This is a genomic window from Citrobacter sp. Cpo100 (assembly GCF_030332595.1).
In the GTDB taxonomy this organism is placed as follows: domain Bacteria; phylum Pseudomonadota; class Gammaproteobacteria; order Enterobacterales; family Enterobacteriaceae; genus Citrobacter; species Citrobacter portucalensis.
On record NZ_JAOWHM010000035.1, the window covers coordinates 230687 to 288083 of the forward strand.

Below are 57397 nucleotides of genomic sequence, written 5' to 3' on the forward strand. Positions count from 1 at the left end.
GCAACCAGTCGTGAAAACGCGGCGATGAGCGGGCAAAACACCAGGCGGCCAGCAGTATAAACGGCGTCGTCGGCAACAGAGGCAATACAACGCCCAGCGTACCTAGCACTACCGCTATCCAGCCAATGATGATTAGAATAATGCGTTGCATAATATGAGTACTTAACACAGAGAATCGCTACTTTAGCATAACGGTTCTCATTTTCATCGGAGTGTTGTTGTGAAAACCGCCATGCTGTTACAGACGCTCGAAAACCAGCTTAACCGCTTGCGACAACATTGCGCCCCGCTGGCGCACCACACAACGCTTAGCGCCCGCTTTGACAGGCATCTGTTTCACACGCGCAGCACGTTGCTGCAGGCCTGCCTGGAAGAAGCTGACGATAATCTTACTGCCCTGCGCCGCGCCGTTGAGCAGCAGCAACTCCCACAAATCACCTGGCTTGCGGAACACCTTGCCTCACAGTTAGAGGCGATTTCACGTGAAACCGCCAGTTGGTCCCTTCGAGAGTGGGACAGCGCTTCTCCAGGTCTGGCGCGCTGGCAGCGCAAGCGGGTCCAACATCAGGAATTTGAACGCCGTCTGGTTGAAATGACGCGTGAACGCAAAGAGCGTCTGGCTCAGGCTACCGGCTTTGAAGAACAGCAAAAACTGCATCGTGAAGTAGAAGCATTCGAGGCGCGGCTGGCGCGCTGTCGCCATGCTCTGGCAAGAATAGAAAACGTGCTGGCGCGTTTAACCCGCTAATCCCCGGAGAATTTATGTCATTAGAGAACGCCCCGGACGAGGTCAAACTGGCCGTCGATTTGATTGTTTTACTTGAGGAAAATCAGCTACCAGCACGAACGGTGCTACGCGCGCTGGAGATCGTCATGCGTGATTATGAAAACAAACTTAAAACTGCGGAAGGCACCTCGCAAACTGATTAATTGCCCTCTGGTCTGCCATTGGCTTCGGTGTCAGAGTCGTCGCAACATCACGACGATAACGGACAGATCATGGAACGACTCCCCACCACACCCCACGACGCGGTCTTTCGGCAAATGCTGACGCAAAAGGAGGTTGCCCGAGATTTTTTGCAGATCCATTTGCCTGAAGCATTTCTCAATATATGCGATATGGATACATTAACGCTGGAATCAGGCAGCTTTATTGAGGACGATTTACATACCAGCTATTCAGATATCCTCTATTCCCTGCAAACAACACATGGACCCAGCTACGTTTACGCACTGATTGAACATCAGAGTAAGCCCGATAAATTCATGGCCTTTCGCCTGATGCGCTACGCAATTGCCGCCATGCAACACCATCTTAACGCCGGGCATAAGACATTACCTCTGGTCGTTCCTATCCTGTTTTACCATGGTATGGAAAGTCCGTGGCCTTATACCCTTAACTGGCATCACCTGTTTAGCGAACCAAAGCTTGCGAAAGCGCTTTACGGCAATGAATTTACACTGGTAGACCTGACCGTAATGCCAGATAATCAGATCTTGCAGCATCAACGGGTAGCGATGCTGGAACTCCTGCAAAAACATATTCGTCGACGGGATCTGAGTGAGCTATTGGATCAACTGGTCACACTCTTAACACAAGAGCATCTGACAGAATATCAAATCGACGTTTTGATTAATTACATGCTTAAAGCAGGAAATACCACGGAACCCGGCGTACTTGTCCGCCATCTGGCGCAGAGTGCGCCACAGTACAAGGAACAGCTGATGACGATTGCCGAATGGCTGGAAGAAAAAGGCAGAGTGGAAGGCATACAACAAGGGCTGGAAAAAGGGTTAGAAGAAGGTCGGCAGGTTGAAGCGCGTAATATCGCACAAAAAATGCTCGCCCGCGGCCTGGAACTGGAGCTGATTACGCACCTTACAGGCCTGACGCAGGAAGAACTGGTCGCGCTGGCGCACTAAATGCAATCAGGGCGGCAAATATGCCGCCCTGATTGCAACTTAACCTACTGAAGGCGTCGGATCATCACCTTTAATGATGTCACGCTTAACCTCGGTCACGGTATCACCTTTCGCGTTATGCAGATGCACTTCGAGCTGGTTAAAGGCGATATCAATGTCGTTTTCACGGCACAAACGATCGACCGCACGGTTCAGTTCATCAACCGTGTGGCTACGATCGCGCAGTTCACGCACGTATAAACGCAGTTCATGATCCAGCGTGCTGGCACCGAAGGCGGTAAAGAACACCGCAGGCTCTGGATCGTGCATCACTTTCGGGTGTTCCATCGCCGCCTGCAGCAGCACTTTCTTCACTTTATCCAGATCCGAACCGTAGGCCACGCCGATGCGGATCACCAGACGCGTGGTGGTATCGGAAAGCGACCAGTTGATCAAACGCTCCGTCACAAATGCTTTGTTCGGGATGATCACCTCTTTGCGATCGAAGTCGGTAATGGTGGTGGCACGGATACGGATCTTGCTGACCGTTCCTGAGAACGTACCGATAGTCACGGTATCGCCGATGCGGACCGGGCGTTCAAACAGAATAATCAGACCCGAAACAAAGTTACCGAAGATTTCCTGCAAGCCAAAACCAAGACCAACCGACAGGGCTGCTGCCAGCCACTGTAGCTTATCCCATGAAACACCGAGCGATCCGAAGACCGTCATCGCGCCGATGGCGATGATCGCGTAGTTAAGGATCGTGGTGATCGCATACGAAGCGCCCTGACGCATCTTCAGTCGCGACAGCACCAGCACTTCCAGCAGGCCGGGTAAGTTACGGATCAGCGCCCACGCGACCATTGAGGCAATAATCGCAAACAGCAGGCTGCCCATGGTGACGTCTTTCACCACCGCAGCTCCCGCTTCGGTGCCGTTGTAATGCCAGAGCGTAATGCTATCGAGATAACTGAACACGGTGATTAGATCGGACCAAATTGCCCAGAACAGAATACCAAACAGCGCAACCATCACCAGCATTGTTATACGCAGCGTTTGCTGGTTAACCTGCTCAAGCGCAATGGTCGGTTCTTCCTGCGGCTCGGCTCCTTCCGCCCCTTCTTTCACCAGGTTCTGACGACGCGCTAAGGCACGGCGCCAGGCGATACGACGTGCCGCCACGCTCAATCCACGCAGTACCGTCTGATACAGCAGGTTCCAAAGGATAACCAGATAGACCGTTTCAATCCAACGACCGGCCAGGCGCAACGTGGTGTAGAAATACCCTGTCGCCGTCAGCACCATTAATGCAATCGGGATAATTGAGAGGACAGTAATGGTAACCAGACGCAAGCCATGCGACTCTTTGTCACGCCAGCTTTCACGACACATTGGCCATACCAGGAAGGCGATCAGCAGCAGGTTGAGGAAAATAACTACCTGACCCAGCACATCATCCATCAAATTAAGCGGCGACAGCTCAGCAATGACCGACCAGAAGTTGAGCGGTAACAGCGCCAGGCTAATACGCACGATCTGGCGGCGCCAGTGGCTGGTCTGCTTCGCTGGCATACCAAAATGACGAATTGCCACGCCATCTTTTTCCAGCACCTTCCAGCACAGACCAAACACCAGCCAGAAGACTGTCATCTTCTTACTGAACGCCCACAGCAGGTCGCTGATATTCAACTGCATGGTAAGCAGAATCAGGCCCAAGGCGAGGATAATCAGGCACGCAGGTAACGCTCGGATCAGATCGATCAGAATCGCTTTTGGCGTATTGAGCTGACTGTCATTACGCAGGTTCCCTACTGCGGCGGCTAATTTCGCCTGATACTCTTTCAACCATTTCAAACGCCAGCGGATTAACCCGGCAATAAGCAGCAGTGGCAGCCCCGCCAGGAACGCAATAAAGACGGCGGGCCAGGCTTTTTCCCAGTTCACTGTGATTTTCATCGACTTAAACTGGTCTTTTAGCGTTTGCGGGAAGGCTTTGATCCAGTCCCAGTCCATCGGACGGTTACTATTAACCCAGAAGATTTGCTGCGTGAGGATCCCTTTCAGGTTCTTCGACACGCTCATTAGCTGCTGTTGATTGATTTGCAGGTTAATCGCCATCATCAACTGGTTGCCCAGCTGCTTGTTCAGTTGATCCAACAGTTCACGGCGCATATCCACAACCTGCAGCAGGGCATCATGGACTTCACCATTCACTTCGTTGCTGTGCCCTTCTTCCAGTTTGGCGACAAACGCATCGTTCTGGAATAGCGCATCACGCTGCTGGTTAATCTCAAACTGTTCCAGACGCAAATCAGCGATCCGGTTAGTCATATCGGCAAGTTCATCCGCCGACGGCAGTGTTTGTTGTTGCTGATACAGAATACGCGACAGCAGCAGACTGCCTTTCAGGACAGCAATCTGTTCTTTAATGTTGCGTTCGGATTGCAACGCGCGGTCAAGCCAGTTTTTGACTTTGATATTCTGCTGCATCAGGTTGTTGCCGTTTTCGGTCGCGGCTATCAGACGCTGACTTAGCTGATGGTTAACGTCCAGTTCCTGCTTCACTAACGGATTTGACTGAATACGCTCGGCTTCATCCGGCGTTACCGCTTCCTGAGCTGTCTTTTCGGTTAACGTCAGTCGTTTGCTGTTCACCGCTTCTTGCAGAAGCTGGAGCTGATGTTCAAGCCGGTTACTGTTAGCTGTTACGTAATCACGTTGTTTTTGCAAGGTATCCTGCAAAACAGTATTACCTTCGAGGCTCTTACGCTGTTGGTCGATCTGCGCACTCAGCAGCGCCTGCTGTGCCTGCAGCAACACCTGCTGGCTGGGGCGTAACGCAGCCTCTCCCACATTGTTGCCATCGAGTCGATTACGAATTTGCTGCATTTGCTGCGACGCGGTGTACATCGCATTCTGCACACGCTCTGGCTGCGTCTGGAGCGACACCAGTTGGCTGTTGTAAGCGGCAAGATCGTTTTGCGCACTTTGCAGGTCATCCAAAACCTGTGCCACGCGCGACTCAAGCTGTCGCAAGGAGAGTGTACTCAGCGTTTTTCGCGTTTCATCGTCGTTATCGACATCGCTGAGCGAATTTAACGCATCCGTCGCCTGACGCATTTTCTCCGGTGCCTGGGCAACTTTCTGGCGAAGCTGTACGGTCTCATCTTTCACGCGATCGATTTTATCCAACGTGGCGATGGTATCGATGAGATCCTGTTGGACCAGCTTATCCTGCGCGGAGAGATCTTTTTGTTTACTCAGTGCGTCCAGTTGGCTCTGAATATCCGCTTTCGTCGGCAGTTCACCACTCTGTTGCGCCCGCGCAAAAGCAGACGACTGGCAAGATAGCAAGAGAATGAAGAAAAGAATGGTAATAGCAATAAGATGCTGTGAACGTTTATAGAGCTGCAACATAGTCATGAGAATGAACGTTTCTGAACCGGAAAAGTGACCGAAAATAGTCAAGCGGCAAGAATATCACGGCTGTGACCGGCAGAATAGCAGCAGGCAAAACGACCAGGAGAATTCCTGGTACAGGCCCAAAACGTTTAGTGGATTTCCGCCACGCCAAGCCGCAGAGTTGGGCACATAAGGCACATCTCCAGCAGCACAGCGACGTATTCCCGAGCTTCTTTTTTCAGATCAAACGATTCGGGGGCAAATAACCAGTTTTCTATGATTCCGGTAATATAGCTGCGCAACAGTACCGCCACGCGACGGGTGTTCAGGTTTTCCGGCAGCATATTGGCATCCATACAGTGCCGCAATGTTTGTTCGATACGATCGTAATTTTCAATACAAAGATGGCGTTGAGCTAACTGAACAGAGGCCATTTCCCCGACAAATTCGCATTTGTGGAATATAATTTCCAGCAACAAACGTCGGCGTTCTTCTGTCACGGTAGCTTCAAGAACGTAAATTAAAATTTCTCTTAATACTGATAGTGGATCGTCGGGGAATTTTGCCTGATACTCAGTCTCTAACTCATCAATGTTAGGTTTTGCTAGCTCCCAGATTTCACTGAATAAATCCGACTTGTTTTTGAAATGCCAATAGATTGCGCCGCGCGTGACACCAGCGGCTTTTGCGATCTCCGCAAGCGAGGTGGATGATACCCCTTGTTGCGAAAACAAATGCAGAGCAACATCGAGAATATGCTGTCGTGTTTCCTGTGCTTGTTGTTTGGTTTTTCGTGCCATATGTCAGTGAATTTACAGGCGTTAGATTTACATACATTTGTGAATGTATGTACCATAGCACGACGATAATATAAACGCAGCAATGGGTTTATGGGCTTTAAGCCATTGATCAATTTGAAATCGGACACTCGAGGTTTACATATGAACAAAAACAGAGGGTTAACGCCTCTGGCAGTCGTTCTGATGCTCTCAGGCAGCTTAGCGCTAACAGGATGTGACGACAAACAGGCCCAACAAGGGGGCCAGCAGATGCCAGAGGTTGGAGTTGTTACGCTCAAAACTGAACCTCTACAGATAACAACTGAGCTTCCGGGTCGCACCAGTGCGTTTCGCATTGCAGAAGTTCGTCCTCAGGTTAGCGGTATTATCCTGAAGCGTAATTTCACGGAAGGTGGCGATATCGAAGCGGGTGTATCTCTCTATCAGATTGATCCTGCAACTTACCAGGCCGCTTATGAAAGCGCAAAAGGCGATCTGGCCAAAGCACAAGCCGCAGCAAATATCGCTCAACTGACGGTTAAACGTTATCAGAAACTGTTGGGTACCAAGTACATCAGTCAACAGGACTATGATAGCGCGCTGGCAGACGCACAGCAGGCAAACGCCGCCGTTGTCGCCGCGAAAGCCGCGGTAGAAACTGCACGCATCAATCTGGCCTATACCAAAGTGACGTCGCCGATCAGCGGCCGCATTGGTAAATCATCCGTTACGGAAGGTGCTCTGGTGCAAAACGGTCAAGCGACCGCGCTGGCGACCGTTCAACAGTTGGACCCGATCTACGTGGACGTGACGCAGTCAAGCAACGACTTCCTGCGCCTGAAGCAAGAGCTGGCCAACGGCACGCTGAAGCAAGAGAACGGCAAAGCGAAAGTCGAACTGGTAACCAATGACGGCATTAAATTCCCGCAGTCCGGCACGCTGGAATTTTCTGATGTGACGGTTGATCAAACTACCGGGTCGATTACGTTACGCGCCATCTTCCCTAACCCGGATCACACCTTACTGCCGGGTATGTTCGTTCGCGCACGCCTGGAAGAAGGGATTAACCCAACGGCATTACTGGTTCCACAGCAAGGCGTTACCCGTACACCGCGTGGCGATGCCAGTGCATTGGTTATCGGTGCAGACAACAAAGTTGAAACTCGTCAAATTGTCGCGGCACAAGCGATTGGCGACAAATGGTTAGTCACTGATGGACTTAAGCCGGGCGACCGCGTGATTGTCACTGGGCTGCAGAAAGTACGTCCTGGCGCGCAGGTAAAAGCGCAGGAAATCACCGCTGATAACAACCAGCAAGGCCAAAGCGGTAGCCAGCCTGAACAGTCCAAGTCTTAACTTAAACAGGAGCCGTTAAGACATGCCTAATTTCTTTATCGATCGCCCAATATTTGCGTGGGTGATCGCCATTATCATCATGTTGGCAGGGGGGCTCGCGATCCTCAAATTGCCGGTAGCGCAATATCCGACTATTGCACCGCCAGCAGTGACGATCTCCGCGACCTACCCTGGCGCTGATGCCAAAACAGTACAGGATACTGTTACGCAGGTTATCGAACAGAACATGAACGGTATCGATAACCTGATGTACATGTCCTCTAACAGTGACTCCACGGGTACCGTGCAGATCACCCTAACCTTCCAGTCTGGTACTGATGCGGATATCGCGCAGGTACAGGTGCAGAACAAACTGCAGCTGGCCATGCCGTTGCTGCCTCAGGAAGTACAGCAACAAGGGGTTAGCGTTGAGAAGTCTTCCAGCAGCTTCCTGATGGTTGTCGGTGTTATCAACACCAACGGCACCATGACGCAGGAGGATATTTCCGACTACGTTGGCGCCAACATGAAGGATGCCATCAGCCGTACTTCAGGTGTGGGTGATGTTCAGCTGTTCGGTTCTCAGTACGCGATGCGTATCTGGATGGATCCGAACAAACTGAACAACTTCCAGCTGACGCCGGTTGATGTAATCAGCGCCATCAAAGCGCAGAACGCCCAGGTTGCAGCCGGTCAGTTAGGTGGTACACCACCGGTGAAAGGCCAGCAGCTTAACGCGTCAATCATCGCGCAAACCCGTCTGACCTCCGCTGATGAGTTCAGCAAAATTCTGCTGAAAGTGAATCAGGATGGTTCCCAGGTTCGTCTGCGTGACGTGGCGAAAGTGGAACTGGGCGGTGAGAACTACGACATCATTGCGAAGTTCAACGGTAAACCGGCATCCGGTCTGGGTATCAAGCTGGCGACAGGTGCTAACGCCCTGGATACAGCAAACGCTATCCGCGATGAACTGAAGAAGATGGAACCGTTCTTCCCGTCAGGTCTGAAGATCGTTTACCCGTATGACACCACGCCGTTCGTGAAAATATCTATTCACGAAGTAGTGAAAACGCTGGCGGAAGCAATCATCCTCGTGTTCCTGGTAATGTATCTGTTCCTGCAGAACTTCCGCGCGACGCTGATTCCGACTATCGCCGTGCCGGTGGTGCTCTTGGGTACGTTTGCCGTCCTTGCGATTTTCGGCTTCTCGATAAACACCCTGACGATGTTCGGGATGGTGCTCGCCATCGGCCTGCTGGTGGATGACGCCATCGTTGTGGTCGAGAACGTTGAACGTGTAATGGCTGAGGAAGGACTACCGCCGAAGGAAGCAACGCGTAAATCAATGGGCCAGATTCAGGGCGCACTGGTGGGTATCGCGATGGTACTGTCAGCGGTATTTATCCCAATGGCGTTCTTCGGGGGTTCTACCGGTGCAATTTACCGTCAGTTCTCCATCACCATTGTTTCCGCGATGGCGTTGTCTGTACTGGTGGCATTGATTCTGACCCCTGCCCTGTGTGCGACCATGCTCAAACCGATTGCTAAAGGCGATCACGGAGAAGGCAAAAAAGGCTTCTTCGGCTGGTTTAACCGCATGTTCGATAAGAGTACGCACCATTACACCGATAGCGTAGGCGGTATTCTGCGCAGCACCGGTCGTTATCTGGCGCTGTATCTGATCATCGTTGTGGGCATGGCCTATCTGTTCGTTCGTCTGCCAAGTTCGTTCCTGCCAGATGAAGATCAGGGGGTATTCCTGTCTATGGCTCAGCTGCCAGCGGGTGCAACGCAAGAGCGTACCCAGAAGGTGCTGGACGAAATGACGGATTACTATCTGACCAAAGAAAAAGCGAACGTTGAATCGGTGTTTGCCGTTAACGGCTTCGGTTTTGCAGGTCGTGGTCAGAACACCGGTATCGCATTCGTCTCTTTGAAAGACTGGAGTGAACGTCCAGGTAAAGAGAACAAAGTTGAAGCGATTACTCAACGTGCAATGGGCGCATTCTCGCAGATCAAAGACGCGATGGTCTTTGCCTTTAACCTGCCAGCGATTGTGGAGTTAGGGACCGCAACCGGTTTTGACTTCCAGTTGATTGACCAGGCAGGTCTGGGCCATGAGAAGCTGACTCAGGCGCGTAACCAACTGTTTGGTGAAGTCGCGAAGCATCCTGATCTGTTGGTCGGTGTTCGTCCTAACGGTCTGGAAGATACGCCGCAGTTCAAGATCGATATCGATCAGGAAAAAGCGCAGGCTCTGGGCGTTTCCATTAGTGATATTAATACAACGCTGGGTGCAGCATGGGGCGGAAGCTACGTGAATGACTTCATCGACCGTGGTCGTGTGAAGAAAGTTTACGTCATGTCTGAAGCGAAATACCGTATGTTGCCGGAAGATATTGGAAACTGGTACGTCCGCGGCAGCGATGGACAGATGGTACCGTTCTCCGCCTTCTCTACCTCACGTTGGGAATACGGTTCACCGCGTCTGGAACGCTATAACGGTCTGCCGTCCATGGAAATCTTAGGCCAGGCCGCTCCGGGTAAAAGTACCGGTGAAGCCATGGCCATGATGGAGCAACTGGCCAGCAAACTGCCATCCGGTATCGGTTATGACTGGACCGGTATGTCCTACCAGGAACGACTGTCCGGCAACCAGGCCCCTGCCCTGTATGCCATTTCACTGATCGTCGTGTTCTTGTGTCTGGCAGCGCTGTACGAGAGCTGGTCAATTCCGTTCTCCGTAATGCTGGTTGTACCGCTGGGTGTTATCGGTGCATTGCTGGCAGCAACGTTCCGCGGCTTGACCAACGACGTTTACTTCCAGGTAGGCCTGCTCACAACCATTGGGTTGTCGGCGAAGAACGCGATACTTATCGTCGAATTCGCCAAAGACTTGATGGATAAAGAAGGTAAAGGTCTGATAGAGGCGACGCTGGACGCAGTACGCATGCGTTTACGTCCAATCCTGATGACGTCACTGGCCTTTATTCTGGGCGTAATGCCGCTGGTCATCAGCTCCGGCGCAGGTTCCGGTGCACAGAACGCCGTTGGTACTGGCGTAATGGGCGGGATGGTGACGGCAACCGTGTTGGCGATCTTCTTTGTTCCGGTGTTCTTTGTGGTGGTACGCCGCCGCTTTAGCCGCAAAAATGAAGATATTGAGCATAGCCACTCAGTAGAGCATCATTGATACGTCTCTAAAGATAAGGCCGCGCAAGCGGCCTTTTTTCTGGAAAAATCATAAAAATCACTTATTGCCATTCCGTTTATTTTCTATCGGATAAATAAGCGATATAATCCTTGCAGCCTTAAAGGCTATTCTTAAAAAAACAGCGAGAGTTCTTATTTACTTTAATAAATATTAAGATTAATCCTATCCACTGGTTCACATTGTCGGTTGTTGCCTTTCGTTGCTAAACCTAAACAAGATAACCCGATGATTGCCCGAAGAATAAAGAAATTGTCCCATTTCGAATAGCGGCATTTATCTGTTAAAATGTAAAAATGACTTAGCATCATAATTTTACATAATTGTAATTTTTCGTGATATGACGATGAAATCTTTTTTAGAGTAGATTATAGTTAAATCATCAGGAGTCGCGGGCAAGTTCCAGGTAGTTGTTGTATCCATCCCGAAAGGTGTTCGGTTAGTTTAAGCCACTAAGAAGGGGATGCGTTATGGATGAATACTCACCCAAAAGACATGATATCGCGCAGCTTAAATTTCTCTGCGAAACTCTGTATCATGACTGTCTTGCAAACCTTGAACAAAGTAACCATGGCTGGGTTAATGACCCTACCTCTGCAACCAGCTTGCAGCTCAATGAACTGATAGAGCATATTGCAACCTTCGCACTTAATTATAAAATTAAGTACAATGAGGACAATAAGCTGATCGCGCAGATAGATGAATACCTGGATGACACTTTTATGTTGTTCAGCAGTTATGGTATTAATACGCAGGATCTGCAGAAATGGCGGAAGTCAGGTAATCGACTGTTTCGCTGTTTTGTCAATGCCACCAGGGCTAATCCTGTTAGTTTGTCTTGTTAAAAATTATTACAATCATAGGTAAGAGTTATGTCCGATAAACCATTAACTAAAACAGATTATTTGATGCGCCTGCGACGTTGCCAGACAATTGATACGCTAGAGCGCGTTATTGAAAAAAATAAATATGAATTGTCCGACAACGAACTGGCTGTATTTTACTCAGCAGCAGATCATCGCCTTGCTGAATTGACCATGAATAAGCTTTACGACAAGATTCCAACTTCTGTTTGGAAATTCATTCGCTAATTGCACTCAAGGTTAAGTCAGGTATAGCGGTACCGTTGTCTGGCTGACCATTTTCGTATTTACAATGGTTATTTAATTCAAATCGCGTGACTATGATCACAGCAAAGAAGCGGGAACGTTCCCCTTGTTTGCATTACGTTTTACTGTGCTGAAATAACCTTCAGTACACAGGGAATTCGTAATGCGTAATGAAAAGCAAAAAATGATCGCCGGCGAATACTATCGCCCGGCAGATGAAATGCTGCGCAGTGACCGACTACGCGCTCGTCAGTTGATCCATCGCTACAATCTCACCGCTCCCGATGAAAAAAATGAGCGTCAGGCAATCCTGCACGATCTGTTAGGTCAGAGTGAGGGAGCCTATATTGAACCCTCTTTCCGTTGTGATTACGGTTATAACATCTATCTTGGTAAAGACTTTTACGCCAACTTCGACTGCGTTATGCTCGACGTCTGTCCAATTCATATTGGCGACAACTGCATGCTGGCACCAGGCGTTCATATCTATACCGCGACCCATCCGCTGGATGCTACCGAGCGCAACAGTGGCCTGGAGTTCGGAAAGCCCGTGACTATCGGCAATAATGTCTGGATAGGTGGCCGTGCAGTGATCAATCCCGGCGTCACGCTGGGCGATAACGTGGTTGTGGCATCAGGCGCAGTGGTCACTAAAAGCGTTCCGGCAAACACCGTGGTTGGGGGCAATCCCGCAAAGATCATCAAAACGCTGTGATCTTAAATGTAACTGTTATGCTAAATTGCGGTTAATCTGTTACTTTCATCAAAGGGTATCCCCTTTTAAAATAGGGCGATCCCTCCTGAATTTTGCAGATATCACGAAGGCAAGAGATGACAGAAATACAGCGCCTGCTTACTGAAACAATCGACGACTTAAATATTCGCGAGAAGCGCGACAACAAACCGCGCTTTAGCATCAGCTTTATTCGCAAACACCCAGGGCTGTTTATCGGCATGTATGTTGCGTGGTTTGCCACGTTGGCGGTGATGCTACAGTCAGAAACGTTAGTCGATTCGGTATGGCTGCTGGTGGTACTGTTCGTTGTACTCAACGGCTTTTTCTTTTTCGACGTTGCGCCACGATACCGCTTTGAAGATATCGACGTTCTGGATTTTAGAGTTTGCTATAACGGAGAATGGTACAACACTCGCTTTGTCCCCTCCTCTCTCATCGATACTATCCTGCACTCACCGTCCGTGGATAGCGAACATAAAGCACAGCTGCAAAAGATGATATCGCGCAAAGGCGAACTCTCGTTTTACGATGTTTTTACGCTTACCCGCGCCCAGACCAGCCAGTAACGGCATCTCAGCACAGATAAAAAAGTGCGTTCCTGCGAAGGTAACGCACTTTAATCCCTGAAATGCTGGCAAAGAAACTAACGTCTTTTTTTACGCCCCTGTACTGCTTTAAAGCGCGGATTCGTTTTGCAGATAACGTACAAACGCCCTTTGCGTTTTACTATCTGGCAGTCAGGATGGCGCTGTTTTGCGCTGCGAAGTGAATTGAGTACCTGCATTTTAACCCCGCTTAACGCCAATAAAATGACCAAAACGTTTTTGGAAACGTGCTGCACTACCTTCATTATCAAAGGTTTTTTGTTTCCCGGTATAGTACGGATGTGATTTAGAAGAGATATCGAGGGTCACGTACGGGTACATTTTCCCCTCAAACTCAATTTCACGCTCAGTCTTGATGGTCGAACCGACCTTAAAGAATTCATTGGCACTGGTATCGTGAAACACTACGGTACGGTAAAAAGGATGAATATCCGGTTTCATGGCAACCTCGATTTGATACGTTATAACATAACCATCAAAATACACCACTCTTGTATAAACCACAACCTGATTTACGCTACAGGGAGTCAAACGGGATGATAAATGGCCGTAAATATATGATGCCAATCGAATAGCTTTTTGGGGTTTCGGATATACTTTCCCTACGCTGTGTAAATAAGGATATCACTGTGACAACACGACATTTGATAAGCCTGGTGACTGGGGTACTGTTCCTTTCCATCCTCGCGCCTGTAGGTTTAAGCCTGTGGCTGGCACATCGTCAGGTCGAAACGAAATTTATCGATGAACTCGACATGTTCTCAACTCGAGTCGCATTACGTACGGAACGCGTAGGCGAGCAGGCGAAAAAAGCATTACGCAATATTGAAGCTTTTCAGGGAGTGCCTTGCAGTGACGAGCATTTGCTGGAAATGCGTCGTTTGTCCTATAGCTATCGCTATATTCAGGAAGTGCTGTACCTCAAAGATAACGTTCCACAATGTTCATCCCTGGAAAAAAGAAGTAAGGCCGCCGCGTTTCCATCAGCGATGAAAGTCACGCCTGATGGATATCGCGCATGGCTTACTACGCAAAACGATTTAGGTATCAAGCGTTTTATGGCGGCATTAGGGAGTGAAAATTATGTTGTGATGGTCGATCCGGGTTCTTTTATTGACGTCATCCCGTTTGGCTCATGGCCGATTGAAGTCACTATCATTGGAACCGTGCGCAACATAGTCGTTGCCAGTAGCGCCAACCTGCCATCGGACGTTTTACAGCATGTAAAACAAGAGAGCTCGATTACCCATTTTCAGAAGGATGGCAATATTTTTAACGCTCGCCCCTTCCCGGAACTGGGTATCACGATCGTAACCTGGGCATCTACCCTGCCGTTACAAAAAACCTGGCACCGACAGGCGCTGATCTGGCTTCCGGCAGGCATCCTTATCGGCTTGCTCACCGCCGCCTTTGTTTTGCGCATTTTGCGCCGCTTACAGTCGCCCCATCACCAGTTACAGGACGCTATCCAGCATCGGGATATCAAGGTCTACTACCAACCAATTATCTCGCTCAAAACGGGAAAAGTCGTCGGGGCTGAAGCACTGGCTCGCTGGCAACAGGCTGACGGAAGCTATCTGTCGCCAGAAATTTTCGTCGCGCTGGCGCAAGAGACCGGGCTGACAGAGCCTCTCACACGATTGATTATTGAAAGCGTATTTGAAGATTTAGGCAAATGGCTGCGTCAGCATCCGGAGCAGCATATATCCATCAATCTTGAGTCAGCCGATCTGGCCTCCGAAACGCTTCCTGCTCTGTTAAGTCAGAAAGTGAACCACTGGCAACTTAAGCCTACGCAAATCGCGCTGGAACTAACCGAACGCGAGTTTGCCGACCCGAAAAACAGCGCGCCGTTTATTGCTAAATACCGTCAGGCAGGCCACTCGATCTATATCGATGATTTTGGCACCGGCTATTCCAGCCTGAGCTATTTACAGGATCTGGATGTCGATATCCTGAAGATAGACAAATCGTTCGTTGATGCACTGGAATACAACAACGTGACGCCACATATTATCGAGATAGCGAAAACGTTGAAGCTGGAGATGGTGGCGGAAGGTATCGAAACCGAGAATCAGGAAGCCTGGCTACGCCAGCACGGCGTCCAGTACGGTCAGGGCTGGCTTTACAGCAAAGCGCTGCCGAAGGCGGAATTTATTCTGTGGGCAGAAAAACGGCTTTAACATTGCTGTTGATGTTGAGATGGCTGGCGGCACGCCGCACAGCCAGTCACATCACTCTTCCATAATGGGCGCAAATCCACCGTAGATCATTCGCTTGCCATCAAATGGCATAGATTCACCGAACTCCTTCATACGGGGATCGGACATCATCTTCTGATTCGCCGCATCGCGGACCTCTTTGGAAGGGTATTCAATCCAGCTGAATACCACTTCTTCATGCTCCTGTGCTTTCACAGCCATGCGAAAATCGGTCAGTTTGCCGTCGGGGACATCATCTGCCCAGCACTCCACTACGCGCAATGCACCGAACTCCTTGAAAAGCGGAGCTGCTTTTGCCGCCATCGCAATGTACGCCTCCTTGTTTTCAGCGGGTACGGCAACCACAAAGCCATCAACATACTTCATGAGAAAAACCTCCGAAGTGTACTGCGCGGCAAGCCGATTCCGGCCGCGTCAGTCGAGGTTAAGTTTAGTCGCCAGTAGGCGATCGCGCCCCAGGTGCATTCCTGATACGCGTACGTGACTGCGGCTGATGCCGAAACCACGGCAGGCAAAGCTGAATCAACGGTCCGATAGCCAAGGCATACAGCACCGTACCAACCCCCACGGTTCCCCCCAGCAGCCAACCGATAAGCAGCACCGACACTTCGATTGCGGTTCGAATTCGTCGTACTGGCCAGCCGGTACGCGCGTGGATACCGGTCATCAGACCATCACGCGGACCGGCGCCAAAACCTGCGCCAATGTACAGGCTGGTTGCTAACGCATTCAATATTACCGCTGACACCAGCAGCCCACTGCGCGCCAGCAGGGATTCAAATCCAGGAATCACCAGCAGCGCGGCATCTGCCGCCAGCCCGATCATAATCACGTTGCTCAGCGTGCCAAAGCCTGGTCGCTGGCGCAGCGGTATCCACGCCAGCAACACCAACACGCCCACGGCAATAATCACCACGCCGATATTCATTGACAATAAATTGGCTACACCCAGGTGAAACACGTTCCACGGATCGGCCCCTAAATCAGCACGGACAAACATCGCCGTCGACACACCGTACAGCGTCAGCCCGATAAACAGCTGAAGTAAACGACGCAGCATGCTTTTCCCCTCTCACTCTCGGATAACTTTCATCTTCACCGCAATTGGCACTATGATTAATGTCCAGTTTTCAAAAAGTGGACTGCTATGTCATCTCGCCGTTATGGAAGTCAGTCTTTGCAACGCCTGCTCGGACACTGGCAGGAAAGCCCCTCGCGAACGCCCATCTGGCGACAGCTGGCAGAAGCGTTACGTCTGCTTATTCTCGATGGTCGGCTGGCGCTGGATAGCCGCTTACCGGGTGAACGCGAGCTCGCCGTCGTCCTGCAAGTAAGTCGAACTACCGTCGCCAGCGCTATGGCGCAACTGCGTGAAGAGGGATATCTGGAAAGCCGTCATGGTAGCGGCTCACGGGTGATCCTGCCGGAACATATTCGCCATGTGCCAACCCGGACCAGCACCGGCACAGCGCTTGATTTGTCCACGGCGGCACTAAGTGCCGGTCCCGAAATTCATCAGGCTTACCAGCAGGCGCTGTTTGCTATGCCACAGCATTTGCTGAGCTCCGGGTATTTGCCGCAGGGGCTGTCGGTATTGCGTGAGTCCATCGCTCAGCATTATTGCGATCGCGGGCTCCCGACGCAGCCCGATGAAATCATGGTCGTGAATGGTGCAGTCAGCGGCCTGGCGCTGATCCTGCGTTTGCTCACCGGCCCCGGCGATCGCGTAGTGGTTGATCACCCCACTTATCCGCTGGCGATTGCCGCGATTCAAGGCGCATCCTGTCGCCCCGTCGGCGTGTCGCTACCCGAGCACGGTTGGGATACCGCGGGTCTGGTCGCAACCATCGCGCAAACCGCACCGAGAATGGCCTACCTGATGCCGGACTTTCACAATCCGACCGGGCGTTGCATGGACGCTGCAACTCGCCAGGTCGTGGCGGATATTGCCGAACGAACCCGCACTACCCTGGTGGTCGATGAGACGATGGTGAACCTGTGGTATGACGCCCCGCCGCCGCCGCCGCTTGCCGCATTCAATCGCGACGCGCCGATCATTCTATTGGGTTCGGCCGGGAAAAGCTTTTGGGGGGGATTACGTCTGGGCTGGATCCGGGCGTCGGCGCGAACCATTGCGGCGCTGGTACAAACCCGCGACACCTTCGATTTAGGCTCCCCCGTGCTTGAACAACTCGCCACCAGCTGGCTGCTGGATAACGCCGCCGACTTTCTTCCTGACAGAAGACGGCTACTCACATCGCAGCGCGATCTGTGCTCGAGCCTGATGAACGCACATTTCCCAGAGTGGCAGTTTACCCCACCACAGGGAGGACTCTCTTTTTGGGTTGAACTGCCCGATACGCTGGCAACGCTATTCGCTACGCGCGCCGAAAGCGTAGGCATTCAATTAGGAACCGGTACGCGGTTTGGGCTTGATGGCGCATTCGATCGTTTTTTGCGTATGCCTTTCACGTTGCCGGATGACACAGCGCGTGCCGCCTTCAGGGTGTTACAACCCATTTGGGATAACCTGCGTTTGCAGGCCAGCAGCGGGAAAGTACGCAAAATAATCTAAGCGACGAGTCAAAGGACTCGCCCTTATAAGCCGGGATGGATGAAAGAGTCCCGGTGATATTACCGCTGAGGGGGAACCGGAAAACCCTTCAGTGAAATCACGAAATTTTCACCGTCTTTCTTAATTTTTGCCCCAGCATCACACCAGTCGGAGGCAATACGGAAGAACTCATCGCTGCCGACATTCCAGCTCAGGCGGACATGTTTCACATAACCGGAGCGTAGTAAATCACAAGCTTCGCCGTAATTACTGGCGGTTGAGAGCGGTTGTTGTTTCATTTTTTCTTCTTCAGTAGTCTGCGCAATGCTTTGATTTCTTTAGGAGTCAGTGCTTCAACTACGGACTCTTCCGTATGCTGGCTATCGATATCCTCAGCGGAGACTCCCGCCTCTTCAACGGCGGTAAACGCAATCAGCAGCAGTTTTTCCGTCGCAACACTTAAATTTTCGTTATGCACTTCAGCGTAATGGCGAAGCTTTTCTTTTAGCGCCTCATCAATTTTGACATTCAATACAGCGGTCGACATCGTAGAAAATCCTTGTGGTCAGCCAAAACACACCGGATGTAAGACCCTGTCGTTACAGCGCGATGGCGGCGGCAAAAGCAACAAATAACATCCCCGAAACACATTGACAGCATTTGATGACAATAAAATGACAATACGATGACAAAGAAAAGAAGATAAGAAGAAGGGAAATTGCCGGACGGCAGAATAGGGTGGGGGCCCTGCCAGCTACATCCCGGCACACACGTCATCTGCCTTGGCTGCTTCCTTCCGGACCTGACCTGGTAAACAGAGTAGTGTTGCGGGAGAACCAACAGAGCCCCCATTGAGAGCGTTGTTAACCAACGCGCAGGCGCATTATCACTGCTGCACCCTGTAATTGCAACCCATCCAGCATCGGATGCTGTTTTCTTGTGCAATGCGGCTTCACTCCCTCGCCATTCGGCATTATGCTGGAGGATTAGCGCAGGAATAAATAATGGATATACAAGACACTTTCCCCCAACGCGTCTGGCAAATCGTCGCGTCAATCCCCGAAGGTTTCGTCACCACGTATGGCGATGTTGCCAGGCTTGCCGGTTCGCCGCGCGCTGCGCGCCAGGTCGGCGGCGTGCTTAAGCGTCTCCCCGAAGGCAGCACTTTGCCCTGGCATCGGGTGGTTAATCGTCATGGTGCCATTTCGCTGACCGGCCCCGACTTACAACGGCAGCGTCAGGCGTTGCTGGCAGAGGGAATAGTGGTTTCAGGAAGCGGGCAGATCGATTTACAGCGCTATCGCTGGGTGTACTAACCCTCTCCAGGCGGAGAGGGTTACGACTGCCTTAGTACTGCGTGGGAGCAGGAACGGCAGAAGAAGGATTCACCTGGGTTGGTGACGTTGATGGCACCGTGGTGGCTGCCCCACCGCTTGCCTGAATCGGTACTGCTGTTTGCTGTACAGGGACCAGCGTCAGGTCAGCTTTCGTACCACCCTGATTAATGACAGTCTGAACGGTATCAGTAATAAAGACCAGTTTGTCATTAACCGTAATTGCCGCACTCAGCAGAATACGGGCGTTAGGCTGAATATCTGCCGGGTTAAATGGTAATACAAAGCTGAATGGCGCCTGCTTACCTTCAGTACGGACCGCTTTTTGCGATAGCACTTTTGACGGTGCATCGGCCAGCGACGCATCTGACAGCGTGACGGTCAGCACCGCATCGGGTGGCAAGGCCACTTTCTGGCGGATCCATACCGTACCAGAAACATTTGGCTGTTGAATTTTAGACTGTGTGTCAGCAATTGACGTATTAGGGCTTGGCGCAGGTGTCTGAATATCTGCACTTTTATCAGCACAGGCCGCCAGAGCGACCGCAACCGCTAAACCACTTACCATGTGCACGAGTTTCATTAAATTCTCCTTATCATCTATGCACCAGCGAGAACTTTCCTCGCCAGAAGAGTGGTTAACAAAAACATAACGTGACTAAGTGTGGCACAAGACAGCTGTTTTTGCCTGTAATAGGCCTTTAATTCAGACAATTGCACCCATCGGACCACTTTCAAAATTGCGTTATACTCTGCCTACCTCGCTGCGAGATCGATATAACCTGGAGAGCACGTATGAGTCTGGCGCTGAAAAATTTGCTGACATTGTTAAATCTGGAAAAAATTGAAGAAGGACTCTTTCGGGGCCAAAGTGAAGACTTAGGGTTACGTCAGGTTTTTGGGGGACAGGTTGTCGGTCAGGCGCTGTATGCCGCCAAAGAAACCGTACCGGAAGAGCGTCTGGTGCACTCCTTCCACAGCTACTTTTTACGCCCCGGCGATAGCCAAAAACCCATCATCTATGATGTAGAAGTCTTGCGTGATGGTAACAGCTTCAGCGCGCGCCGCGTTGCCGCAATTCAGAATGGTAAACCCATTTTTTACATGACCGCCTCTTTCCAGGCACCGGAAGACGGATTTGAACATCAGAAAACCATGCCGGATGCGCCGGGTCCCGATGAGCTGAAATCAGAAACAGAAATTGCCCGGTCAGTGGCGCATTTGCTGCCGCCGCTGTTGAAAGAAAAATTTATCAACGATCGTCCGTTGGAAGTGCGCCCGGTTGAATTTCATAACCCCTTAAAAGGTCACGTCGCACCTCCGGCGCGCCAGGTATGGATCCGTGCAAACGGCGAGCTGCAGGACGATCTGCGCGTCCATCAATATCTGCTGGGTTATGCCTCAGACCTGAACTTCCTGCCTGTAGCGCTGCAACCGTACGGGATTGGTTTTCTGGAAAAAGGGATTCAGATCGCCACCATTGACCATTCAATGTGGTTCCACCGTCCGTTCAATATTAATGAGTGGCTGTTGTATAACGTCGAGAGTACTTCTGCCTCCGGTGCCAGAGGTTTTGTACGCGGGGAGTTTTATACGCAGGACGGCGTGCTGGTAGCCTCAACCGTGCAGGAAGGGGTAATGCGTAATCGCAATTGAGAATTACCGGATGGTGGCGCAAAAGCGTTGCCATCCGGCAGATTGAAACATCAAGCGTTGTAAGCGTTCTCGCCGTGACTGTTCACATCCAGACCTTCGCGTTCCTGCTCTTCCGGTACGCGCAGACCCACCGTCATATCCGCCAGCTTATAGCCAATGAATGCCACCACGCCGGACCAGACGATGGTGATCGCCACGCTTTCCAGTTGCACCAGCAGCTGATGCCCCATGGTCACGCCCTCAGCAAAGCCCACGCCGCCCAGTGAGCTGGCAGCGAAAACCCCGGTCAGGATGCAGCCAACAATACCGCACACGCCGTGCACGCCAAACACATCACACGGATCGTCCACGCGCAGAAAACGCTTCAGCATGGTTACGCCCCACAGGCCAGCCAACCCCGCAACCACACCGATAATCAGCGCCCCACCGACACCGATGTAACCACATGCAGGTGTTACGCCCACCAGACCCGCAATAGCGCCAGAACAGGCGCCCAGCAGAGACGGTTTGCCACGCAGCGCCCATTCACCGAAGATCCATCCGAGGATGGCGGCGGCGGTGGCGACCACGGTATTGACGAAGGCCAGTGCGGCAATTTCATTCGCCGTTCCCGCTGAACCGGCGTTAAAGCCAAACCAACCAATGTAGAGAATAGCGGTACCGGTGAAGACCATCGGCAGGTTATGCGGTTTAAAGGCTTCTTTGCCAAAACCGACGCGTTTGCCAATCAGATACGCGCCAACCAGACCGGCAATCGCTGCGTTGATGTGCACGACCGTCCCGCCCGCAAAATCCAGTGCGCCGTGAGAAGCCAGCAATCCGCCGCCCCAAACCATATGTGCAATGGGGATGTACGACAGCGTTAACCACACCACCACAAAAATCAGCACCGCAGAGAAACGAATACGCTCAGCCAACGCCCCGACAATCAGCCCAACGGTGATGCAGGCAAAAGATCCCTGAAAAGCAACGTGAATGTACTGGTAGAAGCTCCCCGTGACCGCCGTCAGCGCGATGTTCTTCAGCAATACCCAGTTGAAGTTGCCGAAGAAATTATTCCCTTCGCCAAAGGCCAGTGAGTAGCCATAAACCACCCATAGAATACAAACCAGAGCGAATGTCACCGTCACCTGAGTCAGCATCGACAGCACGTTCTTACCGCGAATCAAACCGCCGTAGAACAACGCAATGCCAGGGATAGTCATAAACAGCACCAGCGCGGTACAGATCATCATAAAAGCGTTATCTGCTTTATCCGCAACCGCCGGTGCCGCCATCGCCAGTCCCGGCAGTAGTGCCAGTGAAGCAATACCCGTTTTCATCGTTGCTATCTTCATTTTTTGGTTTCCTATCACTGTGTGCCAGAAGTTACAGTGCGGCTTCGTCGGCTTCGCCGGTACGAATACGAATCACACGTTGCAGCTCGGCGACGAAGATTTTGCCGTCGCCAATTTTTCCGGTGTATGCCGCCTTACTGATGACATCAATCACGCCATCCAGTTGGTCGTCGGCAATCGCCACATCAATCTTCACCTTTGGCAGAAAATTGACGCTATATTCAGCCCCACGGTACAGCTCAGCATGACCTTTCTGTCGGCCAAACCCCTTCACTTCGGTGACGGTCAGCCCCTGAATACCAATAGACGACAGTGCTTCACGGACGTCTTCCAGTTTGAACGGTTTGATTACCACGGTAACCAGCTTCATAGATCCCCTCCAGTCAGAATTCAGTAGTGGCTGCAGATACACGAGAGGAATATTGCAAGGGGTGTGCCAGGAATGAAAAACGCGGAATGATTCAGGTTCGCCGGGTACTATCGGGAGAGAAAAAGAAAAAACGCACTATAACGGTGCATAGTGCGTTACATTTTTGCACCAGATTGTTGATTGCCGGATGGCGGCGTAAACGCCTTACCCGGCCTACGATACCGCGTGGCCGGATAAGCACTGCGCCGTCAGGCGATAACAGAATCCTCTTGTGTGCTGGCGGCTAACTCTTCCCCCGCCAGTTGCAGCTGATACATCTGCCAGTAACGGCCTTGCGCCGCCAGTAATTGCTGGTGCGTACCACGCTCAACCGCCTGACCGCGATGCAGCACCAGAATGGTATCCGCATCGACAATCGTCGATAACCGATGCGCAATCACTACCAGCGTAGTGTGTTCACGGACCGCCGCCAGGGCGTGCTGAATGGCCTGTTCAGTACCGGAATCAATACTGGCCGTGGCTTCATCGAGAATCAGCACCTGCGGCGTTTCAACCAATACCCGCGCCAGCGCCAGCAGCTGTTTCTGCCCAACGGAGAGATTATTGCCCTGCTCGCCCAGCCGGGTATGAATCCCCTCGCTCAAACCCCGAGCCAGTTCTGCCAGTTGCACGGTCTCCAGCGCCTGCCAGACCCGCTCTTCTGAGATATCGCGACCCAGCGTGACGTTTGCCAGGAAGGTATCCGCCATCACCACCGGATCCTGCTGCACCATCGCGATGCCCTGACGTAACGCACCGTGGCTCAGAGAAGACAACGGACGTCCGTCAAGGCGGATTTCCCCCTGCGTCAGCGGGTAATATCCCATCAGCAGGCTGGCCAGCGTGCTTTTGCCGCTGCCTGTGTGTCCGACCAAAGCCACAAAGCTGCGCGAAGGCACGGACAGACTGATGTTTTGCAGCACCAGATTGTCGTCGCGATAGGCAAATGAAACGTTATCCACCTCAATGTCTCCGCTTTTGAGCGGGCGATCGTCTTCACCATAGCGCTGACGAGGCCCGTCCATCAGTTCGAACACTCGCTCACCAGCGACAACCGCCTGCTGCAGCATTGATTGCTGGGTGGTCAGCTCGATCAGCGGTTCGTTCAAACGGCCGAGGTAGCTGATGAACGCGTACAGCACACCAACCTCGATGGAGGTGCCAGAGGTAAAACTGAACAGCATCAGCAAACCGCAGAGGATCAGCGCCGAGAACAGGCTCAGCAGCGGACGCAGCAAAAAACCATCCAGTCGCAGGGTTTGCATACGCGCCATATAGTGCGAGCGGCTGGCCTCGCCCATTCTCTCGCCAAACCTTGCCTGCTGGCGGAACTGCTGGATAACGCTCATGCCGTTTATGACTTCGTTAAAGCCATCGTTAATATCCGCCAGATAAGCGCGCACCCGACGCACAATCGGGGTGCTGTAGCGTTGGTAAATAACCATCACCACCAGCACGGCCGGAAAAATGGCCATTGCCACCAGCGCCATGCGCCATTCCAGGCTGAACATTGCCACCAGCATCGCGCCGATTAAGGCCGCACTGCGCAGGACCGTTGCGACCACCGTCACGTACAGGTCGCGAATAACTTCAGTATCATTGGTCACGCGGGAGATAAGCTGCCCGACGGGCTGAGTATCAAAAGCGCTGAGCGGCTGGCGCAGCGCAGCATCCATTACGTCGGTGCGTAACTGTTGTACTACGCCAACCGCCGCCTGGTTAAACAGCAATGACTGGGCGTAATGCAGACCTGCCGCCAGCAGTTGCAGACCGACATAGGCCGCAACCAGCCCGGCAACCATCGCCAATGGCAGATTGTTCTTCGCCACCATGTTATCGATAAAATAGCTAATCAGCAGCGGACCGCTGACTTCCGCCGCAGCCGCCACCCACAGCATAACTACCGCAATCGCCAGCTGTTTTCGCCATGGGGAACCATACGCCAGCAGTCTTTTCAGAGTTGGCCATAATTGCCCGAAACTACGCATTAGCCGCCTCCTCGTTTATCTCTGGTGCATCAGACAGCGCCGCTTCAAGTTGCTGATAGCGGTACATGTCGCGATACCAACCGGGCTGTTGCACTAAAGATTCATGCTCACCGCGCTGAGCAATATGCCCATGCTGCATCACGATAATCTCGCTGGCTTCCGTCAGAGCCGATAAACGGTGTGCGCTGATAATCACGGTTCTGCCTTCGCCCCACTGGCGCAGGTTATGTAGGATCTGATGTTCGGTACGACCATCCACCGCCGACAGCGCATCATCCAGAATCAGAATTTCAGCGTTCAGCAATAACGCTCGAGCGATAGAAATACGCTGTTTTTGCCCGCCAGACAGCATCACCCCGCGTTCGCCCACTTCGGTGTTGTAGCCCTGAGGAAGACGTAAAATATCCTCATGAACGCTGGCAAGGCGCGCCACATGCTCGATCTCTTCCTGCGTGGCCTGCGGGCGTCCTAAGGCGATGTTATTACCGACGGTATCGGAAAACAGGAATGGCGTCTGGCTGACAACCGCCAGTCGGCTGCGCCAGCTATCCAGCTGTAAGCGCGTTAATGGGATATCATGAAAGCGCACATCGCCCTGGGTGATATCAAAATGACGCTGGATCAGCGACAGTACCGTACTTTTTCCCGCGCCGGTCGGACCACAGATGCCCAGCATCTGTCCAGGTTTGAGCTGGAAATTCACATTTTCCAGCGCCGGGTGGGTGGTTTGAGGGTAACAAAATTCGCGAATCGCCACCGCCAGCTCGCCGCGTCCTTCCGGCACCGGTTCAGTACCGTCATCCACTACCGGCGCTTCTGCCAGCATGGCGCGAATTCGGCTATACGCGGCGCTGCCGCGTTCGACGATGTTAAACATCCAGGCCAGCGCCAGCATCGGCCAAATCATCAGACCGAGATACATCATAAAGCTGGTGAGCTGCCCGAGCGTCAGCGAGCCGTGAACCACCATCCAGCTTCCCCCGGCAATCGCCAGCAGGTTAGCCATACCAATGGCGATATAAATCGTAGGATCAAAGCGGGCGTCAATGCGCGCCACACGCAGGTTTTTCTTACCGGTATCTTCAGCATCAGCGGCAAATAATGCCGACTGCCGATCCTCCAGCCCAAAGGCCTTGATCATACGAATACTAGTCAGGCTTTCCTGAGTACGATCGTTGAGACTGGAAAACGCCGCCTGCGCCAGCTTAAAACGGTTATGGAGTCGATCGCCGTAACGTTTGATCATCAACGCCATCACCGGCATCGGCAGCAGCGCAATGAGCGTCAGTTGCCAGCTTATCTGCGTTGACATCACGATCAGCACCGCACACCCCATTACCAGCGAATCCACCAGCGTCAGCACCCCTTCTCCGGCGGCAAATACGACGCGATCGACATCGTTGGTTGCCCGTGCCATCAGATCGCCCGTACGGTGCCGCAGATAAAATTCTGGATTCTGGCGACTCAACTGACGGTAATAATCTTCCCGCAGTTCAACCGCCAGTTGGTAGGATGCGCCAAACAGCAGCACGCGCCAGACATAACGCAGCAAATAAACCACCACGGCAATCAGGGCAATTGTCCCCACCCACATCAGCAGCCGCTCGGTGGTGAAGCGTTGAGTCGTCACGCCATCCACAATGATCCCGACCACTTTCGGCGGAATAAGCTGAAGGATAGCGATGATGATAAGCAAGGCCACTGCCCCGAGGTAGCGACGCCACTCCCGGCGGAAGTACCAGCTTAATTGAGCAAATAATCGCACGCGTTATATCCTGACAAGATTTCCGGCAATAAGCGCCGGGAGAATTATTCAATAGGTAGAGCAGTTGTGTATTTAATCTGTTCCATGGCAAAGCTGGAGGTGACGTCAGACAGGCCCGGTACGCTGTTCACCAGGCGCTTATAGAATTCATCATAGCTTTTCATATCAGCAACCTGCACTCGCATCAGGTAGTCATACTCCCCTGCCATACGCCAGAACCCCAGAACCTCGGGCATTCCGGTCACTTCAGTGACAAAGCGGCAATACCATTCGCTGCTGTGATGCTGAGTTTTGATCAGCACAAACGCGGTGAGTCCCAGCCCCAGTTTTTCTGAATCCAACAGGGCGACTCTGCCCAGCAGGATACCGTCATCCTCAAGTCGTTTGAGACGTTTCCAGCAGGGGGTGGTAGTCAGATTAACGGCATCTGCTAATGCCTGCAAAGAAAGGGTGCAGTCCTGTTGCAGTAAGCCGAGTAGCTTGCGGTCAATTTTGTCTAACATATCCACTCCACAGAGAAGAATTTTCTCCTTACATTCTATTTTAAAGGCTAAATGGCAACAATTTTTTCCGTGCTTTTCGCTATTCTGGGCACAAAATGACAAATGGATATCTATTAATGATGAATAGCTCCTGGGTTAAAAACGCCATCAATGAAATCAACGCGGATTATCAGCGTTCTGCGGATACGCATCTCATTCGCCTGTCGCTACCGGCGTTCCCGGGCATTCAGCTCTATTTAAAAGATGAGAGCACGCATCCGACCGGGAGTCTGAAGCATCGTCTGGCGCGCTCACTGTTTCTGTACGGATTGTGCAATGGCTGGATCAAAGAAGGCACCACCATCATTGAATCATCGTCCGGTTCAACGGCGGTCTCTGAGGCTTATTTCGCTCGACTGTTAGGGTTGCCATTTATTGCCGTCATGCCTTCCTGTACGGCAAAACGTAAAGTTGAACAGATTGAATTTTACGGCGGTCGCTGTCATTTCGTGGAAAGCGCCTGCGAAATCTATGCAGCCTCTGAGCAACTGGCGCGTGAGCTGAACGGTCATTACATGGACCAGTTCACTTACGCTGAGCGCGCCACCGACTGGCGCGGCAATAATAATATCGCCGACAGCATCTTTCGTCAGATGCAGTGCGAGCCCAACCCCGTTCCCCGCCATATTGTGATGAGCGCCGGAACCGGTGGCACCTCAGCAACCATTGGCCGCTATATTCGCTGTCAGGGCTACGATACTCAACTGATGGTGGTAGACCCGGAAAACTCGGTCTTTCTGCCCTTCTGGCAGGATCGCGATGACACGTTACGCAGTCCGGTAGGAAGTAAAATTGAAGGCATTGGCCGCCCGCGTGTCGAACCGTCTTTCATTCCTGACGTGGTCGATGAAATGCTGCGCGTGCCGGATGCCGCAAGCGTGGCCACCGCACACTGGCTGGAAACGCAGTTGGGCCGCAAGGTCGGCGCCTCTACCGGCACAAACATGTGGGGAACGCTACAACTTGCCGCCCGTATGCGCGATGCAGGCGTTACCGGTTCGCTGGTGACACTGTTGTGTGACAGCGGCGAACGCTATCTGGAAACCTACTACAACCCACAGTGGGTCGACGCGCACATCGGTGATTTAACGCCGTGGAAAGCGGAGCTTGCCCAACTACTGAACACCCATTAATGGGATAAAAAAAAGCCAGACGCGAAGTCTGGCTTGCTGGAAGGGATCTCTCATTCGGGGGAATAAGGTAGATGTGGATTGTCCAGCCAATGCGTCAAAAAGTGTGACACTGCCTGATTACGGCAATGCCCAATCACCGATAAATGAGGCAGTTCAGCAATCAGTTGCGGCATCGCGTTACCCATAATCAGGCCGCGCCCAACGCTGCCTAACATTTCGCGATCGTTCATGGCATCGCCAAACGCCATACACTCGGCCATTGAATAACCTAAATGGTCGCTCAACACCGCCAATGCCGATCCTTTATTACAGCCCAGCGGCAGCACCTCAAGGCAATCAAACGCGGAAAAACAGAGATTCGCCTGTTCACCCAGCGCTTCATTCAGTTGAATGCGCAATTGGATAAGAGAGTCATGATCGCCACAGAAACAGACTTTCGTAACCTGATGCGCCGGAATACGTTTCACATCGACGATCTGGTAGCGAAATCCGCTATACACATGCGCCTGCAGCAGCGAGGGGATCTCTTGTCCGGTGAACCAGCCATTGTCATTAAAGACATGCATGCTGGCGGTAGTGTCCCACTTCTGATGCAACACAATATCCGCGACATTCGGATCCAGATCCTGACGGTGTAACACATCGCCCTCAACAGAGTGAATGCGCGTGCCGTTACCCGTGATCAAAAAGGCGTCCAGCGAGATCGAGCCTAAAATATGGCGCATCTCAAGCACATGGCGACCGGTGGCAAATGTCAGAGTAATATCGCGTTCACGCAGGCGCGACAGCGTTGAAAGCGTTTCGTCACCTAAATGGTGATTCGGCATCAAAAGGGTGCCATCCATATCAAATGCAGCCAGACGAGCCATTTCTTTCTCCACACTGTGACGCGGTTAACTTGTGATCCAGTATCACCTGAGATATACGGAAGTAATAGTGAATAGATAAAATGAATTGTTCCGGGTTTCTCTACGCATAAACCGTTAACGAACATCCTGAAGGAAAAAGTATCAATGCGTCTGCTTAATCGCCTGAACCAGTACCAACGCCTGTGGCTGCCCTCGAACGGCGAACCGCAGTCGGTGACCGTCGGGGAACTGGCCGAACGCTGTTTTTGTAGCGAACGCCATGTGCGTACCCTGCTAAAGCAAGCGCAGGATGCAGGCTGGCTGGAGTGGCATGCTCAGTCGGGGCGCGGGAAACGCGGGCAGCTGCGGTTTTTAGTGACGCCAGATTCACTGCGCAACACCATGATGGAACAGGCGCTGCAAAAGGGAGAGCAGCTTAGCGTACTGGAACTGGCTCAGCTGGCGCCGGGTGAATTAAGAACACTGTTACAACCGTTTATGGGCGGTCAGTGGCAAAACGACACGCCAACCCTGCGTATACCCTATTACCGCCCGCTCGACCCCTTGCACCCCGGGTTTCTCCCCGGTCGCGCAGAGCAACACCTCGCTGGACAAGTTTTCTCTGGCCTGACCCGGTTTGACAGCACTACGCAACGTCCCTGTGGAGACTTAGCCCACCACTGGAATATCTCCGCTGACGGCCTGCGCTGGGATTTCTATATTCGTTCCACCCTGTACTGGCATAACGGCGATGCGGTCAGCAGCACACAGCTACATCAGCAGTTGCTGAAGCTGTTAGAACTCCCCGCGCTGAATAAGCTGTTTATCAGCGTAAAGCGCATTGAGGTGACGCATCCCCAGTGTCTGACCTTTATTCTGCATCGTCCCGACTACTGGATGGCGCACCGTCTGGCAAGCTACAGCAGTCACCTGGCGCATCCTGAGCACCCGTTTGTGGGTACCGGCCCGTTCCGGCTGACGCTGTTTACTCCTGAGCTGGTGCGTATCGAGAGCCACGATCACTACCATCTGAGTCATCCGCTGCTAAAAGCCATTGAATACTGGATAACCCCGCAGCTCTTCTCCCAGGATTTGGGCACCAGCTGTCGCCATCCGGTGCAAATTGCGATTGGTAAACCCGAAGAGTTGCCTATGCTAAGCCAGGTAAGCAGCGGGATCAGTCTTGGTTTTTGCTATCTCACGCTCAGAAAAAGTGCGCGCCTGAATACGCAGCAGGCCCGTAGACTGATCAATATCATCCACCGTTCTTCCCTGCTACAAACGCTTGAAGTGGATGAAAATCTGATCACGCCAAGCAATGCACTGCTCCCCGGATGGACTATCCCGCAATGGGATGAACTCGACGAGGTAGCATTACCGGAAAAGCTGACGCTGGCTTATCACCTGCCGGTAGAACTTCACGCTATGGCTGAACAGCTTCGCCAGGCGTTGGCGTTGCTCGGCTGTGAATTAACGCTTATTTTTCATAATGCTAAAAACTGGGATGGCGATCATCCCTTAGCCCAGGCCGACCTGATGATGGGCGACAGGCTGATTGGTGAGGCACCTGAATATACTCTCGAACAGTGGTTGCGCTGCGATCAGCTCTGGTCACATGTATTGAATGCGCCAGCATACACACATTTGCAAACGACCCTGGATGCCCTACAAATCCAGGCCGATGAGGACGATCGCCACGCGGCTTTACAACAAGTTTTCGCCACGCTAATGCATGACGCTACCCTGACGCCACTGTTCAATTATCACTATCGCATCAGCGCGCCACCGGGCGTGAACGGCGTACGCCTGAATCCTCGTGGCTGGTTCGAGTTTACCGAAGCCTGGCTGCCACCTCCTTCCGCGTGAAGAAGCTGGTCGACGGCACGCCCAGGCGCTACCATAAGGGCTTCGTTATTTTGTCAGGAAAAGCCATGAAACGTGCCGTTGTTGTATTCAGTGGAGGTCAGGACTCCACGACTTGTCTGGCGCAAGCGCTGCATCAGTATGATGAAGTGCACTGCGTGACCTTTGATTATGGTCAGCGCCATCGCGCTGAGATTGATGTCGCACGTGACCTGGCCTTAAAACTTGGCGCGCGCGCGCACAAAGTGCTTGATGTCACATTGCTCAGTGAACTGGCTGTCAGCAGCCTGACCCGCGATAACATTCCGGTACCCGATTACGAACCGGATGCGAACGGCATCCCCAATACCTTTGTGCCAGGACGCAATATTCTGTTCTTAACGCTGGCAGCAATTTACGCGTACCAGGTGCAGGCAGAGGCGGTCATTACCGGCGTTTGTGAGACCGATTTCTCCGGCTATCCGGACTGTCGCGATGAGTTCGTTAAAGCCCTGAACCATGCTGTAAGCCTGGGGATGGCGAAAGATATTCGCTTTGAAACCCCACTGATGTGGATCGATAAAGCCGAAACCTGGGCACTGGCCGATTATTGGGGCAAGCTGGACCTGGTACGCGAAGAAACGCTGACCTGCTATAACGGCATCAAAGGTGACGGTTGCGGTCACTGTGCGGCGTGTAATCTGCGTGCCAACGGCCTGAACCATTATCTGGCGGATAAATCGGCAGTGATGGCGGCAATGAAGCAGAAAACCGGGTTAAAGTGATTGTATTGCCGGATGGCGCTTTGCTTATCCGGCCTACATGCAGTTGCAGCAACTCTTGTAGGCCGGATAAGACGCTTGAGCGTCGCCTTCCGGCAGTCGCAGCCACTACTGCACCATCTGCTCCAGTTTTTCGCGCAACTCCCCTTCCAGCGGCAACGCTTTTTGCGTTTTCAAATCAATACAGACGAACGTAATCAGCGCGTCTGCCACCACCTGCCCTTCCGGCTCCAGAGTAATGGTCTGATTTAACACACCACTTTTGCCATTTAACTGTTGAACCTGACTGGTGATAGTCAGCAGGTCGCTCAGCACCGCAGGTCGTCGGTAGTTGATATTAATATTCACGACCACAAAAGCGATGTTGTGTGCTGTCATCCACTGAAAGCTGTCGCTGTTTTCCAGACCATCCCAGCGGGCTTCTTCCAGAAACTCCAGATAGCGGGCATTGTTAACGTGCTGATAGACATCAAGATGAAAACCACGAACTTTGATTTGTGTTTGCATAGCGCAGGAGCCTTACGTTGTTTTTATAGGAACAGATTTTTGGGTAAAGAGGTCATAACTGGTATGACCTCTACAGTCTGGCAAACTTTCAGCGCTCTGCAAGTTATTAAAGTGTTAAAACTGCCAGGTTACGCTCAACCAGTGAACTGCCCATGCCCGGCACCTGCTTTAAATCGTCCACCGTTTTAAACGGCCCGTACTCCTCACGATAGCTCACAATCGCCTGCGCTTTCTTTAGACCCACGCCATTCATAACTCGCGCTAAATCCTCCGCAGAAGCGTTGTTGATGCTTACCCTGGTGCCCTCATCGTCGCTTGCTTTAGCGGGCTGTGTGGCTTTGCTTTGTGCCGCCCCTGGGTTTTCCGCTTTGGTTTGAGTCGCCTGGCTTTTGGCGACAGGCTCAGCCGCCAATGCGGTTTGGGCCATACCAGCGCAGGTCAATGAAAGAGTGATAAGCAGAGCTTTGATTCCATGTTTCATACTGTTTTCTCCTTGTTTGTTAACAGTGGAATCACGATAGCGAGGTGCAGAACGGCAGACAAACGGCAAATATCAGAAATGGAAAAGGCCGCGAAAGCGGCCTTTGGTAGATACAACTTTTTGCAATTTTTTGCGAACTGCCTCGGTTATTGCTGCTGTTCCAGCGCATCACCGACTTTAATTTTTGCAGCTTTACGCAGGTTGCTCATCAGCGCTTCAAAGACAATCTGCGCGTTGTTCTGAGTGATCCCCTGAACCATCGCTTTCTTCTGCGCTTCAGGCATAGAACCGGCTTTCACCTCGTCCAACGCCAACAGAACAACGTTACCCTGCATGTCGTTCGCGACGCCGTAGCTCGGTTTGTCTTTCGCCGGCAGGCTCAGACCAAAGGCAGCCTGGCTCAGCGGATCCTGACCCGTACGGCTCAGCGTTTTCGCCTCGCCAAAGCTCAGACCCGCCGCTTTCATCGCTTCATCGCCTTTACCGGCTTTCAGATCCGCCAGCAGTTTATCGGCATCAAGCTTCGCCTGCTGCTCTGCTTTATTGTGCTTAACGAGCGCAGTTACCTGCTCTTTCACTTCAGCCAGTGGCTTCACGGCTTCGGCTTTGTGCTCTGCAATACGCAGCACGAACGCACGATCGCCGTCCACGGTGATGATATCGGAGTTACTGCCAGGCGTACCGTTCTCACCAACCAGACCACCATTGAAAATGATGTCAGCGACTGGTTTGAAATTCAGTTCTTCCGGCAGGCTGTCACGGCTAAACCAGCCCGTTTCAACCGCTTTCATACCCGCAGCCTGCTCTGCACCCGCCAGAGATTCGTTATCATTGCTGGCCGCGTCGCTGACTTTCTGCTGCAGCGCATAGTACGCATCCAGCGCTTTTTCCTGCTTCACTTTTGCCGCAATCTCGTCACGGGCTTCGCTCAGCGGTTTAACTTGCGCAGGCTGTACGTCGTCAAGACGCGCAACGAGGAAACCAACGGAAGACTTAATTACGCCAGACAGTTGGCCTTTTTCTTTCAGACCAGCATTTTTCAGCTCATCCGGGGTGGTGGAATCTTCCAGCCATCCCATATCGCCGCCTTTACGGGCAGAGATGATATCGGCAGATTTTTCTTTCGCCAGCGCAGCAAAATCACCGCCTTTGTTCAGCTCGTCCAGTACCGCTTTGGCTTCATCTTCCGTTTTGGTCTGAATGATGCTGTAGCGGTTACGCTGCGGCTGAGTGAACTGATCCTGATGCTGGTCATAGTAAGACTGAATATCAGCATCGCTGGCCGTCTCCTGCATTGCAGCAGCGTCCAGCTTGATGTAGCTCACGCGGAACTGTTCCGGCGTCATAAAGTTGTTTTTATTCTGCTCGTAGTAGCTGGCAACTTCCTGCTCGGTAACAGACTGCTTCGCGGCCAGTGCGTTAACGTCAATCGTCGCCTCGCGCACGATACGCTGCTGTGCGACCAGCGCCGCCAGTTCGTCCGTTTCACCTTTCAGCATGAAGTCCGTACCGGCAACACCGTTAATCAGCTGCTGTGTCGTAAGCTGATTACGTAATGCCTGAGCATACTGGTCTGCAGTCATTCCCATTTGATTGACAATCGCGTTGTAGCGGTTGTTATCAAACTTGCCGTCCACCTGGAACGCAGGCGTGGCGAAAATGGCCTGTTTAACCTGATCGTCGCTGATGTTGAGCTTAAGCTCGCGGGAATACTGATCCAGCAGTGCTTCGTCAACAAGACGATTCAGCACCTGCTGACGCAGCGTTTTCATATAACCTTCGTTCGCGGCCAGCTCGGAGTATTGATCGCCCAGCTGTTGCTGCATGCGGTTACGTTCGCTGTTGAACGCATTCTCGAACTGCCCGCGGCTGATCTCCTGGCCATTCACTTTGGCGGCGAAGTTATTGCCTCCGCCAATCAGGTAACCACTCACGCCGGTCAAAATGAACGACACGATAATGATACCGAAAATAATCTTGAGCACGAGACTGTTAGCAGCCGTGCGTAAGCTGTCCATCATGGTGTAACCACACTCCGCTGTAGATGACTATACGCGTTATCCTCTCTGCTGCCCCCGCGTTGATGACAACAACGGCAACAAGGATTTTGAGTATATATGCTTCACGCAGCATAGCGTTTCCTGAACGCTGCGCACAAAGGTCTATTGTGACAAGAAACAGGGGCAATTGTCAGCCCACAACGCGTAGAAAGTACCGGAATTACAAATAAAAAAGGCACATCAGTCGATGCGCCCTTGTACTTCGTCACATCCCCAAAGGGGAAATCACTTAGTTTACCGCGTCTTTCAGTGCTTTACCTGCACGGAAGCCCGGTACTTTAGCCGCGGCGATGGTGATCTCTTTACCTGTTTGCGGGTTGCGACCAGTACGGGCAGCACGCTCTTTAACGGCAAAAGTACCAAAACCTACCAGCGCTACGTCATCACCTTCTTTCAGAGATTCGGTAACAGAAGCAATAATTGCATCTAACGCACGTCCAGCCGCAGCTTTAGAGATATCAGCCCCTGCAGCAATTTTGTCGATCAGTTGAGATTTATTCACTCTTCTCTTCCTCTTTATAATTTATATCGCACCTGAATCCTTCAAAGTGCGACCGCGCAGCAGTTATATCAGGCCTGCCATGCCCTTACAACACCCGTTAATGATGGCAAGCCCAATCCGTTATCTAAATTAGCTATACAAAAAAAGGCTGGCAAGCCCGAAATGGCCTGCCAGCCCTGTTTTTATTAATGCTCTTTGCGCGAGGTCACTATTTTGCCGTCACAACCTGCATTCCAGAGGGTTCATTTTGCAACGCAAGAGTCAGAACTTCCTCAATACGTTTCACCGGGTGAATATTAAGATCGGCAATTACGTTGTCCGGAATCTCTTCCAGGTCACGTTTGTTCTCATCGGGAATTAAGACCGTCTTAATGCCGCCACGGTGTGCCGCCAGCAGTTTTTCTTTCAAACCACCGATAGGCAGAACCTGACCACGCAGGGTGATCTCACCCGTCATCGCCACGTCGGCGCGAACTGGGTTACCGGTAAGACAAGAAACCAGCGCAGTACACATAGCAATACCCGCACTTGGACCGTCTTTCGGCGTAGCCCCTTCAGGTACGTGAACGTGGATGTCGCGTTTTTCGTAAAAGTCCGGGTTAATACCCAGTTTTTCCGCACGCGCGCGCACCACGGTCAGCGCAGCCTGAATCGACTCCTGCATGACTTCACCCAGAGAACCGGTGTAGGTCAACTTACCTTTACCCGGTACGCAGGCGGTTTCGATAGTCAGCAGATCGCCGCCAACTTCCGTCCACGCCAGACCCGTCACCTGACCAACGCGGTTTTCGTTGTCCGCGCGGCCATAGTCAAAGCGCTGTACACCCAGATAGTCGTGCAGGTTGTCGCCATTGATCTCAATATGTTTCAGCGACTTATCCAGCAGCAGCTGTTTCACCGCTTTACGGCACAGTTTAGAGATTTCACGTTCCAGACTACGCACGCCTGCTTCACGGGTGTAGTAACGAATAATGCCCACAATGGCGCTATCGTCGACCGTCAGCTCACCTTTTTTCAGCGCATTACGCTCAATCTGTTTCGGCAACAGGTGACGTTTGGCAATGTTCAGCTTTTCGTCTTCGGTATAACCGGACAGACGGATCACTTCCATACGATCCAGCAACGGTGCTGGAATATTCATGGAGTTAGAGGTCGCAACAAACATCACGTCGCTGAGATCGTAGTCCACTTCCAGGTAGTGATCGCTGAACGCCACGTTCTGCTCTGGATCCAGCACTTCAAGCAGTGCGGAAGCCGGATCGCCACGCATGTCGGAAGACATTTTGTCGATCTCATCAAGCAGGAACAGCGGGTTTTTAACGCCCACTTTGGCCATTTTCTGGATCAGTTTACCCGGCATAGAACCGATATAGGTCCGGCGGTGACCACGAATTTCGGCTTCATCACGTACGCCGCCCAGCGCCATACGGATGTATTTACGCCCAGTTGCCTTAGCGATGGACTGCCCCAGAGAGGTTTTACCTACCCCCGGCGGTCCAACCAGACACAGGATCGGCCCCTTGATTTTATTTACACGGCTTTGAACCGCGAGATACTCAAGGATACGGTCTTTGACGCGCTCCAGACCATAATGGTCGGTATCGAGGATTTCCTGCGCCTGACGTAGGTCTTTTTTGACCTTGCTACGCGCATTCCACGGCACCTGTACCATCCAGTCGATGTAGCCACGCACCACGGTCGCTTCCGCCGACATAGGAGACATCATTTTCAGCTTCTGCAGTTCTGCTTCCGCTTTCTCTTTTGCCTCTTTCGGCATTTTCGCCGCGTCGATTTTACGCTTCAACGCTTCGTTTTCGTCCGGTGCATCGTCCATCTCACCGAGTTCTTTCTGAATAGCTTTCATCTGCTCGTTCAGATAGTACTCGCGCTGAGATTTTTCCATCTGCTTTTTCACACGGTTGCGAATGCGTTTCTCAACCTGCAGCAGATCGATTTCAGACTCCATCATCGCCATCAGATATTCCAGACGTTCGTTAACGTCGGACATCTCCAGCACGGACTGCTTGTCAGCCAGCTTCAGCGGCATGTGTGCAGCGATGGTATCCGCCAGACGTGCAGGATCGTCAATACTGTTCAGCGACGTCAGCACTTCTGGTGGGATTTTCTTGTTCAGCTTGATATAGCCTTCGAACTGGCTGATAGCGGTACGCACCAGCACTTCCTGTTCGCGCTCATCAATAGCAGGCGAGTCAAGGTACTCTGCTTTCGCAGAGAAATGCTCGCCGTTGTCAGACAGCGCAGAAATACGCGCACGCTGTAACCCCTCGACCAGCACTTTTACGGTGCCGTCAGGCAGTTTCAGCATCTGCAAAATAGAGGCCACGGTCCCGACGGTGAAAAGATCGTTTACACCCGGCTCATCCGTTGACGCTTCTTTCTGTGCGACCAGCATGATTTTTTTATCATGGTCCATAGCCGCTTCCAGACAACGGATAGATTTTTCCCGCCCTACAAATAAGGGTATGACCATGTGCGGATAAACCACCACATCGCGCAACGGCAATACGGGGATTTCAATGCGTTCAGAACGCTCAGGATTCATAGAGCTCTCTCTTAGTTTAGTTTCCGCCAGGTAATCAGATGGTACGACTGTGCTTCACACCACCTTTAACATGTATGTCAGTATATGGGGATGTTTCCCACACATTCAACGCCATGTTTACGGAAAAATAAAAGGGGAGATAAAATCCCCCCTTTTTAATTAAATGTCTGTATGAATTGATGAATTATTCGCCAGATGCCTGCTGCGCTTCCGGCTTACCGTAAATCAGCAATGGCTTGCTCTGACCGCCAATCACCGACTCATCGATCACCACTTTTTCGACGTCTTCCATAGAAGGCAGATCGTACATGGTGTCGAGCAGCGCGGCTTCGACGATAGAACGCAGACCACGAGCACCGGTTTTACGCGCCATCGCTTTCTTAGCGATCGCATCCAGCGCTTCCTCACGGAATTCCAGATCGACACCTTCAAGATTGAACAGCGCCTGGTACTGCTTGGTCAGGGCATTTTTCGGCTCTTTGAGGATCTGGATCAATGCTTCTTCGCTCAGCTCGCTCAGCGTTGCCACAACCGGCAGACGACCGATGAACTCAGGGATCAGACCAAATTTGATCAGATCTTCCGGTTCAACCTGCGACAGCAGTTCACCTTCGCTGGCTTTATCAGACTGTGCTTTTACCGTTGCGCCAAAACCAATGCCGGAGCCGGTTTCAACACGGTTAGCAATGACTTTATCCAGACCGGCAAATGCACCACCGCAGATAAACAGGATCTTGGAGGTATCAACCTGCAGGAATTCCTGCTGAGGATGTTTACGACCACCCTGTGGCGGAACGGCAGCAACCGTCCCTTCGATCAGTTTCAACAGCGCCTGCTGTACGCCTTCGCCGGAAACGTCACGGGTAATAGATGGGTTATCAGACTTACGAGAAATCTTGTCGATCTCATCGATATAGACGATCCCACGCTGTGCTTTCTGCACGTCGTAATCGCACTTCTGCAACAGCTTCTGAATAATATTTTCAACATCTTCACCCACATAACCGGCTTCGGTCAGCGTGGTGGCATCAGCCATGGTGAACGGAACGTCCAGCAGGCGCGCCAGCGTTTCAGCCAGCAGCGTTTTACCGGAACCCGTCGGGCCAATCAGCAGGATGTTACTTTTGCCCAACTCGACGCCATTGCTGGTGTCGCCGTTGCGCAGACGTTTGTAATGGTTGTATACCGCGACCGCCAGCACTTTCTTCGCCTGCTCCTGACCGATAACGTAATCGTCCAGGTGGTTACGAATTTCATGTGGCGTCGGCAGCGCACTGCGTTCACGGTGCGGTGCTACTTCCTTAATCTCTTCGCGAATGATGTCGTTGCATAAATCAACACATTCGTCGCAGATATACACGGATGGACCGGCAATCAGCTTACGCACTTCATGCTGGCTTTTGCCGCAAAAAGAGCAGTACAACAATTTGCCCGAGCCATCTTTGCGTTTATCTGTCATGGGTCAAAACCTCTTCTTTGTTCTTTGTGCCGCACACGACGACGCAAATGCCATTCTCAGGCGCAAGACGCTAGTCAGCGTTGTGCCGCTCCAGGTAATTATAGCGGCACACCTGCGCACTGGGCATTAATTACGATGGGTCAAAATCGAGTCGACCAGACCGTACTCTACCGCTTCAGAAGCGGAGAGGAAGCGATCGCGCTCGGTATCACGTTCAATCTGCTCAAGAGATTGACCCGTATGATGCGCCATAAGTTCGTTCATGCGCCCTTTTACCTTCAGGATTTCACGGGCATGAATTTCAATATCCGTTGCCTGGCCCTGGTAACCGCCCAGAGGCTGGTGGATCATGACGCGAGAGTTAGGCAGGCAAAAACGTTTGCCTTTCGCCCCGGCGGTCAGCAGGAACGCACCCATTGAGGCCGCCTGGCCCATACAAATGGTGCTGACGTCCGGCTTAATAAACTGCATGGTGTCATAGATAGACATCCCGGCAGTGATCACTCCACCAGGGGAGTTGATGTACAGGTAGATATCTTTTTCTGGGTTTTCTGCTTCCAGGAACAGCATCTGCGCCACGATCAGGTTAGCCATATGGTCTTCGACCTGGCCGGTCAGAAAAATGACGCGTTCCTTAAGTAGACGAGAATAGATATCAAAAGAGCGCTCACCACGTGAGGTCTGTTCAATGACCATCGGCACCAGCGCCATATGGGGTGCAAAGTTATCTCGTTCGCCGCTGTATGACATTTCCGTCTCCTGGATAAAATTTGAAAAAACCTGCTGTGCTGATTGTAACCTTATGGACGGATTATCAGCTAGTCCCTCAGTAATGGGTACGACATCGCCATAATTCAAGCATAACAATCTTTTGTTGTAACGCTAACACTGAAACGCTGTTTTCGCACTCTTCCCATGCAAAATGCGTGACAAAAAAAAACCCGCCACCAAAAGGTGACGGGCTTGCGTACGAAATTCGAGCTAAAAAAGCGACGAATTACGCCTGCTGGTTCATCAGTTCGTTGAAGGAAGTGGCTTTTTCAGTCACTTTCGCTTTCGCCAGAACAGCTTCAACAGCCTGCTCTTCCAGAGCGACGTTACGCATGTTGTCCATCAGCTCTTTGTTTTTGCTGTAGAACTCAACAACTTCTTTCGGATCTTCGTAAGCAGAAGCCATCTCTTCGATCAGGCCTTTAACGCGATCTTCGTCAGCTTTCAGTTCGTTGGTACGAATCACTTCGCCCAGCAGCAGACCAACAACTACGCGACGCTTAGCCTGTTCTTCGAACAGTTCACGCGGCAGTTCCAGAGCTTGTTTCTCGTTGCCGCCGAAACGTTGTGCAGCCTGACGACGCAGAACGTCGATTTCGCTGTCGATCAGAGCAGCCGGAACGTCGATGTCGTTAGCTTTTACCAGACCTTCGATCGCCTGAGACTTAACGCGGTTACGCACAGCGCCTTTCAGCTCGCGTTCCATGTTTTTACGGACTTCAGCGCGCAGACCTGCTACGGAACCATCTTCAACGCCGAAACGTTTGATGAATTCTTCAGTCAGTTCCGGCAGTTCGCGTTCTTCAACTTTCTTCAGGTTGATAACGAACTTCGCAGCTTTACCTTTCAGGTTTTCAGCGTGGTATTCTTCCGGGAAGGTCACGTCGATAGTGAACTCTTCGCCAGCTTTGTGGCCTTTAACGCCTTCTTCAAAGCCCGGGATCATACGACCCTGGCCCATCGCCAGTACGAAGTCAGACGCTTTGCCGCCTTCGAACTCTTCGCCGTCTACAGAACCGGTGAAGTCGATGGTTACACGGTCTTCTGCATCAGCAGCGCCGTCTTTGTCTTTCCAGGTAGCCTGCTGCTTGCGCAGGGTGTCCAGCATTACGTCAACGTCAGCGTCGGTAACTTCAACAACCGGTTTTTCAACTTCGATTGCTTCCAGGCCAGTCAGCTCAACTTCCGGGTAAACTTCAAACTCTACCGCGTAAGTAAAATCTTCACCCAGTTTGTATTCGCCCGGAACGTAGCTCGGTGCGCCAGCCGGATTGATTTTTTCTTTGATGATCGCGTCAACGAAGTTGCGGCTCATCAGGTCACCCAGAACGTCCTGGCGAACAGACGCGCCATAACGCTGAGCAACAACATTCATCGGTACTTTTCCTTTGCGGAAACCGTCAATACGCACTTTCTTCGCTACGTTGACCAGCTCGCTTTTCACAGCGGTCTCGATGCTGTCAGCAGCGATAGTAATCGTTACACGGCGGCCAAGGCCTTGAGTGGTTTCAACTGAAACTTGCATCTTGTTACCTCAAAAAATCACAGTGCTCGGTCAACTCTTCTCCGCAAGCACAGGTTGTTGGCTTCGCGGAACTGGGATGTTCTCATAAGCAATCACATTCCCTGTCGTCAGAATCATCCCGAAGACATTCCGAAAAATAAGACGCGCATTATAGCGGCATCACTTTTATGAGTCGAGAACGGTTATCGCGCGTTGCTGCGGCTTTTTTCACAATTCCCGGCTAATTTTTGTCTGAATACTGTACGACTGCCCCAGAATTCAGACAAAACAAAACGGCCCGCAGGCCGTTTTCACATAATCTGTAGCAACATACTGGAAAAGCGTCGGTTGTTGCAAATCCGTTTTTACGCGATGCTTCCCGCCCCACGACACGGAGGCGATGCAAAAATCGTATCCTGCAACGCTTCCCACTCCTTAATAGTGTAGGTATGCAGGGCAAGCGCATGAACGGTTGTGGAAAGCTCCGCCGTTAACGTGCTGTAAATCATCCGATGACGATTAAGAAAACGTTCACCTGTAAAGCGATCGCTAACCAGTACAACCTTAAAGTGGCTTTCAGAACCAGCCGGGACATTGTGACGATAGCTTTCATCCACAACTTCGAGGAACACGGGTTCGAACGCTGCCCTTAATTTTTCTTCTATTTGCTCACGAATCATCATGAAATTTTTCCTCCGACAACGCTGAGATGTCACCCATCCCTTTAAATACTAGCCGCTTTTACCGTTTTCATTACACCTTAGCAACAAAAAATTAGCGCTTGTCTGATTTTCTCATTCAAACGGATGAAGTTCACTGATTCCTCACTCCAATTTATTGCAAAAAGTCCGTTTATAGTCTCCACAAAGTCATAAAACGGACAACACAATGAATTTACATGCGTTACCCACTTCCCCTCATCGTTGGCGATGTTATGATGGCGGGAATTTTCTCTAACCATACAATTTAGATTCGCTGAGAGCCCTGGCATGTTTAAAAAAATCCTCGTCCCGTTTGTCGCGCTGTTTATGTTAGCTGGGTGCGCAACACCGCCGACCACTATTGAAGTCTCCCCGAAAATTACCCTGCCGCAGCAGGACCCAAGCCTGATGGGTGTGACCGTTAGCATCAACGGAGCCGACCAGCGCCAGGATCAAGCGCTGGCAAAAGTCACCCGCGACAACCAGTTGGTGACCCTGACCGCATCCCGCGACCTGCGTTTCCTGCTGCAAGAAGTACTGGAAAAACAGATGACCGCACGCGGTTATATGATTGGACCGAACGGTGCAGTCAACCTGCAAATCATTGTTAGCCAGCTGTATGCTGACGTGTCTCAGGGTAGCGTGCGCTATAACATCGCCACCAAAGCAGACATCGCCATCATTGCGACCGCCGCCAACGGCAACAAGATGACCAAAAACTACCGCGCAAGCTATTCTGTTGAAGGTGCACTGCAAGCCTCTAACAAAAATATCGCTGATGCCGTTAACAGCGTGCTGACCGACACCATCGCTGATATGTCTCAGGACACCAGCGTTCACGATTTCATCAAGCAGAACGCTCGTTAATTTCTGCCCATATGGCCCGGCGTTCGTCGGGCCTATAGAAGCCCATGTCCAGTCAATACTTACGTATTTTTCAGCAACCACGTTCAGCTATCCTGCTCATTCTGGGGTTCGCCTCCGGTTTACCGCTCGCACTCACCTCCGGTACGCTTCAGGCGTGGATGACAGTCGAGAATATCGATCTTAAAACCATCGGTTTCTTTTCCCTGGTCGGTCAGGCCTACGTATTTAAATTTCTCTGGTCCCCGTTGATGGACCGTTACACGCCACCGTTTTTAGGTCGACGTCGCGGCTGGCTGCTGGCGACCCAGGTGCTGTTGTTAATTTCTATCGCTGCGATGGGCTTTCTGGAGCCTGGCACACAGTTACGCTGGATGGCCGCACTCGCAGTAGTGATCGCTTTTTGCTCGGCATCGCAGGATATCGTCTTTGATGCCTGGAAAACCGACGTATTGCCCGCAGAAGACCGCGGTACCGGCGCGGCTATCAGCGTGCTGGGCTATCGATTAGGGATGCTGGTTTCAGGCGGATTGGCCTTGTGGATGGCCGATCGCTGGCTGGGCTGGCAAGGGATGTACTGGCTGATGGCTGCACTGTTGATTCCCTGTATCATCGCCACTCTGTTAGCACCTGAACCAACTGACACCATTCCGGTGCCTAAAACGCTGGAACAGGCAGTTGCGGCTCCGCTGCGAGACTTCTTTGGTCGTAACAACGCATGGCTGATCCTGCTGCTTATTGTGTTGTATAAGCTCGGGGATGCTTTCGCCATGAGCCTGACCACCACCTTTTTAATCCGCGGCGTTGGGTTTGATGCGGGTGAAGTTGGCGTGGTGAATAAGACGCTGGGGCTACTGGCGACCATTGTTGGCGCGCTGTACGGTGGGATCCTGATGCAGCGCCTCTCTCTGTTCCGCGCATTGCTTATTTTCGGCATCTTGCAAGGGGCGTCGAATGCGGGCTACTGGCTACTGTCCATCACTGACAAACACATGTTCAGCATGGCGGCGGCCGTCTTCTTTGAAAACCTGTGCGGCGGAATGGGCACGGCGGCATTTGTCGCTTTATTAATGACGCTGTGCAATAAGTCCTTCTCAGCGACCCAGTTCGCCCTGCTCTCCGCGCTTTCAGCCGTTGGTCGCGTTTACGTTGGCCCGGTAGCGGGTTGGTTTGTCGAAGCACACGGCTGGCCGACGTTTTATCTGTTCTCCGTATTTGCCGCGATCCCCGGCCTGATACTGCTGCTGGTATGTCGCCAGACCCTGGAACATAGCTGGCAAAATGAAAGCTTCATTCCGCGCACGGAATTTCGTGGAGCATACAGTCTGGCATTAATGACGCTAGTTGCGGGCTGCTGCCTGCTGCTGGTTTGGCTGCTGCTGTTAACCATGAACGCGCTGGATTACACCAACTTCTCCTTCCTGCCGGAACTGCTTGAAGTCTCAGTGGTGGTCGCTGTCTGCGGGGTCGTTTTTGGTGGATTGCTTGATTATCTGGCATTGCGCAAAACCAGTCTGGCATGATGTTGCATATTTATGCTCTAAATAATTCGAGTTACGGGACAAAAGGCGTGAGCGTTTTGAACAGCGCTTGCGCTGGCCCCGTAGGGGAGAGGCCGAGAGGCCGAATCACGCGGCGACGCAGCAAATCCCCAGGAGCTTACATAAGTAAGTGACTGGGGTGAGCGAGGAAAGCCAACACACCTGTAGCTTGAAGTATGACGAGCATATTTGGTCGTTGTAATCACCCTACGTAATTATAACGGCGAAATAAGCAACAACTGCTAAAAATAATATTTGTTATTTTGTGCGCCAAAGAATTTGGAAATTATTGACGCCTTTTATATATACTATTTTCCTTACTCGATTCAGCCAAGAAAGATTTATTTTTTGTTCCTCAATTGTCCGTTTATTGATAATCAATTGTTAAGCAATTGTTTTATTTTCGTATTGGTTATACCAATTGCCCTCAGTACGCCCCCCACCTGCCCGCTTTCGTTATAACGTGATGTTGCAACAGGTTCTTAAAGCCAAAGCGACATATATTGCAACATATGTGACATGCACGGCAGAACCCAGTAACACAGATCTAGAGATGTTTACAGTAATGTAACCTTCCCGTAAAATGCCCTCACACTTTAAACGCCACCCGGTCCCGTGGAATTGAGGTCGTTAAATGAGACTCAGGAAATACAATAAAAGTTTGGGATGGTTGTCATTAATTGCAGGCACTGCATTACTCAGTGGCTGTAATTCTGCGCTGCTTGACCCTAAAGGACAGATTGGACTGGAACAACGGTCATTGATACTGACGGCATTTGGCCTGATGTTGATTGTCGTTATTCCCGCCATCTTGATGGCTGTTGGTTTTGCCTGGAAGTATCGTGCAAGCAATAAAGATGCGAAGTACAGCCCGAACTGGTCACACTCCAATAAAGTGGAAGCTGTGGTCTGGACGGTGCCGATCTTAATCATCATTTTCCTTGCCGTTCTGACCTGGAAAACCACTCACGCTCTTGAGCCAAGCAAACCGCTGGCGCATGACGAGAAGCCCATTACCATCGAAGTGGTTTCCATGGACTGGAAATGGTTCTTCATCTATCCGGAACAGGGTATCGCTACCGTGAATGAAATCGCCTTCCCGGCGAATACTCCGGTTGAATTCAAAGTGACTTCCAACTCCGTGATGAACTCCTTCTTTATCCCGCGTCTGGGTAGCCAGATTTATGCCATGGCCGGTATGCAGACTCGACTGCATCTGATCGCCAACGAAGTCGGTACTTATGATGGTATCTCCGCAAGTTATAGCGGACCAGGCTTCTCCGGTATGAAGTTCAAGGCTATCGCAACAAAGGACCGCGCCGAATTCGACCAATGGGTTGCTAAAGCTAAACAGTCCACGAACACCATGAGCGACATGGCAGCGTTCGAGAAAGTGGCTGCGCCAAGCGAATACAACCAGGTGGAATACTTCTCCAACGTGAAACCGGATTTGTTTAAAGATGTTATTAACAAATTTATGGCTCACGGTAAGAGCATGGACATGACCCAACCCGAAGGTGAGCACAGCGCACACGAAGGCATGGAAGGCATGGACATGAGCCACGCGGAATCCGCTCACTAAGGGGCCGAGGAAGAATACGATGTTCGGAAAATTGACGCTGGATGCAGTTCCGTTCCATGAACCTATTGTCATGGTTACGATTGCTGCCATTATCATCGGTGGTGCGGCCTTACTGGGCCTTATCACTTACTTCGGTAAGTGGACCTACCTGTGGAAAGAGTGGCTGACTTCTGTTGACCACAAACGCCTTGGCATCATGTATGTCATCGTCGCAATCGTCATGTTGATTCGTGGCTTTGCCGACGCCATCATGATGCGTAGTCAGCAAGCGCTGGCTTCTGCAGGTGAAGCAGGCTTCCTGCCTCCTCACCACTACGACCAGATCTTCACGGCTCACGGCGTGATTATGATCTTCTTCGTGGCAATGCCATTTGTTATCGGTCTGATGAACCTGGTGGTTCCGCTGCAGATCGGCGCACGTGACGTTGCATTCCCGTTCCTGAACAACCTGAGCTTCTGGTTCACCGTTGTCGGCGTAATCCTGGTTAACCTTTCTCTGGGCGTGGGTGAATTCGCGCAGACCGGTTGGCTGGCGTATCCGCCACTTTCGGGAATAGAGTACAGTCCAAGCGTCGGGGTCGATTATTGGATATGGGCAGTCCAGTTGTCCGGTATTGGTACAACCCTAACCGGTATCAACTTCTTTGTGACCATCATTAAGATGCGTGCACCAGGAATGACCATGTTCAAGATGCCGGTGTTTAGCTGGGCATCTCTGTGCGCGAACATCCTGATTATCGCTTCTTTCCCAATCCTGACGGTTACCGTCGCGTTGCTGACCCTGGATCGCTATCTGGGCACCCATTTCTTTACCAACGATATGGGCGGCAACATGATGATGTACATCAACCTGATTTGGGCCTGGGGCCATCCGGAAGTGTACATTCTGGTTCTGCCAGTCTTCGGTGTGTTCTCCGAAATCGCGGCAACCTTCTCACGTAAACGTCTGTTTGGTTACACCTCGCTGGTGTGGGCAACCGTGTGTATCACCGTTCTGTCGTTCGTTGTTTGGCTGCACCACTTCTTCACCATGGGTGCAGGCGCTAACGTAAACGCCTTCTTCGGTATCACCACCATGATTATCGCCATCCCGACCGGGGTGAAGATCTTCAACTGGCTGTTCACCATGTATCAGGGCCGTATCGTATTCCACTCAGCAATGCTGTGGACGATTGGCTTTATCGTCACCTTCTCAGTCGGCGGCATGACCGGTGTACTGCTGGCGGTGCCGGGTGCGGACTTCGTTCTGCACAACAGTCTGTTCCTGATTGCGCACTTCCATAACGTTATCATCGGCGGCGTCGTATTTGGATGTTTCGCTGGTATGACCTACTGGTGGCCAAAAGCGTTTGGCTTCACGCTGAACGAAACCTGGGGTAAACGCGCATTCTGGTTCTGGATCATCGGCTTCTTCGTAGCATTTATGCCACTGTACGTGCTGGGCTTCATGGGTATGACCCGTCGCCTCAGCCAGCAGATTGATCCACAGTTCCATCCGATGCTGGTCGTTGCCGCCTGCGGCGCCGCGCTGATTGCACTGGGTATCCTGTGCCAGCTGATTCAGATCTTCGTTTCTATTCGCGACCGCGAGCAGAATCGTGACCTGACCGGTGACCCATGGGGTGGTCGTACGCTGGAGTGGGCAACCTCTTCCCCGCCTCCGTTCTATAACTTTGCCGTTGTGCCGCACGTTCACGAGCGTGATGCCTTCTGGGAAATGAAAGAAAAAGGTGAAGCGTACAAGCAGCCTGCGCACTATGAAGAAATTCATATGCCGAAGAACAGCGGTGCCGGTATCGTCATTACCGCCTTCGCAACACTGTTTGGTTTCGCCATGATCTGGCATATCTGGTGGCTGGCGATTGCAAGCTTCGCAGGCATGATCATCAGCTGGATTGTGAAAAGCTTTGATGAAGACGTGGATTACTACGTGCCGGTCCCGGAAGTCGAAAAACTGGAAAACCAGCATTTCGATGAGATTACTAAGGCAGGGCTGAAAAATGGCAACTGATACTTTAACGCACGCGACTGCCCACGCGCACGAACACGGGCACCACGATGCAGGCCAGACCAAGATCTTCGGATTCTGGGTCTACCTGATGAGCGACTGCATTCTGTTCTCTATTCTGTTTGCAACCTATGCCGTTCTGGTGAACGGCACCGCAGGTGGCCCGACAGGTAAGGACATTTTTGAACTGCCGTTCGTTCTGGTTGAAACATTCCTGCTGTTATTCAGCTCCATTACTTACGGCATGGCAGCGATTGCCATGTACAAGAACAACAAGAGCCAGGTTATCTCCTGGCTGGCGTTGACCTTCTTGTTCGGTGCCGGATTCATCGGGATGGAACTCTATGAATTCCATCACCTGATTGTTAACGGTATGGGCCCGGATCGCAGCGGCTTCCTGTCTGCGTTCTTCGCGCTGGTCGGTACTCACGGTCTGCACGTCACCTCCGGTCTTATCTGGATGGCGGTGCTGATGGTGCAAGTTGCTCGTCGCGGCCTGACCAGTACTAACCGTACCCGCATCATGTGCCTGAGCCTGTTCTGGCACTTCCTGGATGTGGTGTGGATCTGTGTGTTCACTGTTGTTTATCTGATGGGGGCGATGTAATGAGTCATTCTAACGAGAGCGGCGGCGCATCCCATGGCAGCGTAAAAACCTACATGACAGGTTTTATCCTGTCGATCATCCTGACGGTCATTCCGTTTTGGATGGTGATGACAGGTTCTGCCTCACCGGCCGTCATTCTGGGAACTATTCTGGCAATGGCAGTGGTACAGATTCTGGTGCACCTGGTGTGCTTCCTGCACATGAATAGCAAATCTGATGAAGGTTGGAACATGACGGCCTTTGTCTTTACTGTGCTAATCATCGCCATCCTGGTTGTGGGCTCCATCTGGATTATGTGGAACCTTAACTACAACATGATGATGCACTAAGAGCGGCGATTATGATGTTTAAGCAATACCTGCAAGTAACGAAACCAGGCATCATCTTTGGCAACCTGATCTCGGTGATTGGGGGATTCCTGCTGGCCTCGAAAGGCAGCATTGATTATCCCCTGTTTATCTACACGCTGGTTGGGGTGTCACTGGTTGTGGCGTCGGGTTGTGTATTCAACAACTACATCGACAGGGATATCGACAGGAAGATGGAGAGGACCAAAAACCGCGTGCTGGTTAAAGGTCTGATTTCCCCTGCGGTCTCGCTGGTATACGCCACCCTGCTGGGTATTGCTGGCTTTATGCTACTGTGGTTTGGCGCGAACCCTCTGGCCTGCTGGCTGGGGGTAATGGGCTTCGTGGTCTATGTGGGCGTTTATAGCCTGTACATGAAGCGTCATTCCGTTTATGGCACGCTGATTGGCTCACTCTCCGGCGCTGCGCCGCCGGTGATTGGCTACTGTGCCGTAACCGGTGAGTTCGATAGCGGTGCGCTGATTCTGCTGGCTATTTTCAGCCTGTGGCAGATGCCGCACTCTTACGCGATTGCGATTTTCCGCTTCAAGGATTATCAGGCTGCCAACATCCCGGTACTGCCGGTGGTGAAAGGTATTTCGGTCGCGAAGAACCATATCACGCTGTACATCGTGGCGTTTGCTATCGCCACGCTGATGCTAACCCTGGGCGGCTATGCAGGTTATAAATACCTGATTGTTGCCGCGGCGGTGAGCGTCTGGTGGTTGGGCATGGCGCTGCGCGGTTATAAAGTGGAAGATGACAGAGTCTGGGCGCGCAAGCTGTTCGGTTTCTCCATCATTGCCATTACCGCGCTTTCCGTGATGATGTCCGTCGACTTTATGGTGCCAAACTCGCAGAACCTGCTGACTTACGTCTGGTAAGTTAATCGTCACACCTTCTATGCCGGATGGCGGCTGACGCCTTATCCGGCCTACAAAAAAGCACATAGCTTGTAGGCCGGATAAGTTACGTTCAGATCGCTATCCGGCATTTTCGTCTCCAGCCGACGCCCCTCACAACCCCAACATTTGTTAATAAAGCGCATATTTACCCAGCCTGCTTAGCGCTTTACACTAGGCGCGAAATTAATACAGAGGTGGGAATGAACGATTACAAAATGACGCCCGGTGAGTTGCGCGCCACCTGGGGTTTAGGGACCGTATTCTCGTTGCGCATGCTTGGCATGTTTATGGTCCTGCCGGTTCTGACCACGTACGGTATGGCGCTACAGGGTGCCAGCGAAGCGCTGATAGGCCTTGCCATCGGCATATATGGTCTGGCGCAAGCCGTTTTCCAAATCCCCTTTGGCCTGCTCTCTGACCGCATTGGTCGTAAGCCACTTATCGTCGGCGGGCTGGCGGTATTCGTTCTCGGCAGCATAATTGCTGCTCTCTCCGATTCAATCTGGGGCATTATTCTTGGTCGGGCTTTACAAGGCTCTGGCGCGATTGCTGCTGCCGTAATGGCGCTGCTTTCCGACTTAACCCGTGAGCAAAACCGTACCAAAGCGATGGCGTTTATCGGCGTCAGCTTTGGTATCACCTTCGCCATTGCGATGGTGCTGGGACCAATCGTTACCCATGCGCTGGGGCTACACGCGCTGTTCTGGATGATTGCAGCCCTTGCTACCACGGGTATCGTGCTGACCATTTGGGTCGTTCCCAATAGCACTACCCACGTGCTGAACCGCGAGTCGGGCATGGTAAAAGGCAGCTTCAGCAAAGTGCTGGCAGAGCCCAAACTGCTGAAGCTCAACTTTGGCATCATGTGTCTGCACATATTGCTGATGTCCACCTTCGTCGCTTTACCAGGCCAACTGGCGAAAGCAGGCTTCCCTGCAGCAGAGCACTGGAAAATTTATCTGGTGACGATGCTGCTGTCCTTTGTTTCCGTGGTGCCGTTCATCATTTACGCCGAAGTGAAGCGCAAGATGAAACGCGTGTTCCTCGCCTGCGTGTTACTGATTCTTATTGCAGAGATTGTATTGTGGAGCGCTAACGTGCGTTTCTGGGGGTTGATTGCGGGCGTGCAGATATTCTTCCTCGCGTTCAACCTGATGGAAGCCCTCCTCCCCTCGCTTATCAGTAAAGAGTCTCCGGCTGGCTATAAAGGCACGGCAATGGGCGTTTACTCCACCAGCCAGTTTCTTGGCGTGGCGATTGGCGGTTCGCTCGGCGGTTGGGTGGTTGAAATGTTTGATGGTCAGGCCGTATTCCTGGCCGGTGCGCTTCTGGCGGCAGTGTGGTTATTGGTGGCGAGTACAATGAAAGAGCCGCCGTACGTCAGCAGCCTGCGGGTGGAAATCCCACCTGAAATTGCTGCGGATGACACCCTGAAGCAGCGCCTGCTGGCTAAAGAAGGGATAAGCGAAGTGTTAATTGTCGCGAAAGAACATTCGGCCTACGTGAAAATCGACAGCAAAGTCACCAATCGATTTGAGGTTGAGCAGGCCATCAGCCAGGCGTAAAGATGAGATTTGTCAGATGGCGGCTTACGCCATCTGACATAACGACTTAATCGCGGAAGTTCTTGAACTGGAACGGTTGACCGAGGTCGCCGCCGCGAACCAGCGCCATAACGGATTGCAGGTCGTCACGCGCCTTGCCGGTTACACGGATTTCTTCGCCCTGAATCTGCGCCTGCACCTTCAGTTTGCTGTCTTTGATCAGCTTAACGATCTTCTTTTGCACTGCGCTTTCAATGCCTTGTTTCAGCTTAGCTTCAACAAACCAGGTTTTACCGCTGTGCACGAAGGTTTCTGGTACGTCCAGCGACGTGCCTTCAATACCGCGTTTGAGCAGCTTGGCACGCAGAATATCCAGCAACTGATTGACCTGAAAATCAGATTCGCTCAGCACCTTAATCGTCTTATTTGACTCATTCAGCTCAAAAGTCGCTTCAACGCCACGAAAATCAAAGCGTGACTCCACTTCGCGGCTGGCGTTATCTACCGCGTTACGGGCTTCCTGAAGATCAACTTCAGAGACAATATCGAAAGATGGCATCTTTTCCTCTCCCTTCATTTTTGATGCGAAGCATAATACCTGCAAAGTTACCCAACAGACAGCGCTATACTAGGCTGTATCCTTTAATTGTACGTGGTACTGATACCTGCGAACAATAATGGGGTACGGCCGATATGGATTAACACCTGGTGCTGTTGCAGGTGAGGAGGAAGAATGAAAATTACCGTACTGGGATGTGGAGCGCTAGGACAGCTTTGGCTTACCGCGCTATGCAAACATGGACATGAGGTGCAAGGGTGGCTACGCGTACCGCAACCCTATTGCAGCGTAAACCTGATCGACACGGATGGGTCAGTTTTTAATGAATCCCTGACGGCAAACGACCCCGACTTTTTGGCAAAAAGCGACCTGCTACTGGTCACCCTGAAAGCCTGGCAGGTTTCTGATGCGGTAAAAAGCCTGGCCGCAATTCTGCCTGAAACTACTCCCATTCTGCTGATTCACAACGGCATGGGGACAATTGAAGAGCTGCATAACATTAAGCAACCTCTGCTGATAGGCACCACCACCCACGCGGCACGCCGTGACGGCAACGTCATCATTCATGTCGCTCAGGGAACAACACGCATTGGTCCGGCACGTGAACAAGACGGTGATTTCAGTTATCTGGCTGAAGTCCTGCAAGAGGTGCTACCGGACGTCGCCTGGCACGACACTATTCGCGCCGAGCTGTGGCGAAAGCTGGCCGTCAACTGCGTCATTAACCCGCTAACCGCATTATGGAATTGCCCAAACGGCGAGTTACGCCATCATCCTGAAAAAATAGCACTCATCTGCGAGGAAGTGGCCGCGGTCATTGAACGCGAAGGCCACCATACATCTGTGGACGATTTACGCTATTATGTCGAGCAAGTGATTGACAGTACGGCGGAAAATATCTCATCAATGCTGCAAGACATTCGTGCCCTGCGCCATACTGAGATCGACTACATTACCGGTTATTTGTTAAAACGCGCCCGCGCGCACGGCATCGCCGTCCCGGAAAACGCCCAACTGTTTGAAATGGTAAAGAGAAAGGAAAGTGAGTATGAGCGCTCAAGCACTGGTATGTCTCGCCCCTGGTAGTGAAGAGACCGAAGCGGTCACCACTATCGATCTGCTGGTGCGCGGCGGAATTAAGGTCACAACTGCCAGCGTCGCCAGCGATGGCGACCTGACGATCGTGTGCTCACGCGGAGTGAAGCTGCTGGCGGATGCGCCATTAGTCGAAGTTGCTGACGGCGATTTCGACATTATCGTGCTACCGGGCGGTATTAAAGGCGCCGAGTGTTTTCGCGACAGCCCGCTGCTTATCGAAACCGTGAAACAGTTTCATCGTTCCGGGCGCATTGTCGCGGCAATTTGCGCCGCGGCCGCCACCGTACTCGTCCCACACGATATTTTCCCCATCGGTAACATGACCGGTTTTCCGGCGCTGAAAGACCAAATTCCCGCTGACCAGTGGCAGGACAAGCGCGTCGTATGGGATCCTCGCGTCAACCTGTTAACCAGCCAGGGACCGGGGACTTCCATTGATTTCGGTTTGAAAATCATTGATCTTCTGGTGAGTCGCGAAAAAGCTCACGAGGTGGCGTCACAACTGGTGATGGCCGCGGGAATCTATAACTATTACGAGTAAATCTTCGAGCCACTCCCTTATAAGGAATCATAATGAAAGGATATCTGAGTGGAGTGGCTTTACTGCTCCTTTCCGGTTATGCCACAGCGACACAACTCGAAATAAAGAGTATTGAATATCGCTATCCCGGAAGCACTGAAATGCAGTATCGCGTGCCATGGTTTTCCTCGACGGATAACCCCAAAGTTGCAAAACGCATTAACGATTATATTTTCGCAAGCTTTATCAATCAGCTACCGGGCAATACTCCACAGGCCACAGTAAATAAGTTTGCGAAATCAGCCATGAATCCCACCGCAAACCTTGACTACACGGTTGAGTATCGCGACGCAAAAATCCTGACCATGAATATGTTTATCGAAGGTTGCGGGGCGTATTGCGAGTCGTACAATGTGCCGATCAGCTTCGATTTAGCCAGCGGTGCGGCAATTACCCTTAACGATCTCTTTTCCCGGGCTACAATCGCCGAATTAAACACCCGCACCAGAAAAGATATCCGCGGCCAAATCGATACCTTTGTTACGGCGCATAATTCGCAAACACCAGAACAAATAAAAGAAGAGAAAGGTGAAGATTTTAACTATGCCGAATTCTACGCATCGTGCGCAACCTACACCGACGGTTTGTACTACATCGACAAATTCTCCCTGCAAAAAGACCATCTGGCTTTCCTGAACGGACGCTGTAGCAACCACGCCAGCCGTGCGCTCGACGAGTTGGGTGATTTCACAACGAAAATCCCAACCGCGGAACTGCAAAATCGACTCACACCGTACGGCCAATATCTGACTACCGCAAAGAGTACAACACCAGTTTCGCCAGCGCCCGGCATTGACGGCAAAGTCATGTACGGCACGCTGGGAAAAAGCATGCGTATTGTGTTGAAGGTGGACTGCAAATACGGTGATTTTTTTGAAGGGGCTTACTTTTACCAAAAATTTGGCGCACCGATTGAATTGACCGGCAAATGCGACACAGCCGACAATCAACATTATGAACTGAAGACATCTGCGGCTGAAAAAACGCAAGAGAAGATAACGCTGGAATTAAAAGACGGTGTCTATCAGGGGGTCTGGGAGTCGAACGGGAAGACGCTTCCCGTTCGTTTTGAATAATATCGTTATATTGCCGGATGGAGGCGTAACCGCCTTATCCGGCCTACAACACGGTGTTTACTCAATTACGGGCGATACACCTTCACATTTTCAAAGCCCTGCTCGCGCAGATAAAGCGCCTGCAGACGGCTCATCACCCCGCGTTCACACCACAGCAGCCAGGTTTTACTCTGGTCCAGATCGCCGAATTTAGTGCTCAGCTTGTAGAATGGCAGAGAAACGACGTCCACACCTTCAACCTTCAGCGGTTTATCATCCTGTTCATCCACAGAACGGATATCAAGGATTACGTCATTCGGACCGAAACCGCTCACGGTTTCCACTTCTACCACGGTCTGCTGCGTCTGCTGGGCGATATCGCGAATATCGATATTGTTCGCTTCTTCAACCACTTTATCGAGGATAGAGAAATCGAAGTTTTCTTCTTCGGCCTCAATCTTCGCTTTGATCGCTTTCACCGTCGGGCTTTTTGAAATTACACCGCAGTATTCCGGCATGGTACGGGCAAAGTCTTCGGTGCCAATTTCACGCGCCAGATTGATGATGTGCTCTTTATCATGGGAGATAAGCGGGCGCAGGATCAGGGTGTCAGAAACGTTATCGATCAGACGCAGGTTGGTCAGCGTCTGGCTGGACACCTGGCCCAGTGCTTCACCGGTTACCAGCGCCTGTACGCCGTAGCGCTCAGCGACTTTCGACGCCGCGCGAACCATCATACGTTTGAGAACCACGCCCATCTGGCCGTCATCAACTTTCTCCAGGATCTCACCGACCACCGGTTCAAAGTTGATAGCAACAAAACGCACGCGATGCGAACTACCGAAGCGATTCCACAGGTAATGCGCCACCTGGCGAACGCCGATTTCATGCGCTGCGCCGCCAAGGTTAAAGAAGCAATAGTGTACACGGCAGCCGCGACGCATCAGCATGTAGCTGGATACACCAGAGTCGAAACCGCCGGAAATCAGCGACAGTACGTCTTCCTGCGTCCCAATCGGGAAACCACCAATACCTTCATAGCGGCCTTTAACCAGCAGCAGACGGTCGTTTTCGATTTCAAGATTAACGGTCACATCCGGCTTCGTCAGCTTCACGCGTGCAGATTCAATATGTTGGTTCAGTCCACCGCCAACATAACGTTCCACCTCAATGGAGCTAAACTCATGCTTCCCGCGACGCTTAACGCGTACACAGAAGGTTTTACCTTCCAGTTGATCGCGATACTGCACCAGTGCCTTCTCGAAAATATCGTGCATATCGGTAAACGGCACGTCTTCTACTTCGAGAATGTGGTGGATACCCGGAATACGGGTCAGCGCGTCGCGAATATCCAGGCGCTGGCTTTCATCTTTAGCGCGAACCTCAACGTGATCCCAGTGACGGACAACGGCAAGGTCTTCATCATAGTGCTTTAAAACGTTACGAATGTTCCCTGTCAGAATTTTTATAAAGCGCAAACGCACAGATTGGCTTTTGATGGTGATTTCTGGGAACAATTTAATGATAAACTTCATGGCGGCAATGGTTCTTAGGCAAGTCTGAATGACTTGTAATGGAAAAAATACAGCAGCCCATACCCGCGACTGCATCCAGGCGCGCAAGTATATCACCATCACGCGGCTACTGTGCACATTGCGCGTTATTTGCTTATCAGTGCGAGTCCGTTACCATAGTCTTGTGCTGCCAATACAGAGAGTCAGACATTCATTATGCCGAAGAAAAATGAAGCGCCCGCCAGTTTTGAAACCGCGCTGAGCGAGCTGGAACAAATTGTTACCCGTCTGGAAGGCGGCGACCTGCCGTTAGAAGAAGCGTTGAACGAATTCGAACGTGGCGTACAGTTGGCGCGTCAGGGACAGGTCAAATTGCAACAGGCTGAACAGCGCGTACAAATCCTGCTGTCAGATACTGAAGACGCCGCCCTTACGCCTTTTACACCGGATAATGAGTAAATGGATTTTACGCAGCAGCTACAGGCTTGCGTTGAGCAGGCCAACCAGGCACTGAGCCGTTTTATCGCGCCACTGCCCTTTCAGAACACTCCCGTGGTCGAAACCATGCAATATGGCGCATTATTAGGCGGTAAACGCCTGCGCCCGTTCCTGGTGTATGCGACCGGTCAGATGTTTGGTGTCAGCCTGAGTACGCTTGATGCTCCCGCTGCCGCCGTCGAATGCATTCATGCCTATTCGCTGATGCACGATGATTTGCCCGCGATGGATGACGATGACCTGCGACGCGGTCTGCCGACTTGCCACGTAAAATTTGGCGAGGCAAATGCGATCCTGGCCGGAGATGCGCTACAAACGCTGGCATTCTCCATTATCAGCGACGCCCCAATGCCGGAAGTCACTGACCGTGACCGCATCGCGATGATCTCTGAACTGGCTCAGGCCAGCGGCATCGCCGGTATGTGCGGCGGTCAGGCGCTGGATCTGGAAGCTGAAGGTCATCAGGTTGAGCTGGATGCACTGGAGCGGATTCATCGCCATAAAACCGGAGCATTGATTCGCGCCGCCGTGCGTTTGGGGGCGTTAAGTGCTGGCGATAAAGGGCGAGAATGCCTGCCAATACTCGACAAATACGCAGAAAGCATCGGTCTGGCTTTCCAGGTTCAGGATGACATCCTGGATGTGGTAGGCGA

55 protein-coding genes, 1 other RNA gene and 1 pseudogene (2 of these 57 cut by a window edge) are annotated in these 57397 nt (G+C 51.9%); 29 read left to right on the top strand and 28 right to left on the bottom strand.

The window, feature by feature from the left end; translation table 11 throughout:
• On the bottom strand, positions 1-151 hold the beginning of the coding sequence (locus tag OGX96_RS13560) for a DUF454 family protein (RefSeq protein ID WP_008783969.1). The gene continues 227 nt to the left of window position 1, outside the view; the window shows 151 of its 378 coding nt (coding positions 1-151); its start codon is at positions 149-151; the stop codon falls past the left edge of the window.
• 69 nt (positions 152-220) lie between these two features.
• Between OGX96_RS13560 and priC the strand changes: the two genes are divergently transcribed.
• The 3 genes from priC (at position 221) to OGX96_RS13575 (ending at position 1923) form a co-directional block, all read left to right on the top strand.
• On the top strand, positions 221-748 hold the full coding sequence (gene priC / locus OGX96_RS13565; protein WP_048214780.1) for a primosomal replication protein N'': 528 nt from the start codon (positions 221-223) through the stop codon (positions 746-748).
• Between the two features lie 14 nt (positions 749-762).
• Complete coding sequence (gene rsmS, locus OGX96_RS13570) at positions 763-930, top strand: pleiotropic regulatory protein RsmS (RefSeq protein WP_065772037.1); 168 nt, start codon at positions 763-765, stop codon at positions 928-930.
• A 69-nt stretch (positions 931-999) separates the two neighbouring features.
• Positions 1000-1923 carry an Rpn family recombination-promoting nuclease/putative transposase gene (locus OGX96_RS13575; RefSeq protein ID WP_048214781.1) on the top strand — a complete coding sequence of 308 codons (924 nt, stop codon included), beginning with the start codon at positions 1000-1002 and terminating at the stop codon, positions 1921-1923.
• 39 nt (positions 1924-1962) lie between these two features.
• On the opposite strand, the gene mscK is transcribed toward OGX96_RS13575, so the two are convergent.
• Together mscK and acrR are read right to left on the bottom strand one after the other, a co-directional pair.
• Positions 1963-5328, bottom strand: a complete 3366-nt coding sequence (mscK, locus tag OGX96_RS13580) for a mechanosensitive channel MscK (RefSeq protein ID WP_048235963.1) — start codon at positions 5326-5328, stop codon at positions 1963-1965.
• A gap of 128 nt (positions 5329-5456) precedes the next feature.
• Positions 5457-6107 carry a multidrug efflux transporter transcriptional repressor AcrR gene (gene acrR / locus OGX96_RS13585; RefSeq protein ID WP_003831045.1) on the bottom strand — a complete coding sequence of 217 codons (651 nt, stop codon included), beginning with the start codon at positions 6105-6107 and terminating at the stop codon, positions 5457-5459.
• A 141-nt stretch (positions 6108-6248) separates the two neighbouring features.
• Between acrR and acrA the strand changes: the two genes are divergently transcribed.
• The 6 genes from acrA (at position 6249) to OGX96_RS13615 (ending at position 13043) form a co-directional block, all read left to right on the top strand.
• A complete protein-coding gene (gene acrA / locus OGX96_RS13590; RefSeq protein WP_003831044.1) occupies positions 6249-7442 on the top strand; it encodes a multidrug efflux RND transporter periplasmic adaptor subunit AcrA in 1194 nt (397 codons plus the stop codon).
• Between the two features lie 22 nt (positions 7443-7464).
• Positions 7465-10614, top strand: a complete 3150-nt coding sequence (gene acrB, locus OGX96_RS13595) for an efflux RND transporter permease AcrB (RefSeq protein ID WP_008783964.1) — start codon at positions 7465-7467, stop codon at positions 10612-10614.
• Between the two features lie 488 nt (positions 10615-11102).
• On the top strand, positions 11103-11477 hold the full coding sequence (gene tomB / locus OGX96_RS13600; RefSeq protein WP_003021733.1) for an Hha toxicity modulator TomB: 375 nt from the start codon (positions 11103-11105) through the stop codon (positions 11475-11477).
• Positions 11478-11504: 27 nt separating this feature from the next.
• Complete coding sequence (gene hha, locus OGX96_RS13605; RefSeq protein ID WP_002892050.1) at positions 11505-11723, top strand: hemolysin expression-modulating protein Hha; 219 nt, start codon at positions 11505-11507, stop codon at positions 11721-11723.
• A gap of 181 nt (positions 11724-11904) precedes the next feature.
• On the top strand, positions 11905-12456 hold the full coding sequence (gene maa / locus OGX96_RS13610) for a maltose O-acetyltransferase (RefSeq protein ID WP_286583303.1): 552 nt from the start codon (positions 11905-11907) through the stop codon (positions 12454-12456).
• A 116-nt stretch (positions 12457-12572) separates the two neighbouring features.
• Positions 12573-13043: a YlaC family protein gene (locus tag OGX96_RS13615; protein WP_020996574.1), complete on the top strand. Its 471-nt coding sequence runs from the start codon at positions 12573-12575 to the stop codon at positions 13041-13043.
• 77 nt (positions 13044-13120) lie between these two features.
• On the opposite strand, the gene ykgO is transcribed toward OGX96_RS13615, so the two are convergent.
• Positions 13121-13261, bottom strand: coding sequence for a type B 50S ribosomal protein L36 (gene ykgO, locus OGX96_RS13620; protein WP_005125190.1), 141 nt, complete (start codon positions 13259-13261; stop codon positions 13121-13123).
• Position 13262: 1 nt separating this feature from the next.
• A complete protein-coding gene (locus tag OGX96_RS13625) occupies positions 13263-13523 on the bottom strand; it encodes a type B 50S ribosomal protein L31 (RefSeq protein WP_008783961.1) in 261 nt (86 codons plus the stop codon).
• 188 nt (positions 13524-13711) lie between these two features.
• Here OGX96_RS13625 and pdeB point away from each other — a divergent pair, with 188 nt between their 5' ends.
• Positions 13712-15265, top strand: coding sequence for a cyclic di-3',5'-guanosine monophosphate phosphodiesterase PdeB (gene pdeB / locus OGX96_RS13630; RefSeq protein WP_048214784.1), 1554 nt, complete (start codon positions 13712-13714; stop codon positions 15263-15265).
• Positions 15266-15316: 51 nt separating this feature from the next.
• On the opposite strand, the gene OGX96_RS13635 is transcribed toward pdeB, so the two are convergent.
• Positions 15317-15670, bottom strand: coding sequence for a DUF1428 domain-containing protein (locus OGX96_RS13635; RefSeq protein ID WP_008783959.1), 354 nt, complete (start codon positions 15668-15670; stop codon positions 15317-15319).
• Between the two features lie 64 nt (positions 15671-15734).
• The gene (yczE, locus tag OGX96_RS13640) at positions 15735-16364 is read right to left on the bottom strand and encodes a membrane protein YczE (RefSeq protein ID WP_048214785.1); all 630 of its coding nucleotides are present in this window, start codon (positions 16362-16364) and stop codon (positions 15735-15737) included.
• A gap of 87 nt (positions 16365-16451) precedes the next feature.
• Here yczE and yczR point away from each other — a divergent pair, with 87 nt between their 5' ends.
• Complete coding sequence (gene yczR / locus OGX96_RS13645) at positions 16452-17879, top strand: MocR-like transcription factor YczR (protein ID WP_153686892.1); 1428 nt, start codon at positions 16452-16454, stop codon at positions 17877-17879.
• 59 nt (positions 17880-17938) lie between these two features.
• Here yczR and OGX96_RS13650 read toward each other — a convergent pair whose 3' ends face one another.
• The 3 genes from OGX96_RS13650 to ffs form a co-directional block, all read right to left on the bottom strand.
• Positions 17939-18157: a hypothetical protein gene (locus tag OGX96_RS13650; protein WP_008783956.1), complete on the bottom strand. Its 219-nt coding sequence runs from the start codon at positions 18155-18157 to the stop codon at positions 17939-17941.
• The gene (locus tag OGX96_RS13655) at positions 18154-18405 is read right to left on the bottom strand and encodes a hypothetical protein (protein WP_003831029.1); all 252 of its coding nucleotides are present in this window, start codon (positions 18403-18405) and stop codon (positions 18154-18156) included. The genes OGX96_RS13650 and OGX96_RS13655 overlap by 4 nt, the downstream gene beginning before the upstream one ends.
• Positions 18406-18603: 198 nt before the next feature.
• Positions 18604-18700, bottom strand: an RNA gene (gene ffs / locus OGX96_RS13660) — signal recognition particle sRNA small type.
• Between the two features lie 84 nt (positions 18701-18784).
• On the opposite strand from ffs, the pseudogene OGX96_RS13665 reads away from it, so the two are divergent.
• A pseudogene (locus OGX96_RS13665) lies at positions 18785-19174 on the top strand (MGMT family protein).
• A 31-nt stretch (positions 19175-19205) separates the two neighbouring features.
• On the opposite strand, the gene OGX96_RS13670 reads toward OGX96_RS13665, so the two are convergent.
• Positions 19206-19775 (bottom strand): YbaY family lipoprotein, encoded by a 570-nt coding sequence (locus OGX96_RS13670; RefSeq protein WP_103284814.1) that lies wholly within the window; start codon positions 19773-19775, stop codon positions 19206-19208.
• A 212-nt stretch (positions 19776-19987) separates the two neighbouring features.
• Here OGX96_RS13670 and tesB point away from each other — a divergent pair, with 212 nt between their 5' ends.
• A complete protein-coding gene (gene tesB, locus OGX96_RS13675; protein ID WP_003831027.1) occupies positions 19988-20848 on the top strand; it encodes an acyl-CoA thioesterase II in 861 nt (286 codons plus the stop codon).
• 50 nt (positions 20849-20898) lie between these two features.
• On the opposite strand, the gene amtB is transcribed toward tesB, so the two are convergent.
• The 5 genes from amtB to OGX96_RS13700 all read right to left on the bottom strand — a co-directional run bounded on the left by amtB (position 20899) and on the right by OGX96_RS13700 (position 26850).
• On the bottom strand, positions 20899-22185 hold the full coding sequence (amtB, locus tag OGX96_RS13680) for an ammonium transporter AmtB (protein ID WP_008783954.1): 1287 nt from the start codon (positions 22183-22185) through the stop codon (positions 20899-20901).
• Positions 22186-22216: 31 nt separating this feature from the next.
• Complete coding sequence (glnK, locus tag OGX96_RS13685) at positions 22217-22555, bottom strand: P-II family nitrogen regulator (protein WP_003021657.1); 339 nt, start codon at positions 22553-22555, stop codon at positions 22217-22219.
• 248 nt (positions 22556-22803) lie between these two features.
• Positions 22804-24582: a SmdB family multidrug efflux ABC transporter permease/ATP-binding protein gene (locus OGX96_RS13690; protein ID WP_008783952.1), complete on the bottom strand. Its 1779-nt coding sequence runs from the start codon at positions 24580-24582 to the stop codon at positions 22804-22806.
• Entirely contained in the window at positions 24575-26347 is a 1773-nt protein-coding gene (locus OGX96_RS13695; protein ID WP_286583308.1) for a SmdA family multidrug ABC transporter permease/ATP-binding protein, read from the bottom strand. Before OGX96_RS13695 ends, OGX96_RS13690 begins: the two co-directional genes overlap by 8 nt.
• A gap of 44 nt (positions 26348-26391) precedes the next feature.
• On the bottom strand, positions 26392-26850 hold the full coding sequence (locus OGX96_RS13700) for an Lrp/AsnC family transcriptional regulator (protein WP_286583311.1): 459 nt from the start codon (positions 26848-26850) through the stop codon (positions 26392-26394).
• Positions 26851-26966: 116 nt separating this feature from the next.
• Between OGX96_RS13700 and OGX96_RS13705 the strand changes: the two genes are divergently transcribed.
• The gene (locus OGX96_RS13705) at positions 26967-28022 is read left to right on the top strand and encodes a PLP-dependent cysteine synthase family protein (protein ID WP_286583315.1); all 1056 of its coding nucleotides are present in this window, start codon (positions 26967-26969) and stop codon (positions 28020-28022) included.
• Positions 28023-28072: 50 nt separating this feature from the next.
• Here OGX96_RS13705 and cof read toward each other — a convergent pair whose 3' ends face one another.
• Positions 28073-28891 carry an HMP-PP phosphatase gene (cof, locus tag OGX96_RS13710; RefSeq protein ID WP_008783948.1) on the bottom strand — a complete coding sequence of 273 codons (819 nt, stop codon included), beginning with the start codon at positions 28889-28891 and terminating at the stop codon, positions 28073-28075.
• Positions 28892-29035: 144 nt separating this feature from the next.
• Between cof and OGX96_RS13715 the strand changes: the two genes are divergently transcribed.
• Together OGX96_RS13715 and queC are read left to right on the top strand one after the other, a co-directional pair.
• Positions 29036-30736, top strand: coding sequence for an SgrR family transcriptional regulator (locus tag OGX96_RS13715; protein WP_234692803.1), 1701 nt, complete (start codon positions 29036-29038; stop codon positions 30734-30736).
• A 65-nt stretch (positions 30737-30801) separates the two neighbouring features.
• Positions 30802-31497 carry a 7-cyano-7-deazaguanine synthase QueC gene (gene queC, locus OGX96_RS13720; RefSeq protein ID WP_043015404.1) on the top strand — a complete coding sequence of 232 codons (696 nt, stop codon included), beginning with the start codon at positions 30802-30804 and terminating at the stop codon, positions 31495-31497.
• Positions 31498-31602: 105 nt separating this feature from the next.
• Here queC and fadM read toward each other — a convergent pair whose 3' ends face one another.
• The 9 genes from fadM to bolA all read right to left on the bottom strand — a co-directional run bounded on the left by fadM (position 31603) and on the right by bolA (position 42024).
• Entirely contained in the window at positions 31603-32001 is a 399-nt protein-coding gene (fadM, locus tag OGX96_RS13725; protein ID WP_003021636.1) for a long-chain acyl-CoA thioesterase FadM, read from the bottom strand.
• 106 nt (positions 32002-32107) lie between these two features.
• Complete coding sequence (locus OGX96_RS13730; RefSeq protein WP_008783945.1) at positions 32108-32482, bottom strand: helix-hairpin-helix domain-containing protein; 375 nt, start codon at positions 32480-32482, stop codon at positions 32108-32110.
• A gap of 146 nt (positions 32483-32628) precedes the next feature.
• Positions 32629-34503: a peptidylprolyl isomerase gene (ppiD, locus tag OGX96_RS13735; RefSeq protein ID WP_198801659.1), complete on the bottom strand. Its 1875-nt coding sequence runs from the start codon at positions 34501-34503 to the stop codon at positions 32629-32631.
• Between the two features lie 268 nt (positions 34504-34771).
• Positions 34772-35062, bottom strand: coding sequence for a nucleoid-associated protein HU-beta (gene hupB, locus OGX96_RS13740; protein WP_219352570.1), 291 nt, complete (start codon positions 35060-35062; stop codon positions 34772-34774).
• A 190-nt stretch (positions 35063-35252) separates the two neighbouring features.
• Positions 35253-37607, bottom strand: a complete 2355-nt coding sequence (lon, locus tag OGX96_RS13745) for an endopeptidase La (protein WP_003831014.1) — start codon at positions 37605-37607, stop codon at positions 35253-35255.
• A gap of 184 nt (positions 37608-37791) precedes the next feature.
• Positions 37792-39066 carry an ATP-dependent protease ATP-binding subunit ClpX gene (gene clpX, locus OGX96_RS13750; protein ID WP_003831013.1) on the bottom strand — a complete coding sequence of 425 codons (1275 nt, stop codon included), beginning with the start codon at positions 39064-39066 and terminating at the stop codon, positions 37792-37794.
• A gap of 126 nt (positions 39067-39192) precedes the next feature.
• Entirely contained in the window at positions 39193-39816 is a 624-nt protein-coding gene (gene clpP, locus OGX96_RS13755) for an ATP-dependent Clp endopeptidase proteolytic subunit ClpP (protein ID WP_003021624.1), read from the bottom strand.
• Between the two features lie 247 nt (positions 39817-40063).
• A complete protein-coding gene (gene tig, locus OGX96_RS13760) occupies positions 40064-41362 on the bottom strand; it encodes a trigger factor (protein ID WP_286583322.1) in 1299 nt (432 codons plus the stop codon).
• A gap of 344 nt (positions 41363-41706) precedes the next feature.
• A complete protein-coding gene (bolA, locus tag OGX96_RS13765; protein WP_003021619.1) occupies positions 41707-42024 on the bottom strand; it encodes a transcriptional regulator BolA in 318 nt (105 codons plus the stop codon).
• A 306-nt stretch (positions 42025-42330) separates the two neighbouring features.
• Here bolA and OGX96_RS13770 point away from each other — a divergent pair, with 306 nt between their 5' ends.
• The 8 genes from OGX96_RS13770 (at position 42331) to OGX96_RS13805 (ending at position 51461) form a co-directional block, all read left to right on the top strand.
• The gene (locus OGX96_RS13770) at positions 42331-42909 is read left to right on the top strand and encodes a lipoprotein (protein WP_016152050.1); all 579 of its coding nucleotides are present in this window, start codon (positions 42331-42333) and stop codon (positions 42907-42909) included.
• 44 nt (positions 42910-42953) lie between these two features.
• Positions 42954-44429 (top strand): muropeptide MFS transporter AmpG, encoded by a 1476-nt coding sequence (ampG, locus tag OGX96_RS13775; RefSeq protein ID WP_286583326.1) that lies wholly within the window; start codon positions 42954-42956, stop codon positions 44427-44429.
• A 652-nt stretch (positions 44430-45081) separates the two neighbouring features.
• Positions 45082-46029 (top strand): cytochrome o ubiquinol oxidase subunit II, encoded by a 948-nt coding sequence (gene cyoA, locus OGX96_RS13780; RefSeq protein WP_032942534.1) that lies wholly within the window; start codon positions 45082-45084, stop codon positions 46027-46029.
• A 19-nt stretch (positions 46030-46048) separates the two neighbouring features.
• Positions 46049-48040 (top strand): cytochrome o ubiquinol oxidase subunit I, encoded by a 1992-nt coding sequence (gene cyoB / locus OGX96_RS13785; RefSeq protein WP_003831008.1) that lies wholly within the window; start codon positions 46049-46051, stop codon positions 48038-48040.
• Positions 48030-48644, top strand: coding sequence for a cytochrome o ubiquinol oxidase subunit III (locus OGX96_RS13790; RefSeq protein WP_003831007.1), 615 nt, complete (start codon positions 48030-48032; stop codon positions 48642-48644). Before cyoB ends, OGX96_RS13790 begins: the two co-directional genes overlap by 11 nt.
• Positions 48644-48973 (top strand): cytochrome o ubiquinol oxidase subunit IV, encoded by a 330-nt coding sequence (locus OGX96_RS13795; RefSeq protein ID WP_003831006.1) that lies wholly within the window; start codon positions 48644-48646, stop codon positions 48971-48973. The genes OGX96_RS13790 and OGX96_RS13795 overlap by 1 nt, the downstream gene beginning before the upstream one ends.
• 11 nt (positions 48974-48984) lie before the next feature.
• The gene (gene cyoE, locus OGX96_RS13800) at positions 48985-49875 is read left to right on the top strand and encodes a heme o synthase (RefSeq protein ID WP_003831005.1); all 891 of its coding nucleotides are present in this window, start codon (positions 48985-48987) and stop codon (positions 49873-49875) included.
• Between the two features lie 221 nt (positions 49876-50096).
• Entirely contained in the window at positions 50097-51461 is a 1365-nt protein-coding gene (locus OGX96_RS13805; RefSeq protein ID WP_057067573.1) for an MFS transporter, read from the top strand.
• A gap of 46 nt (positions 51462-51507) precedes the next feature.
• Here OGX96_RS13805 and OGX96_RS13810 read toward each other — a convergent pair whose 3' ends face one another.
• Complete coding sequence (locus OGX96_RS13810) at positions 51508-51999, bottom strand: YajQ family cyclic di-GMP-binding protein (protein WP_003831002.1); 492 nt, start codon at positions 51997-51999, stop codon at positions 51508-51510.
• A gap of 174 nt (positions 52000-52173) precedes the next feature.
• On the opposite strand from OGX96_RS13810, the gene panE reads away from it, so the two are divergent.
• The 3 genes from panE to OGX96_RS13825 are packed head-to-tail and all read left to right on the top strand — an operon-like array spanning position 52174 to position 54753.
• Positions 52174-53085, top strand: a complete 912-nt coding sequence (gene panE / locus OGX96_RS13815) for a 2-dehydropantoate 2-reductase (RefSeq protein WP_060682658.1) — start codon at positions 52174-52176, stop codon at positions 53083-53085.
• Positions 53048-53638, top strand: a complete 591-nt coding sequence (gene yajL, locus OGX96_RS13820; protein WP_008783935.1) for a protein deglycase YajL — start codon at positions 53048-53050, stop codon at positions 53636-53638. Before panE ends, yajL begins: the two co-directional genes overlap by 38 nt.
• A gap of 32 nt (positions 53639-53670) precedes the next feature.
• Complete coding sequence (locus tag OGX96_RS13825) at positions 53671-54753, top strand: hypothetical protein (protein ID WP_198801657.1); 1083 nt, start codon at positions 53671-53673, stop codon at positions 54751-54753.
• 65 nt (positions 54754-54818) lie between these two features.
• On the opposite strand, the gene thiI is transcribed toward OGX96_RS13825, so the two are convergent.
• Positions 54819-56267 carry a tRNA uracil 4-sulfurtransferase ThiI gene (gene thiI, locus OGX96_RS13830; protein WP_008783933.1) on the bottom strand — a complete coding sequence of 483 codons (1449 nt, stop codon included), beginning with the start codon at positions 56265-56267 and terminating at the stop codon, positions 54819-54821.
• A 195-nt stretch (positions 56268-56462) separates the two neighbouring features.
• On the opposite strand from thiI, the gene xseB reads away from it, so the two are divergent.
• Positions 56463-56705, top strand: coding sequence for an exodeoxyribonuclease VII small subunit (xseB, locus tag OGX96_RS13835; protein WP_003021586.1), 243 nt, complete (start codon positions 56463-56465; stop codon positions 56703-56705).
• Positions 56706-57397 carry the 5' portion of a (2E,6E)-farnesyl diphosphate synthase gene (gene ispA, locus OGX96_RS13840; RefSeq protein ID WP_008783932.1) on the top strand. The gene runs 208 nt beyond the window's last position, so only the first 692 of its 900 coding nucleotides appear in the window; it begins with the start codon at positions 56706-56708; the stop codon falls past the right edge of the window.

Coding starts and splice junctions, on each gene's coding strand:
- rsmS (WP_065772037.1), top strand. CDS start 763: ATGTCATTAGAGAACGCCCCGGACGAGGTCAAACTGGCCGTCGATTTG.
- OGX96_RS13575 (WP_048214781.1), top strand. CDS start 1,000: ATGGAACGACTCCCCACCACACCCCACGACGCGGTCTTTCGGCAAATG.
- mscK (WP_048235963.1), bottom strand. CDS start 5,328: ATGACTATGTTGCAGCTCTATAAACGTTCACAGCATCTTATTGCTATT.
- acrR (WP_003831045.1), bottom strand. CDS start 6,107: ATGGCACGAAAAACCAAACAACAAGCACAGGAAACACGACAGCATATT.
- acrA (WP_003831044.1), top strand. CDS start 6,249: ATGAACAAAAACAGAGGGTTAACGCCTCTGGCAGTCGTTCTGATGCTC.
- acrB (WP_008783964.1), top strand. CDS start 7,465: ATGCCTAATTTCTTTATCGATCGCCCAATATTTGCGTGGGTGATCGCC.
- tomB (WP_003021733.1), top strand. CDS start 11,103: ATGGATGAATACTCACCCAAAAGACATGATATCGCGCAGCTTAAATTT.
- hha (WP_002892050.1), top strand. CDS start 11,505: ATGTCCGATAAACCATTAACTAAAACAGATTATTTGATGCGCCTGCGA.
- maa (WP_286583303.1), top strand. CDS start 11,905: ATGCGTAATGAAAAGCAAAAAATGATCGCCGGCGAATACTATCGCCCG.
- OGX96_RS13615 (WP_020996574.1), top strand. CDS start 12,573: ATGACAGAAATACAGCGCCTGCTTACTGAAACAATCGACGACTTAAAT.
- ykgO (WP_005125190.1), bottom strand. CDS start 13,261: ATGCAGGTACTCAATTCACTTCGCAGCGCAAAACAGCGCCATCCTGAC.
- OGX96_RS13625 (WP_008783961.1), bottom strand. CDS start 13,523: ATGAAACCGGATATTCATCCTTTTTACCGTACCGTAGTGTTTCACGAT.
- OGX96_RS13635 (WP_008783959.1), bottom strand. CDS start 15,670: ATGAAGTATGTTGATGGCTTTGTGGTTGCCGTACCCGCTGAAAACAAG.
- yczE (WP_048214785.1), bottom strand. CDS start 16,364: ATGCTGCGTCGTTTACTTCAGCTGTTTATCGGGCTGACGCTGTACGGT.
- yczR (WP_153686892.1), top strand. CDS start 16,452: ATGTCATCTCGCCGTTATGGAAGTCAGTCTTTGCAACGCCTGCTCGGA.
- OGX96_RS13650 (WP_008783956.1), bottom strand. CDS start 18,157: ATGAAACAACAACCGCTCTCAACCGCCAGTAATTACGGCGAAGCTTGT.
- OGX96_RS13655 (WP_003831029.1), bottom strand. CDS start 18,405: ATGTCGACCGCTGTATTGAATGTCAAAATTGATGAGGCGCTAAAAGAA.
- OGX96_RS13670 (WP_103284814.1), bottom strand. CDS start 19,775: ATGAAACTCGTGCACATGGTAAGTGGTTTAGCGGTTGCGGTCGCTCTG.
- tesB (WP_003831027.1), top strand. CDS start 19,988: ATGAGTCTGGCGCTGAAAAATTTGCTGACATTGTTAAATCTGGAAAAA.
- amtB (WP_008783954.1), bottom strand. CDS start 22,185: ATGAAGATAGCAACGATGAAAACGGGTATTGCTTCACTGGCACTACTG.
- glnK (WP_003021657.1), bottom strand. CDS start 22,555: ATGAAGCTGGTTACCGTGGTAATCAAACCGTTCAAACTGGAAGACGTC.
- OGX96_RS13690 (WP_008783952.1), bottom strand. CDS start 24,582: ATGCGTAGTTTCGGGCAATTATGGCCAACTCTGAAAAGACTGCTGGCG.
- OGX96_RS13700 (WP_286583311.1), bottom strand. CDS start 26,850: ATGTTAGACAAAATTGACCGCAAGCTACTCGGCTTACTGCAACAGGAC.
- OGX96_RS13705 (WP_286583315.1), top strand. CDS start 26,967: ATGATGAATAGCTCCTGGGTTAAAAACGCCATCAATGAAATCAACGCG.
- cof (WP_008783948.1), bottom strand. CDS start 28,891: ATGGCTCGTCTGGCTGCATTTGATATGGATGGCACCCTTTTGATGCCG.
- OGX96_RS13715 (WP_234692803.1), top strand. CDS start 29,036: ATGCGTCTGCTTAATCGCCTGAACCAGTACCAACGCCTGTGGCTGCCC.
- queC (WP_043015404.1), top strand. CDS start 30,802: ATGAAACGTGCCGTTGTTGTATTCAGTGGAGGTCAGGACTCCACGACT.
- fadM (WP_003021636.1), bottom strand. CDS start 32,001: ATGCAAACACAAATCAAAGTTCGTGGTTTTCATCTTGATGTCTATCAG.
- OGX96_RS13730 (WP_008783945.1), bottom strand. CDS start 32,482: ATGAAACATGGAATCAAAGCTCTGCTTATCACTCTTTCATTGACCTGC.
- ppiD (WP_198801659.1), bottom strand. CDS start 34,503: ATGATGGACAGCTTACGCACGGCTGCTAACAGTCTCGTGCTCAAGATT.
- lon (WP_003831014.1), bottom strand. CDS start 37,607: ATGAATCCTGAGCGTTCTGAACGCATTGAAATCCCCGTATTGCCGTTG.
- clpX (WP_003831013.1), bottom strand. CDS start 39,066: ATGACAGATAAACGCAAAGATGGCTCGGGCAAATTGTTGTACTGCTCT.
- clpP (WP_003021624.1), bottom strand. CDS start 39,816: ATGTCATACAGCGGCGAACGAGATAACTTTGCACCCCATATGGCGCTG.
- tig (WP_286583322.1), bottom strand. CDS start 41,362: ATGCAAGTTTCAGTTGAAACCACTCAAGGCCTTGGCCGCCGTGTAACG.
- bolA (WP_003021619.1), bottom strand. CDS start 42,024: ATGATGATTCGTGAGCAAATAGAAGAAAAATTAAGGGCAGCGTTCGAA.
- OGX96_RS13770 (WP_016152050.1), top strand. CDS start 42,331: ATGTTTAAAAAAATCCTCGTCCCGTTTGTCGCGCTGTTTATGTTAGCT.
- ampG (WP_286583326.1), top strand. CDS start 42,954: ATGTCCAGTCAATACTTACGTATTTTTCAGCAACCACGTTCAGCTATC.
- cyoA (WP_032942534.1), top strand. CDS start 45,082: ATGAGACTCAGGAAATACAATAAAAGTTTGGGATGGTTGTCATTAATT.
- cyoB (WP_003831008.1), top strand. CDS start 46,049: ATGTTCGGAAAATTGACGCTGGATGCAGTTCCGTTCCATGAACCTATT.
- OGX96_RS13790 (WP_003831007.1), top strand. CDS start 48,030: ATGGCAACTGATACTTTAACGCACGCGACTGCCCACGCGCACGAACAC.
- OGX96_RS13795 (WP_003831006.1), top strand. CDS start 48,644: ATGAGTCATTCTAACGAGAGCGGCGGCGCATCCCATGGCAGCGTAAAA.
- cyoE (WP_003831005.1), top strand. CDS start 48,985: ATGATGTTTAAGCAATACCTGCAAGTAACGAAACCAGGCATCATCTTT.
- OGX96_RS13805 (WP_057067573.1), top strand. CDS start 50,097: ATGAACGATTACAAAATGACGCCCGGTGAGTTGCGCGCCACCTGGGGT.
- OGX96_RS13810 (WP_003831002.1), bottom strand. CDS start 51,999: ATGCCATCTTTCGATATTGTCTCTGAAGTTGATCTTCAGGAAGCCCGT.
- panE (WP_060682658.1), top strand. CDS start 52,174: ATGAAAATTACCGTACTGGGATGTGGAGCGCTAGGACAGCTTTGGCTT.
- yajL (WP_008783935.1), top strand. CDS start 53,048: ATGAGCGCTCAAGCACTGGTATGTCTCGCCCCTGGTAGTGAAGAGACC.
- OGX96_RS13825 (WP_198801657.1), top strand. CDS start 53,671: ATGAAAGGATATCTGAGTGGAGTGGCTTTACTGCTCCTTTCCGGTTAT.
- thiI (WP_008783933.1), bottom strand. CDS start 56,267: ATGAAGTTTATCATTAAATTGTTCCCAGAAATCACCATCAAAAGCCAA.
- xseB (WP_003021586.1), top strand. CDS start 56,463: ATGCCGAAGAAAAATGAAGCGCCCGCCAGTTTTGAAACCGCGCTGAGC.